Genomic DNA, 57671 nt, shown 5'->3' on the forward strand with positions numbered 1-57671 from the left:
TATCTGGTGATGATGCGTCTATGGGGCACACCCGTTTCCATGCCGAACACGATGGTTAAGACATAGACGGCCGATGATACTTGGTGGGAAGCCGCCTGGGAAAGTAGGTGGTTGCCAGATTCAAAAACGGGGTGTAGCGTAGCTTGGCTAGCGCGCCTGATTTGGGATCAGGAGGTCGCAGGTTCAAATCCTGTCACCCCGAGTTTAAAAGATTTGAACCTTTTATGGTGGGTATGGCGCAGTTGGTTAGCGCGCCAGATTGTGGCTCTGGAGGCCGTGGGTTCGAATCCCACTATCCACCCTTAGATTAAGTAAACTTATATGGGTCACTAGCTCAGTTGGTAGAGCACTGGACTTTTAATCCAGGTGTCTCGGGTTCGAGCCCCGAGTGACTCATTTTTTAAATTTTATATTTTACAATTTAATAAGCAGTCGTGGCGGAATTGGCATACGCGCTAGACTAAGGATCTAGTCCGGGTTTCTGGGTAGGGGTTCAAGTCCCCTCGACTGCATATATGCGCGAATGGCTCAGTGGTAGAGCATCGCCTTGCCAAGGCGAGGGCCGCGAGTTCGAATCTCGTTTCGCGCTTTTTTTACAAACATGAGAAAGTCCCACATATCGGAAAATGGGACTTTCTAGTTGTTTTAAATACTGATGGAAAATGCTGTTTAAAATTAAGGTTTTGATATTATTTCATTAAATATTTAGGCAGCCTTCTGAAGTTATCAATATTTAATGGGCTATCGCCAAGCGGTAAGGCACAGGACTTTGACTCCTGCATTCGCTGGTTCGAATCCAGCTAGCCCAGCTCATTGAATATTTATTGTGAAGATATATTGTTGTATAGAAATGGAAAACTGATAAGATCCTGTACAGTGGATTTTATGTGATAAATAGATATTAAGAAACGCTGTATAGATATTTTTAGTTTTGTTACTATTATCGGTAACATAATATTTTTGTTTATTTAGCAATTTTTAAGGATTATATTTTAATATAATGATGGGGTATCGCCAAGCGGTAAGGCAACGGATTCTGATTCCGTCATTCGCAGGTTCAAATCCTGCTACCCTAGTTTTGAAGGCTGTTATGCATGGCATTATGCATGACAGCTTTTTAAGTTTCTGCTTTTATAAGGCATTTAATTTTTATGAAAAAATAAATATATAAAAGTTTTCCGCGTTTCCGTGTTGTATATGCTTGCTGTGGGATACGTTGCGCCTTGAAGTGAAAAAATTTTTTCATTTGTGAGGTCGGAGAGTTTTAACGCCTGTTAAAACTGTGTGCTCTTGTAAACTGAAGTTAGGAGCCAATTAAACCGAAATCCATTCAGCGTAATATGAATAATGTTTTATTAAGTGGAAGATTTTGTGTTTTTAGTTAATAAATTATATAACTGTGACGATATAATATATGAGGACTGTAATTGATTTTTGTGATAAATACATATTTTTTTAAATAGTGAATTTTATTTCGTTTGATTTGCAATTTTTTATTATATATTATTATATGTTAATAAAAATTACAAATTAAAATGGTATTTTTATTTTGGACATGTTGTAGTAGGTGCGTACATTTTTAATGATCAATATCAAATTTTCAAATTTTCTTTCGGAAAACATTTCGAGTTGTAATTTTCATACGGTTCGTGTGTAGATTTGACAGAAATTTGCCTTTTAAAAGCAAAGAACGGATATACAGGAATAGTCGAAACTTTGTCAATTGTTTTTGATGGCTCCGGTAAGCCGGTAATTTTTGACTTAACCATGTATGCCATAGTTTATATAAGGTATTGTTATGGTAATGATTTTTAATGTTTGGAGGTAAATATGGGACTAGGAAAACACAGGAAGCTTATTGCAATGTTGGTGTGTTCTTTGGCGGTCAGCCAGGCGGGTATGCCGTTTGTATATGCTGATGTTGAAGATGATGCTTTAATGAATGACAAAGAAATAAGTATATTCCTCGAGCACGGCGGAGATCTTTATGAGCTTTTTGAAAACGGGCTTATTACAAAGGAACAATTTAACGAATTTTCAAAAATTGACGGGGAAAAATCCGATGATGAAGAACCGATTGAAGGAAGCGTAGAGCCTGACGGGAATATAGAAGAAGAAGGAACTGGAGAAGGAAGCGCAGAGCCTGACGGTAATGCAGAAGGAGAAGGAACTGGAGAAGGAAGCGCAGAGCCTGACGGAAATATAGAAGGAGAAGGAACTTGCGAGGAAAGCGTAGAGCCTGACGGGAATGTGGAAGGAGAAGGAACCGGAGAAGGAAGCGCAGAGCCTGACGGGAATATAGAAGAAGAAGGAACTGGAGAAGGAAGCGCAGAGCCTGACGGAAATATAGAAGGAGAAGGAACTGGAGAAGGAAGCGCAGAGCCTGACAGTAATGTGGAAGGAGAAGGAACTGGAGAAGGAAGCGCAGAACTTGACGGGAATATAGAAGGAGAAGGAACTGGAGAAGGAAACGCAGAGCCTGACGGTAATGCAGAAGGAGAAGGAACTGGAGAAGGAAGCGCAGAGCCTGACGGTAATGCAGAAGGAGAAGGAACTGGAGAAGGAAGCGCAGAACTTGACGGGAATATAGAAGGGGCCGGTGAAAGCAATGTAAATATGAGCACATCTCCGGAAAATAACATGATGAATTCACTCCCTAATGCGTCAGAAGGCCTGCAGGAAGTTCCTATACTTGAGGATGAGGCCGAAATTATGTTCCTTCAGGATTTGGCGGCAGGCGGTTCTGTAGAGGTTTCAACTCATGCTCAGTTTGTAAAGGCGCTTAATGATTCCGGAGTTAACGAAATTGTCGTAACAAAAGGGATTACGCTTTCAGGCGACGCCGATAACGGCAACGATCAGAGTCTCATGCCGGTAATGTTCCGCGGTGATTTAACTATAAAGGGCAAAAGCGGTGCCAACGCCAACATATTTTTCCGTTCGCCTATACAGCTTGAGGGCGACAATGTAACATTTAAAGATATAGAACTGAACTTTATTTCAAGCGGCGCTTTAGGCAGTGTTCCCCACAGGGAGATTTTTCTGGCAGGCCATAGCCTGACCCTTGATAATGTAAAATGCTATACTAAAGGCGCCGACGGTTCCTTAGGCGGTTTCGGCGGCACAGAGGAGGAACTGCTGCCCACCATATATGCGGGAGGCTACAAGGGTACGTCCGTTGCAGGCAGCGGCGCAAGCCTCACAATTAAAAATTCCAATGATGATACGGATATAAAGGCTATTTATGCAGGTCATGATGAAGAGCAGTATGAAATGGCGCCGTATAAAGGCGATATAGATATAGAAATAGACTCAAGAGCGTCTGTAAGGGAAGGAATATTCGCAAGCAAAAATAACGGAAATGTAAATATAACCATAAAAGGAAACCAGGATACATGCAGGATAAAAGATTTTGAAGGAAATGATAATACAACGGTTACATTTGACAATATTTTTGTAAACAAGGCGGAGGTTAACGGCGGAAATATAGTCCTTTCAAACGGAACCGTATTTGAACCTGTTTCAAAATCAACTCCAAAAATCAGAAACATTGAGGTTTCAAGCGGAACTACGCTCAACCTTGCATATATGCTTGGAGCTGTTATAGAAGGCGACTTTGCAGGCGGCGGCACATTAATACTTGATAAAGACGATACTCTGACCGTTAACGGGGAAATCAGCGGAACGACTTTATTTAAAACATGGAGCGGCACGGCGGCAACGGGCGGAAGCCTTATCCATGACAGGGATTACATAGTAAGCTCTTCAAAGAATGTAAGCGGCTCAATAGAGCTTGATCCATACTATGGCAAAGACTATGAGCTTGAATATAACGACGGCATTTGGACGGCTAAGAGCAATTTAGTCGGCTTGGAGTTAGATAGTTTTGAGGTGCTTTCAGGGCCGGAATACGTTGATTTCGATACTGTAAAGAAGGAATCGCTTGACAAAGAAATAAAGCCTTCATATATTTTTGCGACGGAATCAAAGGATAAAGAGGGGAATATTTTTCATACTGATTCAGGACTTTATACACATGTATTAAAGAAAGAGGACCTTAATGTGCCTGAAAAAGAAGATTGGTTGATACCGATAAACGTTGAAGAATTTGGCAATTGGAAAAATACTCAAATCTGGGAAGGAAAATATTTTATTTCATTCTATAATGACGCTATTGACACTATAGAAGCCGGAGAGTATGTGGTTTTCTTTGCTGAGGACGAGCTTTTGTCAGAGAACGTGGCGGGCGTCGTTAACAATTCCGTTGGCAGGGCAGAATTTACAATCTACAAAAACGAAGGCTCTGCCTCAAAGGAAATCAAGGCTGAACATGCAGGCGCAGTCCCAACTCAGAAATATACGGGAAGGGAAGTTAAGCCGAAGGTTGACATCACTGTTGACGGCGTAAAGCTTACAGAAGGCAAGGATTATGTTTTAAAATATAATAACAACATAAACGTGACAACCGACGGAGCAAAGGCTAATATAACCGTAGAAGGCATAGGCGAATACAGCGGAAGTTTTGCGCTTGAATTTGATATTGCAAAAGGCGAAACAGAAACGGAAAATGCCGTTACTGCCGAAAAAGCGGAATATACATACGGCGACACAGTAAGGCTTACATTTACGGCAGCGCCTAAGAAGGATGCAAACCAGCCTGCTATGCTTGCCGCCGCAGAGAATAAGGCTGAATTTTATTACGGCGATAAGCTTTTGGGTACGGCTGATGTTGTAAACGGCAAGGCTGTGCTTTTATATGACACAAGAAAACGGTTTGTGCCTGTGGGCGCGGCTGATATTACAATCAAATTCGGCGGCAGCAGTCAGCTTGAGGCGGCTGAATTTACGGCACAGGATATATTTATATTGAACAAAAAAAAGCTTGGGCTTAAGGATATTGCGAGCATTTCAATGGAAAGTTTCGTTTATAACGGTTCTAAAAAAGATTCCTCAATAACGGACATAAACTGGAATGACCCTTCCGTTTCGGGCATAACTTTTGAAGGCAGAGCAGAGCTTAGCTCGCCGAATGCAGGCGTATATTCAAAAGCAAATATAATAAGCCTCAAAGCTACGGGAAAAACAAACGATTGGTATGATACGACAAACTTTGCGGGAAATTTCAATGATGTAACCGTAAGTCCTGAAGTTGTTATAAGGAAAGCGCCCAGTGCAGGAACTGTGTTTAAAACATTGACGTTTAATGCGGCCGAGAACGGCGCAAGCCTTGAGTTTGACAACAGCATAGTGCCTGACGGGTATGAAGTGGTAAACGTTACAGAAGGCAGTGCAAGCAATTACGGTAATGTCGTATCAAATGTAGCTGTGACAAATGATAAGGTTACGTTTAATGTTTCGGGAACTGACGGCCGCGGCACAATTAATGCTGTTTTTGAATTTAAAAACCACGAAAATATCAGCCTTATGATAGATGTGGTAAAGACTTCAAAAACGCAGGTGGACGCAGGCTTCAAAATAAACGACATGGAGTACAGCGGCTTGCCTTATGATGCATGGGAAATAGGCGCCGGCTACAGCAAGGATGACGTTACGGCAACCTACTATGATATAGACGAACAGAAGGAACTTAGCACGGCTCCTGTAAATGCGGGAAGGTATAGCGTTAATCTAAGGCTTGAAACGGCAGATTCCTTTGCCGAAGCAAACGGCGAATTTGAAATAACGAAAAAACAGGTGGATCTTAAAGCCGTTGACAGGACGATAAAAGCCGGGAATAATGCGCCGAACCTTGATAACCCGCAGGAGGGCGTGGATTATGAATTTACATCGGGCAAACCGTCCGAAAATATCGGCAGTATAAAAATGACATATGACCAAACTCCGAATACGGATGCGGCGGGAAAATATGAAATATTGATAGGCATCCCTGTGTTATTAAATGAAAACTATTCCGTAAATGCGGTAAGCGGTTGGCTTACTGTTGAGTCCGATGCGCCTGTTGTGGAATATGACATAAAGGTAAAAGGCGGCCATGCGGATACCGTTAAGGCGTCGGCAGGAGAAAAGGTAACAATAACGGCTGAAGAGCCGCAGGGCAAGGATTTTGTACGCTGGGTAACAACAAGCGCCGGAGTAACAATAGCCGATCCCGAAAGCGCGGTTACAACGTTCACAATGCCTGCAAACAACGTGGAAATAACGGCGGAGTTTAAGGATGAAGAGGCGCAGCGTTATGATATAAAGGTAACGGGCGGCCATGCGGATACTGTTAAGGCGTCGGCAGGAGAAAAGGTAACAATAACGGCTGAAGAGCCGCAGGGCAAGGAGTTTGTGCGCTGGAACACAACAAGCGCCGGAGTAACAATAGCCGATCCCGAAAGCGCGGTTACAACGTTCACAATGCCTGCAAACAACGTGGAAATAACGGCGGAGTTTAAGGATGAAGAGGCGCAGCGTTATGATATAAAGGTAACGGGCGGCCATGCGGATAAGCTTAAGGCGTCGGCAGGAGAAAAGGTAACAATAACGGCTGAGGAGCCGCAGGGCAAGGATTTTGTACGCTGGGAAACAAAAAGCTCCGGAGTAATGTTGGACAATCCGGAAAGTGTGTCGGCTTCATTTATAATGCCGCCAAACAGCATTGAGATAATGGCCGAATTTAAAGATGAAGAAGCGGGACATGTCCCTGTTGAAAAAATAGAAATAAATATGACGGATTTTGTTGTTAGGATAGGCTCTAAGAAAATGATTAAAGCTGCTATAACGCCGGAAAATGCAACCAACAAAGAAGTTGTATGGAGCATAAGCGGCGATGCGGCCGAGATTGTTCCTTTAGACGGCGACAGCAGTTCCGTGTACATTGAAGGAAAAAGCGTAGGTACGGTCACAGTAACCGCAACTTCTGCTGACAGCGGGTTAAGCGCTTCAAGCGTTGTCAATATAAAACGGAAATCAAGCAGTTCGGACAGCGGTTCATCTTCAGGCGGCGGGTCGTCTTCTTCAAACGGTTCGGATAAAGAAACGATAGTTTATGAGGACGGAAGCGAAAAAACTACAACAACCGAAAAAGACGGCACTATAACAGAGGTTACCAAAAAACCTGACGGCACAGTGACGACGGTTATTAAAGAAAAAGACGGTACAAAAAGCACAACCGTTGAATATCCTGACGGCGGGCGTATAGAAGAAACGGTGTTTGCAGACGGCACATCTGTAAGCACAGAGGAAAATACGCAGGGCCAGAGGATTAAAGTTACCCATGAAGGCGACGGCAAGACATACGTTAAAGTATGGCTGGAAAACGAAGGAGAGCTTCAGAAAGTTAAAATAAGAGGCATACAGGGCGGGCAGGAAACGATACCGTATTTTGTAAAAGACGACGGAACTGTTGAATATATAAAATATTCATATATGTCGCCTGACGGTATGGTTGTAATGCTCAGTTCAGACGCCGAATTTGAAGTAAAGGACAACGGAAAAACATTCGGCGACGTTTCGGAAGACGATTGGTATTATGATGCTGTTGCATTTGCCGTTAGCCATGAGTTGTTTTTTGGAACGAATGAAACCGAGTTTTCGCCTGAGGGCAATATGACAAGAGGAATGGCGGCGGAAGTGCTTTACCGCCTTGCAGGAAGGCCGCAGGCAGGAAATAATGTATTTACCGACGTTTCTGAAAACGGCTATTATTCAGACGCCGTTGCATGGGCATACGGCAAAGGCATATTAAGCGGCGTAGGCGACGGAAGATTTATGCCTGACGATCACGTAACAAAAGAACAGCTTGCCGTAATACTTTACATGTACGGCCAAAGCATGGGTATGGAAAATGTATTTGGCGCATACAGCGGCATGGAAGGATATGTGGACGTGTCGCCTTGGGCGGCGGCAAGCGTTGATTGGGCCGTTAAAAACGGCGTAATGACACATAATGTATATAACGGACAGTCGCTTCAGGTTCCGGCTTCAAGAGCTGACGTTGCGGAGATGCTTTATAATTATGTTAAATATGTATGTGCAGATAAATAAGAAAAAGAGCCTGTTTTATAAAGAATTATGTAAACTGATTTGTTTGGCCTCACATATTTATGTCAGCCCCAAAGCATATGCTTTAATTCCGGATATTTATGCGGCCGGATAAGGATGAATTTTTCAGGGCATATGCATTTAAATAAGGATTATGTATGACGTATATTTGTAGGGGGCATAAATCGGGTTTTAAAATACGGCGGATGTTTCGTCAGCGTATTTAGTATGTTAATCTGCATAAGGAGTGTCCCTGTTCCGGGCGTGTTTCGGACAGGGGCATTTTTAATTTATAAATTTTTATGCGGCGACACAGATTAAGATGAAGTTATATGGAAAATATGTGGACATTTTAAATTTATGGTGGTATAATCCATGAAATATTGTTTAAAGAGGTGAAAATAATGGTTATAAGGGCAGCTGTTAAGGATGATATATTCAATATAAGCCGGCTTTACGCTTTAAGCTGGAAAAAAGCATATGTGGGAATTGTTCCTCAGGGATATCTGGACAGGCTTAGAGATGACGCTTGGACAATCAAGTTTGAGGACGATATGGAAAACGGTTGGCTTAAATATAACGTAGCCGTTGAAAACGGATGCATAGTAGGCTGTATTGCTTTTGGGAAGCCGTGCTCCGGACAGGAAACGGGAACATCCGGAAATTATGAAATACAGTCGCTCTATGTACATCCTGATTATTTCAGAAACGGTATAGGATCGGCCCTTATGGAATACGCGTTTTCAAAGATCCGTGAATCCGGCGGAAACGGCGCATATTTGTGGGTAGCCGACAAAAATGATGCGGCAAAAAATTTTTATAATAAGATGGGATTTGAAATTACGGCTAGAAAGCTGGAAGTTGAAATGGACGGGGAAATAATAACCGATTATATGGCCGTAAAAAAGCTTGACGATTAGGAGGAGGCTTTTGGCGTCATTAAAAGAAATAAACTGCTCGGCGGCGGCTGTTCGGGTTAAAGGGGCCTTCCCGTTTAACTGGGATTTAAACGCTTACAGAGGATGCGGCCACGGATGCAAATATTGCTATGCGCTGTATTCCCATGATTATATAGATAAAAGAGGGTCGTATTTTGAAAATATATATGTAAAATCCAATGTTGCCGAAAAACTTGAGGAACAGCTGCAAAGAACGTCATGGAAAAAAGAAATTATAAACTTGGGAGGCGTTACGGACAGCTATCAGCCGTTTGAAAAAGAATATAAAATTATGCCGGAGATACTGCGTATTATGATTAAATATAAAAATCCCGTAATAATTTCGACTAAATCCGAACTGATACTCAGGGATTTTGAGCTTTTTGAAGAACTTTCCAAATCCGCTTTTGTCTGCATAGCCGCAACGGTGACGTGCGCGGACGAAAACATGCGGAGCAAGCTGGAACCGGGAGCGGCAAAAAGTTCCGACAGGTTTAAAATGATTAAGGAATTTTCTAAGGCGGGAATACATACGGGGATACATTTTATGCCTGCCATACCGTTTTTAACAGACAATAAAGAAAATATAAACGGCGTGTTTGAAAGGGCGGCGGAATGCGGGGCGGATTATGCTGTTTACGGGATGCTTAACCTGAGGGGAAAGACAAAAGGATATTTTACAGAGTTTATGAAAAAAGAATTCCCGGAAAAAATGGATTTATTCGTAAAGTATTTTGTGGATAAAAACTACAGGGACGCACATAGAGCCATGGTTTACGGAAATATTGACTCGGCTATGAAGAAATACGGCGTTTCAAAAGATTATCCGGAAGGCATGATGCGAAAAGGATACAAGGAAGCCGAACAGACGTCTCTTTTCGACTGATATGCATGGCGTATTCGGAAAGAAATAAATTGCGGACTTTTGTAATAATCTGAAATATAAAATAAAAGGGATATGTTCAAATATCGGGGGGTTTTTATGAAATTAAGGGACAGTTATCATGTTTATGCGTTTATAACGGTTGTTTTCTGGTCTTTGGCATATGTTTTTTCAAGGCTTGCAATGCAGCATTTTTCACCGTATCCCTTAGGTTTTTTAAGATATATAACAGCGTCGGCGTTTCTTGTGTTTGTTGTGGTTTTTAAAAAGATAAAGCCGCCTGAAATAAAAGATATGCCTTGGTTTGCGGTTTCGGGCGCGGCAGGTTTTTTTATTTATATGCTTACATTTAATAAAGGAACGGGAATGGTGCCTTCGGCTACAAGCAGCGTTATAATTGCAACGGCGCCTATTATGACGGCGCTTATGGCAAGGGTTGTATACAAAGAAAAGCTGAAAGTTCATCAATGGGCGGCTACGGGTATCGAATTTTTCGGTATAATCGTTTTAACGCTTATGGGAGGGGATTTTGCCGTTAACGAAGGAATTATTTGGCTTCTGATGGCGGCGTTTTCTTTAAGCGTTTATAATCTGCTTCAAAGGAAAATGACAAAGATGTATGAGCCTTTAAGAGTTACGGCGTACAGCATATTTTTCGGTACGGCGATGTTATGCATATTTGCCGGGGACGCTTGCAGGGAAGCGGCGTCAGCTTCTTTGGATCAGTTTGTAAATATACTCGTACTGGGCGTTTTGTCAAGCGCACTGGCGTACATATCATGGGCGAAGGCATTTTCAAAGGCGGAAAATACCTCGTCCGTCAGCAATTATATGTTTGTAACCCCTTTTATAACGGCGGTTTTCGGGTTTGTATTTGCCGGAGAAGTACCGGATGCGGCGACAGTTGTAGGCGGGGGAATTATTATGTGCGGCGTTTTCCTGTTTTTTAAAGATAATTTTTTTAAACAAAAAGAAACAAAATAACAAAATAATATTGACGTAGTTTTATTTTTGTGGTAATATATTAAAGCTAAATAGAATAAGCAGTCGTGGCGGAATTGGCATACGCGCTAGACTAAGGATCTAGTCCGGGTTTCTGGGTAGGGGTTCAAGTCCCCTCGACTGCATATACGCGCGAATGGCTCAGTGGTAGAGCATCGCCTTGCCAAGGCGAGGGCCGCGAGTTCGAATCTCGTTTCGCGCTTATAATGGGGTATCGCCAAGCGGTAAGGCAACGGATTCTGATTCCGTCATTCGCAGGTTCAAATCCTGCTACCCTAGTTTGAAAACCATCCTTGGTTAAGGATGGTTTTTTTGTGCGGAAATATTCGGTTACAGGATTTTATGGAGCGGTATGCGCACCCGGCGGGATTTTAGGGCGCATTGACGTTTGAAAACATGCGGACGGAATGATGCGGATATTAAATCGGATTTTAAAACGGCATGCGCACGGTTTTCGATGCGCACGCTTAGTATTCAAGATAGTCGGGCGGAGGAAAAGGAATTGCAGAATCGCCTTTATTAAGCCCGTATTTATCCCATGAAGAAAGATATTTGTAAGACGCAGTATAGGAGTCGCCGTCTATGCAAAGATAAGTGTTGCCGTTGTTTACAACGGTATGTATTGTTCCGTCGGACGCGGTTATATAAAGTATTGTCCCGCCGCCGGCTATTGGTTCCGGGGACGGTTCGTATTTTCCGTTTGACGAGTTAATCAGCGCTACGATTTCTTTGTATTCGCTTTTGTCAAACAGCTTGTATCTTTCGTTTTCCGACGAAGGCATTACGGTCATTTCGATTTTTGAAATTTCAGTTTCTTCAAGGCTTTTTGCCCATTTCAGCGACGGACGGCTGTCGTTTACGGCTACTGCCGCCAAGGCAGTAATCAGTAGGGCGGCAAACGCCGTTATTTTTTTATTCATATGATCTCCTCCTTTTATTTTTACGACGTAAATACAAAAGCGGAAGTTCCGCATATTTCAATTATCCGGGCAGTATAAAACAAGGCGCGAATATCATTGGCGGAGTTATTTTTTTGTTAATAAAATCTATTTTTAACTTACTGTTTAAAAAAGGGGCTGTTTATGATAAAATAATATTTCAGATAACTTTAAGAAAGGGAGTGGCTGAATGCTTGATATTTCGCTTCTGGGCACCGGAGGCATGGCGCCTATGCCTAAAAGGTTCCTATCGTCTATGATTGCAAGGCTTAACGGCAGGCTTATTATCATAGACTGCGGGGAGGGGACGCAGGTTTCCCTCAAAAACCTTGGCTGGGGATTTAAGGCCGTAGACGCGGTATTGTTTACACACTTCCATGCCGACCATATTTCAGGGCTTCCGGGCATGCTCCTTGCCATAGGCAATTCGGGCAGGACTGAGCCGCTGAAGCTTATAGGGCCAAAAGGCCTTATATATGTTGTGGAAGGCCTGAGGCGTATTGCGCAGGAACTCCCTTTTGAAATTGAATATATCGAAATTGACGAAAAATATGAAAAAGCCTTAAATATAAGCGGCTTTACCATAGAGTGGATGTTTGTGGAACATTCGGTAAAATGCGCCGCATATAAAATCAGCGTTTTAAGGGCAGGAAAGTTTGACGTTTCAAAAGCAAAAGCGCTGGGGCTTCCGAGGGAGCTTTGGGGAAGGCTTCAAAAAGGCGGCGATATAACGTACAACGGGCGTTTTTATACTAAAGATATGGTTTTGGGAGCGGCGAGAAAACCAATAAGCGTCGTTTTCTGCACCGACAGCCGTCCTGTAGAAGGCTTAAAGGGATTTGCCGCCGGAAGCGACCTGTTTATATGCGAAGGAATGTATGGGGAAAATGAAAAGCTTGATAAGGCAAAGGAAAATAAGCATATGCTTTTCAGCGAAGCGGCTGAAATTGCAAAGCAGGCCGACGTATGCGAGCTATGGCTGACGCATTTCAGCCCGGCTATGAACGAACCGTGTGAATTTTTGGAAAATGCTGCAAGTATATTTGAAAATACTGTTATAGGATATGACAATTTAACAAAGACAATTATTTTTAAAGACTGACTTATCAGACATTTACAAAAAATTAACGTATTTTATTTATGAGATGGAGAAAAAATGGCTAAGACGGACTATGAACTTGTTCAGGAATGTATTAACGGGGATACGTTTGCATTTGAGGAACTTCTCGGAAGGTATAAAAACCTTGTATATTCGGTCGTCCTGCGTATGGTAAACGACTCGGAGGACGCAAATGATATTGCCCAGGAAGTTTTTATCAAAGTTTATAAAAATATTTCTAAATACAGCCCTGAATTTAAGTTCTCAACTTGGATTATAAAAATTGCCACAAACTCGGTTATTGACTTCAGGCGTAAGAAAAAGCCGGAATGTATAGACATTGACGATATGGTTTTTGAGCCGTCGGGAAATGAAACGCCTGAAACAAGCTATATCGAAGGAGAGGGAAAGCGCGAGCTTTCCTCGGCTATTGAAAAGCTTCCGGATATGTATAAGGTACCTATTGTGCTTTACCATATCGAAGATATGTCATATCAGGAAATATCCGAAGCTGTCGGCATTTCCCTTTCGAAAGTCAAAAACAGGATTTTCAGGGGAAGGAAAATACTTAAAGATATTATAATTTCTGAAAAAGAGGGTGGAAAGCCTTGAAATGCGAAGATGCTGAAATGCTTATGATGAAATATATGGACGGCGAGATAAACGAAATAGAAGCCGAAAGCCTTAACGGGCATTTGCTTGTTTGCCCCAAATGCCGTCAGGCGTTTGAGGTTTATGATTCCATGTTAAGCGGGATGTCTGAAATGGAAACGGCGGAGGCGCCGGAGGGGTTTGAAAACGCCGTTATGATGAAAATAAGGGCTATTGAAAAGCCGGAACCAGTTTATTCGAGCAGGGACAAGTTTAAAATACGCTTCGGCGGAAGCTTTGCCGCCGTGCTTTTTATTGGCCTTATGCTTATGGCATACAGGGACGATATAATCGGCGTACTTTCATTAAACCAATATACGGCGGGCAGAGTTGAGGGGCTTAAAGCGTTTTCTGAAATGATCGCCATGCAGGCCGAAACATTTATGATGTTTTTTAACAATGTTATTGAAAGCGTGAACGCGGTATTGGCTTCGGGAAGCTTATTTATTGCCGGCGGAATAGTGGCTCTTTGCGCCGTGCAGGCATTTTTGGCAAGGAAGAAAAACAGGTGATATTATAATTTTAAAGGTTAAAGGAACTGGATAATTAATGATTAATAAAAAGACTATATTCCAAATATCCGCGTGTCTTATAGTTTGTTCATTTATACTTGGCATAAGAAAATTTATGGATTATCCGCAGGAAGTAATTGCGGCTGTAAAAATGATTGAAGACGGGGTAGCCGGTATAATTACGGTTTTAAAACTTCAGCAGATAGTTGAATTTTTAAGTAAGCTGCCTGTTTCAGTTGTGTTTTGCTCCATAGGCGCCGTGTTTTTTGCCGTTGGCATGGCCGCTGTAAAATTGTTGCCGAAAAAGGTTAAAATGGGTTCCGATATTGTGTATTTAAATCTTGACGGCGTTATCAAGATGGGGCTTTTAATATACGTTATGCGTCTTGTCTTAACCCTTGTTTTTGTATTTTCCGTTGTGGGCATACCGGTTGCGATTGTTATAACGGCTGTTTTTGCCGTAATAAATTTAATCGGTTTTGTCCCGGTCGCTGTGTTTATCGGACATACCATACAGGAAATGGCAAACGGTTCAGACAGAAGGCTTATTTATAATTATACTTTGGGCGCGCTTTTTATGCTCCTTTGCATAAATGTTTACGCCGTTGGCAGTACGTTTATGTTTTTTATATTCCCGGTACTTTCATTCGGGGCTTTTGCTATGATTGTAAGCAGAAAGCCCTTGGGGGCCAAACTGCCTCCTGATGAAAGCGGCGAGGGCAAAAATAAATTTGACAGAGAAAAAATACGGGATATAATAACTAATGGGCTTTAATAAAAGGAGGCGGCTATGGCTTTGGAGAGTAAAGACGTTATTATACTGGCGGTTGAAAGTTCGTGTGATGAAACGGCGGCGGCCGTCGTTAAAAACGGACGGCACGTTTTAAGCAGCGTAATTTCTTCCCAGATAGATATACATACTGTGTTCGGCGGCGTTGTGCCTGAGATTGCGTCAAGGAAACATATTGAAAATATAGACTATGTTATTAAAAAGGCCATGGATGACGCCGAAATGGCATTTGAAGATTTAACGGCGGTTGCCGTTACATACGGCCCCGGGCTTGTGGGGGCTCTTCTTGTGGGGCTTGCAGAGGCAAAGGCGCTGGCATACGCCGTAAATAAGCCGCTTATCGGGGTGCACCATATAGAAGGGCATATTTGTGCAAATTATATTGAGGATATTAATTTCGAGCCGCCGTATGTCGCCCTTGTTGTTTCCGGGGGACACTCCCATCTTTTGCATGTTAAAGGATATGGCGATTATGAAATAATGGGGCGCACGAGGGATGACGCCGTTGGAGAAGCATATGACAAAGTTGCGCGCGCTATAGGAATGGGCTATCCCGGCGGGCCAAAAATAGATGCGGCGGCAAAAGAAGGAAATCCCGATGCAATAGTTTTTCCGCGGGTTTATCTTGAAGAGGACAGTTTTGATTTCAGCTTCAGCGGCATTAAAAGCGCCGTGCTTAATTATTTGAACAAGGCTAGAATGACGGGCGAACCCATAAATGTAAATGATGTGGCGGCAGGTTTTCAAGAGGCGGTTGTTGAAGTTTTGGTTGAAAAAACAATACGCGCCGCAAGAGCTAGGGGAGTGGAAAAAGTTGCAATGGCGGGAGGAGTTTCGGCAAACTCTTCACTGAGGAAACGTATGCTTGAAAAATGCAGTGAAAACGGTTTTTCCCTTAATGTGCCTTCGCCTGTTTACTGTACGGATAATGCGGCTATGATTGGTTCGGCGGCATATTTTGAGTATGTTAAGGGCGTAAGGGACGGGCTGAACCTTAATGCGAACCCAAATTTGAAGCTGGGGGACAGATAACCCCTGTTTTTGAAAATATTAAACTTTAAAAGGAAAAAACGGTATTAAACGTTTGAAGCATAAAGCGTTAAAAAAACGGAAATAGTTTTGGGATAGATTTATACGGGCTTAAATGCGCGCCGCGGCCGTGTATGCCATTATATAGCGAAATCGCTCTCAAAAAATTAAAACCCCCATTTTACACTGTTTGCTGTGACGGCAGTGTAAAATGGAGGTTATTTTTAATTATTTTTTCCTTGTTACCGGCCTGTCGCCGAATGAAACGCCGAGATCGCGGCATACGTTTACTATCTCGCCTTCCGGATCCACAAGTTTTTGGGAGCCTATAACTTCTTCAAGAGGTACATAGCCTATCTCGCCGCCTTTGATGCGCACCATGTTGCCGAATTTTTCTTCGTGGATTAAGTGAGCCGCATAGGAACCATAGCGGGCTGAAAGTATCCTGTCGTATGGGGAAGTTTCTCCGCCGCGCTGCGTATGGCCGAGTACAACGGGGCGTATTTCGTGTTCTTCGCCTATGCGCTGTTCAAGTTCATAACTGATTTTATGCGCAATGCCTCCGAGACGCACAGGATCCGGGCTGTCCTCGACGATTTTGTTAACTGTCTGCTGTCCGCCTACTTCCCTTGCGCCTTCGGAAACCACTATAATGGTAAAAAGCTTGCCGCGGCTGTCGCGTTCTTTTATTTTCTGTACGACATTATCCAATGTATAAGGTATTTCCGGAAGAAGTATTATGTCGGCGCTTCCCGCAAGGCCGCCGTAAAGCGCAATCCAGCCGGCATTGCGCCCCATTACTTCAACCACTATAACCCTGTGGTGGCTTTCGGCCGTCGTATGGAGCCTTCCGAGCGCTTCCGTAACGATATTTACCGCCGTGTCAAAGCCAAAGGTTCTGTCAGTTGCCATAAGGTCGTTGTCGATTGTTTTCGGAACGCCTATTACGTTTATGCCGAGCCTTGAGAAATCCCTTGCGCTTGTCAATGTACCGTCGCCGCCGAGCACGACAAGGGCGTCAACGCCTTCTTTTTTCAGGTTTTCAACTGCGACTGACGAAACGTCTTTTCTTACCGCAACGCCGTTTTCGATTACTTTATAATCAAAAAGGTTGTCCTTGTTGGAACTGAAAAGTATGGAACCGCCTTTATGAAGTATACCAGTAACGCTTTCCAGGGTAAGCGGCATAAAATCGTTAAGATAAAGGCCCCTGTATCCCATTTTGTAACCTATTAATTCATATCCGTATTTGAGTATGCATGTTTTTGTCAAAGTGTAGATTACGGCGTTTAAGCCCGGGGCGTCGCCCCCGCCTGTCAAAACTGCTATTTTTTTCTTTGCCATAACTATTCCTCCAAAATATTAACTGTAAAACTTTTTCCTATAAATTCCTTACATTATATATCATCATTTTGATATTGTAAAATAAAAAAAATTATATTGCCTATTAATATTTTTACCATTTTCATTGCTTTTTAAGCGGGCTAAAAATTACCACATAAACGGCGGCCGTTTATTTTTGACACTGGTATGATATTATTTTATAATAAATTAAATATAATTTTATGCTCCGGAGGCAATACTATGACTGAAAAGGAAAAAATGATAAAAGGCCTTGACTATAATCCGAAAGACAGGGAACTTGTTGAATTAAATATTAAGGCGAGGCTTATCTGTGAACAATATAACGTCACTTCTGTTACGGAGGGTGAAAAAAGGGAAACGCTGCTGCGTTCGCTTTTTGGGAAAGCGGGAAAGGGAATTTATATTGAACCGTATTTCCACTGTGATTATGGATTTAATATTTCTGTCGGAAACAATTTTTATGCAAATTTTGACGTTACAATACTAGACGTTGCCCCGGTTACAATAGGCGACAACTGTATGATGGCTCCGAAAAGCGGAATATATACCGCAACGCACGATATATATCCGGATAAAAGGAACGGAGGCACCGAGTTTGCAAGGCCGGTAACGATAGGCGACAACTGTTGGATTGGCGCGCATGCAGTTATAAATCCCGGCGTTTCTCTCGGCGACAATGTTGTTGTGGCAAGCGGAGCGGTTGTGACAAAAAGCTTCGGAAACAATGTTGTTATCGGCGGAAACCCTGCGAAAATCATCAAGGTTTTGGAGGTATAGTTATGGAAAAAAGCACGGCTTTACTGATTGATAAAATGATTATGTATAATGCTCCGGATATTCGCCGCGTTAACCATGCGGTAAAGGTTTTGGGGATGTCAGCGGCCATCGGCGTGCGGGAAGGAGTGGAAAGCGGCGGCATGAAACTGCTTGAAGCCGCCGCCGTGCTTCATGATATAGGCATACATAAGGCGGAAGAACTGTATAACAGCACTGCCGGCAGCTATCAGCAGAAGCTGGGGCCCGAAGTTGCGGAGCCAATGCTTTCGGAATGTGGGTTTACCGATGAGGAAACTGAAAGGATATGTTATTTGATAGCTCATCATCATACATACGGCCTTAAAGACGACAAAATACTTCAGATACTTATTGAGGCGGATTTTATAGTTAATATAGACGAGGGCAATATGTTTGACGGCAATAAATACGAAAGCATTTACAAAAAAATATTTGAAACAGATACGGGCAAAAAATATTTGAACGCTCTGCTTAGCGGGAAATTAGGGGAATAACTCAATTTTTGTAAAGAGTAGGCCTTTAAATAACGGGACATAATAAATCTTTGTAAGGGGGATTTTATTATGTCTAAATATATTATAAAAAAGTGCCCGCGTCTGGAAGGGCAGGTTGAAATAAGCGGCGCAAAAAATGCCGTTCTTCCCATACTTGCGGCATGTATACTTACAGAAAAAGAATGCGTCATAAATTCCGTGCCGCCGCTTGCCGATGTTTTTGTTATGCTGGAGATACTTAAATCTCTCGGCGCGGAAGTTAGTTATGACCAAAGCGCCAAAAAGGCAAAAATAAAGGCTGAGCGTATTTTGCGGGCAAAAGAGGAATACGACCTTGCGGGAAAACTGCGGGCGTCGTTTCTGATAATGGGCCCGCTTCTTGCCCGGAAAGGGCGCGCTAAAATACCGCTTCCGGGAGGCTGTCAAATAGGAACAAGGCCCGTTGACCTGCATTTAAAAGGATTTACGGAGCTAGGCGCCAAAACCAGACAGCTTCATGGTTTTATAGAGGCAAGATGCCATAAGCTTACAGGAGAACATATACACCTTGATTTTCCGAGCGTAGGGGCAACAGAAAATATAATGATGGCCGCCGTTATGGCGGAAGGCGTTACGGTTATCGAAAATGCCGCCGTTGAACCCGAAATAGTTGATTTGGCGGAATTTCTTAATAAAATGGGCGCAAAAATATCTGATTACGGCACTAACACCATAACAATAAAAGGGGTAAAATCGCTTAAAGGCGCGCGGCATACTGTGATACCGGACAGGATAGAAGCAGGGACGTTTATGGCCGCCGCCGCGATTACCGGAAGCGAAATAACAATTAAAAACGCCGATATCGATCATCTTGGAGCTATTACGGCTAAGCTCAAGGAGGCTAATGTGGAAACGGAAGTTATAAACGGGGGTTTAAAAGTATATCCGAAAGGGGAACTTACGGCGTTCGACCTTAAAACAATGCCGTATCCCGGCTTTCCTACAGATTTGCAGGCTGTTTTTATGAGCCTTGACGCCGTTGCAAAAGGCACGGGAGTTATAACCGAAACTGTTTTTGAAAACAGGTTCCTTCAGGCAGGAGAGCTTAACCGTATGGGAGCCGACATAAAAACCGACGGCAGGACGGCTGTTGTGGACGGCGTAAAAAAATTAATGGGAACGCAGGTGAAGGCTACGGATCTCCGTGCAGGGGCGGCGCTGATTGTGGCCGCGCTAAAGGCGGAAGGCGAAACGGAGATAGGCGACATATACCATATCGAAAGGGGATACTGTTCTATAGTTGAGAAATTTAAGGGCTTGGGAGCGCAGATCATAAGGGTTGAGGAATAGTATTTCAGGCAAGGAAAGAAAATTATAATTTTTATAACGAACTTATACCGAGAGGGCGGCTTATTTAAGCCGCCTTTTTCGGTTTCTTCAGAAACAAAAGAACTTTGAATCCGTAACTTTAATTCCGTTAATATAAAGCAAAAATACGAATTTAGGATTATTATTATTTGTATATTGAATTATTGGGAATGTATGTTATAATGATTATAAAATAATAATTATTATTGTTTGTTTTAACATATATACAACGTAAAATTTTGGGAAAGTATTATTTTTTTATGTATAGGAGGAATACATATGTCTTACGCTTGGTCTAAAGACCTCGAAACCGGAAACGCCGCTATTGATCAGCAGCACAAAGAGCTTATTAACGCGGTAAATTCTTTACTTGACGCCTGTGCAAAGGGGCAGGGAAGGGAGAAAATCGTTTCAACCCTTAAATTTTTGCAGGATTATACGGTAAAACATTTCGGAGATGAGGAAGCGCTTCAGCTGAAATATAAATATCCCGGCTACAGTACGCATAAAGTTTATCATGAAGAATTTAAAAAGACTATACAGCAGATTGTACAGGAATATCAGTCTACGGGAGCGACTATTACCCTTGTGGCAAAAGTGAACAATAAAGTGGCGTCATGGCTTATAAACCATATTAAAAGGGAAGATGCAAAAGTAGCGGCGCATATTAAGTCGGTGAAATAAAATATTGAATTGGCGGCAGGCGTTAAAATGCCTGCTTTTTTGGTGCAAAGTTTTAGACATATTAAATCCGTTTTATGAAGGTTACTGCCTGGTGATATATGTATACATATGCCGCGCGCGATTTCGGATGAATAATTTCCCATATTGACGGCGGGTCTGTTAATTTAAATTATAAAAAACGGCGGCTGTATAAAAAGATTGGAATTTATGCGGACAGTTTGCGAATAGTTTAACGCTTTATTGGCTTCAGTTTACAAGAGTATACCCGGTTAGCGGCGCAAAAGCTGTGTTAAATCTGCCTTCCGTGGGAACCGTGTCGCCTAACCGTGTTTGCTTTGCTCTTACGCCGATGACGTCCGTTAAAACTCTCCTACATCACAAGGGGAAAATTTTTTTCAGTTCAAGGCGCATATGCGCCGGAACAGCGGTTTATATGGTAAGCGTATGCAACACAGGAAATTTTTTATTTGCGTGGCATGCGTGGCCTTGTAAACTGAATCTATAGAATTCCAAAATTATATATTCGCCGTAGGTTTAATTATTCGGACGCTGTATTATAGCTTTCGATGATTTTTCGGCGGAGAGATGTTATTCGGCATTAGATGTAATTTAAGCGTGGAATAAATTCTTCGGTTTCTGATTGAAAAAGGCCCGGGATAGTTGTTTTCCCGGGCGGAAGTTAATATATAAAGCAGGGCGTTGGAATTACAATTTCCCTTTAACAAATATCCGCAGCTGAAATTGGCTTTCCGGCCCTGCGCCGTAGTTTTGCGAAAGCATGCCGCGCCGATCTTATTTCATAAAATCGGGTTTAGGCATAACGAAGAAATTGTTTTCGTTCAGATAATCGCGGACAATGTCAAGGGCTTCGCCGAAACGCTGGAAGTGTACGGTTTCCCTTTCGCGGAGGAATTTTAACGGCGCTATTACGTCGGGATCGTTTGTAAGGTCCAGAAGATAGTTGTAAGTTTTCAACGCCTTCTGTTCGGCGGCCATATTTTCATAAAGGTCGCATATTGGATCGCCGGACGACTGGAGATATGCGGCCGTGAAAGGAACGCCGCTTGCCGCCGACGGATAAACTCCAAGACCGTGCGCCACATAATACGGATCAAGGCCGGCTTCGATTATCTGTTTATCGGTAAGGCCTTGCGTTAACTGCTGGACAATAGCCCCCATCATTTCAAGATGCGCTATTTCTTCTGTGCCGATGTCGTTGCAGGTTGCTTTTGCCTGCGGCGTTACCATTGTAAAGCGTTGGCTTAGGTATCGGAGGAGCGCGCCGAGTTCTCCATCTCCGCCGCCATATGGCGGTTTGATATGGGGATTATGGAGCCATAGGCTCTTTGATTTAATATTGGCATATAAGAAACGATTATGGAAAACAAATGTATTTTTCCGCTTTATATAGTTTCGGTTTACAAGGGGGCGCACGGTTTTAACTGGCAGCGTAGGAGCGGGATAAAAAGTCAATAAAAAATAAAAATTAAGTGGAAAAAACCACAAATATATGTTATATTGTATTAAAATACACAAATTTAAAGGGAGGTTTTTTATTATGAGGAAAATTATGGTTTTTTTATCGGCCGTTTTAATGGCGGTAAGCATGGCGGCATGCAGCGGCGGCGGGGATAATGCGGAAACGGCGGTTTCGGGTTATTTGGACGCGCTGAAAGCTTATGACCTTGAAAAAAGCAACTCATATCTTGTTGAGGGCGACGAGGCGTATAATATGCTTGCTGAAAGCGGCGAGGAAATTAAAGAAGAAGAAAAAATTGTGATGAAGTATTTATCATATGCGATCAAAGGGTATGAGGAAAACGGCGATACGGCGGTTGTAACTGTGGATATAACAAACGTAAATATGCAGGATGTTTTAAAGGCGTATATGGCAGAAGGTTTGGCGGCGGCTTTTGAAAATCCTGAAATGACAGAAGAAGAAATGATGCAGATGCTTGTGGATGCTTTTGAAGCAAACAAAGACAACACGGTAACTACAACTGTTGACATTAACTTGACAAAAGCGGACGGAAGCTGGAAAGTTCAAACGGACGACGCGTTGTTTTCAGCTTTAATGGGCGGAATGTCCGCGGATTTATTCAATCAATAACAGCAGAGGGCGGCTTTTTAAAAACAGCGGCGATCCTAAGATGTGTAAACGGCTTTAGGCGATTATCGATTTGCAAGGGCTAAATATCAACATAACTTTAAATACTGGCAAAACAACGATTGCTGAATCCGGGAAAATAATATTTAAATTAAAAAATAAAAATCGTTTTACAAAATTTTGATTTACAATTTCAGCACGGCAAAAGTGCGGCCGAAGATACATATTGCGTACCGTTTATATTTTGAAACGGATAGAAATCGCCCAAACTTATATTTGAACCGCTGCGGATTGTGCAGGACGCATAATTCGCAGCGGTTCAAATTGTTTTGGCGTTTATTGCGGGCTTTTTGCAATATGCTTAAAAACTGTAGGCTTCCTTAAAGGTTAGAGATTGTTTTGATTTTGCCCGAAATCCTTTAAATAGACGTTGAGGGCGTCGTTTTTTTTGTCATATACTATTTTTTCCGCCGCAAACATAATATTGCCGGTTTCTTCAAAGGGGAAATAATTTTTTATATCGGATGTTCGGTTTACGGCATTTTCATTTTCCAAAAGTTTTTTAACAGAGGCTATTTCGCGCATTATAGTTTCTTTGGAAGCCTTATATTCTTCGGCGCTGTCTATGCCGTCCAAATATGCGCTTTTGGCTTTTTCGAGTTTCTTATAAAGCTTTGCAAGGGCGGTTTTGGCGACGGCGGGCGGGTGCGGGCCTGTTTTTTTAACTTTTATATTATAGCTTTCAACGCCGTATTCCGAATGCAGTTTGTTAATGGCCGACTGAATACTTTTTTCGATTTTATTTGAGGATACCGAATGTGAAAGAGGGCATAAACCCCTGTTATAATTTCCGCATTGCAGCTGACAGCCGCCGTTTTTATAGCTTTCGCCGCATATTAGGGAAGAACCGCATATACTGCATTTAATTTTTCCGCTGAACCAATAATTTTTTGTATTGCCGCGCGGACATGGCCGCCGGACGGGCAGGGCGTTTTGGACTTTGCCGAAGGTTTCCGGGCTTATTATTGGGGGAAAGTCGCCCTTTGAGATTATTGTTTGAGGGTTTTTGCCGCGGCCGGCTTTTCCGTTTGGCGTCCATCTGGAAAATCCGCAGTATACGGGGTTTTGCAGTATGTATTTAACCGCTCTGCTGTCGAAAGGATTGCGGCGTTTTGTTTTAAAACCGAGGGCGTTGAGTTTTTTTGAAACGGCGTTTAAAGTCATGCCGTTCATAAAAAGGCCGAATACCAGCCGCACTGCTTCCGCTTCGTTTTCGTCGATTATAAGGCTTTTATCTTTGTTTTTATAGCCGAAAGGGGCGTGGGCCTGATATTCTCCGTTTTCCGCTTTTTTTATCATAGTTTTTTTGACTTCTTCGGCAAGGTTAAGGCTGTAGTATTCGGCCATTGCTTCAAGCATTGATTCGTATATAACTCCGAACTTCCCGTCGTCCGGAATAGGTTCTTTAATGCTTATAACGCGCACGCCGCAGTCTTTCTTTAAAAGCGCCTTATAAAGTACGCTGTCCTCACGGCTTCTTGCAAAACGGTCGTACTTATGGCACAGTATAACGTCAAAAGGCCGCGGCTTTTTTTTGGCGGCGCGTATCATTTCCATAAATGCGGGCCTGTGTTCGGCGCTTCTTCCGGAAATGCCTTCGTCGCTGAATATATATTTTTCTTCGACTGTAAAGCCATGGGCCTGTGCATATTCCATAAGTTCGGCCAGCTGGGCTTTCGGGGAGTATTCCGTTTGTTCGTCTGTGCTTACCCTTATGTATAAAGCTGCCTTTGCGATTTAGATCACCCCGTTTTGTGCTTTATTAGATGTTTATGACATAACGGCCCGTAATAGACGGCTTTAAATAAAGGAAATATTATGTTATAGTACAAATTCTGTCCGTCATAAACCTGTTTTGGAGGCGGTTTATATGGAGTGTATAATTTTTGCGGTAAAAAACGGGGCGTATGTTCCCGTTGGCGAATTGGAAAAAAAAGAAAGGGAGGCTGTTGTGAAAGCTATGGACAAAGCCGCGATAACGGGCATTGAAAAAGGGTACGGCAACGAAGTGGTGGAAATAATTGCCATTTTAAAAAATATTCTGTGAATAAAACGGCTATATCCTTGTATACTTGCAATATTTGTGGCAAAATAAAATATTATAAAGTTGTTTTACACTATAAAGAATGAGGAATATTATGAATGAAAAAGCGTTTCGTACTTTGGAGTACAATAAAATAATTGATAAACTCAGGGAATTTGCAATATCTCCCATGGGCAAGGAACTTTGCGGCGAACTTAAACCTTCCGTCGACATATCGGAAATCGAACGGTGGCAGGACGAAACAACCGAGGCTTCCGCGATGATTGTAAGGAAGGGGAATATACCTTTGGGCGGCATAAGGGAAATACGCCCTCAGCTTAAAAGGGTTTTGGCCGGAGGCAGCCTTAATATAGAGGAACTTATGAATATAAACGAGTTCCTTTACGTATGCCGTAAAGTAAAAAATTATTCTGTAAATGAGAATAAGGCGGAAAGCTATAAAAGCATAGACGGCATGTTTGCCGCCGTGGAACTTTTGCCGCTGCTTGAAAAAGAAATTTCAAGGTGCATTGTTTCGGAAGTTGAAATATCCGACAACGCCTCCTTAAAGCTTGGGCAGATAAGGCGCGAAATAGGAGTTTCAAACAACAGGATACGCGAGAACCTTAACGGCATTATAAATTCCCCCGTATACAGGAACATGCTCCAAGACTATGTAATTACAATAAGGAACGAACGTTACTGCGTTCCCGTTAAAAGCGAGTACAGAAGCAGTTTTAACGGCATGGTCCACGACCAGTCCAATACAGGCTCGACGCTTTTTATAGAACCTATGGGAGTTGTTCAGTTAAATAACAGAATTAAGGAACTTCAGGCAGAAGAAAAGGCGGAAATAGAAAAAATACTTGAAAAGCTCAGCGATATTGTAAGGGAAAACGCCGATATAATTTCTGCAAACCTTAACGTTATAACGCAGCTTGATTTTATATTTGCCAAAGGCGGCCTTTCCCTTTCAATGCGCGGCAGCCGTGCCGTTTTTAACGACAGGGGATATATTAATATTAAAAAAGGCCGCCACCCGCTTTTGGACGACAAAACGGTTGTGCCAACGAATATTTATTTGGGCGGGGATTTTACAACGCTTTTAATAACTGGACCGAATACGGGCGGAAAAACGGTTGCCCTTAAAACCCTTGGGCTTTTTACCCTTATGGGGCAGGCAGGGCTTCACATACCCGCCTTTGACAATTCACAGCTTGGCGTTTTTGACGACGTTTTTGCCGACATCGGCGACGAACAGAGCATAGAACAAAGCCTAAGCACATTTTCGGCGCATATGAAAAACATTGTTAAAATACTTGATAATGTTACGGATAACTCACTTGTGCTTTTCGACGAGCTGGGAGCGGGAACAGATCCGACGGAAGGCGCGGCCCTTGCCATTGCCATAGTACAAAAACTTAGGGAAAGGAAAATACGCACGGCCGTAACTACCCACTACAGCGAACTTAAAGTATACGCCCTTTCTACGGAAGGCGTTGAAAATGCAAGCTGCGAGTTTGATGTCGAAACGCTCAGCCCGACGTATAAACTTTTAATAGGCATACCGGGAAAGAGCAACGCCTTTGCAATTTCTAAACGTCTGGGGCTTAAAGACGACGTTATTGACGCCGCAAAGGAATTTATAAGCCATGACGAAGCCAAATTTGAGGATGTTATAACGGATCTTGAAATAAGCAAAAAAAGCGTCGTATATGAACAGGAGCGTGCGGAGCAGTACAGGCTTGAGGCCGAAAACCTTAAAAAAGAAGTAGAAAGCCAGAAGGAAAAAATAAACAGGCAGAAGGAAAAAATACTTGCCGCCGCAAGGGACGAGGCAAAAACGGTTTATATGCGCGCAAAAGAAGAGGCCGACGCTATTATAAAGGAAATGAACAAAAACGCCCGTGAAAAGGCAAAGCAGAGCGTTATGAACGAAAGCCGACAAAAGCTGAAAGACGGCATTGAAAATATAGATTCGCAGATAAACAGGAGCCTTGCAAAAAAAAGGAAGGCGCATAAAGCCCCTGAAAGCCTTAAGCCGGGCGACAGGGTATATGTTGTAAGCTTTGACCAGCACGGCACTGCCTTGACGGCGCCCGACAGCGGCAAAGAAGTTATGGTGCAGATGGGAAGCCTTAAAATAAAGGTTCCTCTCAGAGAGCTTTCCATTGACAATTATGTTGAAAAACAGCCGCAAAGAAGCAATTTAAGGAATACAGCGCCGAAAATACGTCAGGGAAAAAGCTACAGCGTCCGTCCTGAAATAGACTGCCGCGGCCAAATGGTTGAAGAGGCTTTGGGAAATATTGACAAATATCTTGACGACGCATACCTGTCGGGGCTTAAACAGGTTACTATTATACACGGAAAGGGCACTGGGGCGCTTCGCAATGCCGTTCAGATTTATTTGAAAACAAATTCACATGTAAAATCATACCGCCCGGGAGTGTACGGGGAAGGCGAGATGGGAGTTACAGTTGTCGAACTTAAATAGGGGGAAATAGCATGCCGGATAAAATTAAAATACTTGTAGTTGACGATGACGAACACATTGCGGAACTTATATCGCTCTATCTTATAAGGGAGGGATATGAAACGAGAGAGGTATATACCGGAACGGAAGCCGTTAAGGTTTTTTCGGAATTTTCTCCGAACCTTATACTGCTTGATATAATGCTTCCGGGCATAGACGGTTACGAAGTGTGCCGTGAAATCAGGAAGGTAAGCAACGCGCCGATTATAATGCTTACGGCCAAAGGCGACACATTTGATAAAGTGCTTGGCCTTGAGCTGGGGGCGGACGACTACATTGTAAAGCCCTTTGAGCCGAAAGAGCTTATTGCAAGGGTAAAAGCCGTTTTAAGGCGTTATGAAAACAAAGACGGCAAAGAGGAAAGCGGAAGCGTGCTTTCTTTCCCCAACCTTGAGATTAACATGGACAACTATACCGTAACATACCGTGGCAGGGAACTGAATTTCCCTCCGAAAGAATTTGAACTTCTTTGTTTTTTAGCCCAGAAGCCAAACCAGGTTTTTACAAGGGATCAGCTTTTGGATAAGATATGGGGATACGAATATATAGGCGACACAAGGACGGTTGACGTGCATATAAAAAGAATCAGGGAAAAATTCAATGAAAATGAAACGTGGAGCGTTAAAACGGTTTGGGGCGTAGGCTACAAATTTGAGGTGAAACATCAGTGAAGCTTAAAAGTTTATTTGCAAAGCAGTCGCTTTTATATATGGGAATTCTTTTTATTTCGTTCAGCGTTTTCGGAACCGGGTTTTCCATTGTGTATACGACGCAGTACATGAATGAACAGGAGCAGCAGCTTATACTCCAGGGGGAAAGATTTAAAGAAAGCATGACGAGCCTTTATTTTACAGGCGATGTGGATACTTCAAGGATAAATTTTGAACTCCAGATAATGGAGCAGTATATGGGCGCCAGCGTTTTTTTTATGAATAACAAAGGACAGGTTTCAATTGTATCGTCAAGCCTTAACCCGGGATGGATTGGAAGAACCATTACGGACGAGGCTGTAAACGTTGTGCTTAGCGGAAAAGTTGCGACCGTCACGAGCAAAGTGGGAGGTATGTTCAACGAATCGGTTTTGACCGTGGGCTATCCCATAACAATAGGGGATACGATTCTCGGCGGCATATTTATGTGCAAGCCCGTTACAACCCTTAAAGCCGCAACGAAAGAGATGGAAAGCGTTATATTCGGCTGTATGGTGCCTGTGCTTCTCATAGGGGCCGTGCTGATTTATTTCTCCTGCAAAACAATGACAAGGCCGCTTAAAGAAATGAACGACGCGGCAAAAATAATAGCCGACGGCAATTTTCAAAACAGGCTTGAAATAACGACGCAAGACGAAGTCGGACAGCTTGCGGAAAGCTTTAACAATATGGCTGAAAGCCTTGAGAAAAGCGAGAACAACAGGCAGAAATTTATTGCCAATATTTGCCATGACCTGCGTTCTCCGCTTACGAGCATACAAGGATTTATAGGAGCTATTGCCGACGGCACTATCCCGCCCGAAAAACAGGGGTATTACCTTAAAATTGTTTTGGAAGAAACGGCAAGGCTAAGCAAGCTTGCAAACGACATGACGGATTTAAGCAAGGCCGAAGCGGGCGTTATAAAGCCGGAAATATGCGAATTCGATATAAACGATATGGTTAGGGACTGCCTTGATATATTTGAAAGGCGTGTAGTTTCAAAAAAAATAAATACAAGAGCCGTTTTTGCAGAAGAGGTTACGGAAGTTGAGGCAGATCCGAACATGATCCAGAGGGTAATTCACAATCTTTTGGACAACTCGATTAAATTCACTCCGGAAGGCGGCGAGATCACTGTTGAAATAACCGTAAAAGGCGGCAAAGCTTATATAAGCGTCAGGGACAGCGGGACGGGCATAAATGCGGAAGAACAGAAAAGGGTTTTTGAAAGGTTTTTCAAAGCCGATACTTCGCGCGGGATGGATAAATCCGGCGTCGGGCTGGGGCTTTCCATCGTAAAGGAATTTATAAAGGCGCATGGCGAAACCATATGCGTAAAAAGCAGCGAAGGAAAAGGCACAGAGTTTATATTTACGCTTAAAGTGTCCGGAAACTGAATTTTGAAGGGAGAGGGAATGTTATGATTAGATTTGAATGTGATTATGCCGAAGGCGCGCATCCGAGGGTCTTAGAACTTATTACAGAAACAAATTTTGAACAGCATCCGGGATACGGAACGGATATATATTGTGAAAAGGCGCGCGGGATAATTAGGGAGATGTGCGGCGCGCCGGAAGCGGGAGTGCATTTCCTTGTGGGCGGCACACAAGCTAATACCACGGTTATTGCGGCGGCGTTAAGGCCTTACCAGTCTGTTATCAGCGCCGTTTCGGGACACATTAACGGACATGAAACAGGAGCCGTTGAAGCGGCAGGGCACAAGGTTATACCGGTTGAAAGCGCCGACGGGAAAATAAATGCAGAACAGATTGAAGAAGTATACGACGATTATATGAGCGATTCCAACAGGGAACATGTTACGATGCCGGCTATGGTTTATATATCAAACCCGATGGAAAACGGAACCGTATATACAAAGAAAGAACTTGAAAAAATAAGCGCGGCATGCAGGAAAAAGGGACTTTTCCTGTTTATGGACGGGGCTCGCCTTGCATACGGCCTTACGGCGGAAGGCAACGATATGAGCCTTAAAGATATTGCGAAACTGTGCGACGTTTTTTATATCGGAGGCACAAAATGCGGCGCGCTTTTCGGGGAAGCGGTAGTTATTACCGATAAGGGTATGGACAGGGATTTCAGGTATTCCATTAAGCAAAGGGGCGGCATGCTTGCAAAAGGCCGTCTGCTTGGGCTTCAGTTTATTGCGCTTTTGGAAGGCGGGCTGTATTTCGGCTTGGCGGCGAATGCAAACAGGCTTGCAATGAAAATTAAAAATGCGGTAAAAAGCAAAGGATGGGAATTTTTGTATGATTCGGACACAAACCAGCAGTTTCCGATTATACCTGATGAAAAGCTTGAGAAGCTCGGGAAGAAGTATACATATACTTTTATAAAAAAGATTGACAAAGATCATACGGCCGTAAGGTTCTGCACAAGCTGGGCTACAAAGGAAGAGGACGTTGCCGCGCTTGTTAAGGACATTGAAACAGTATGAAACCGCGGCCTTAGGCAGTTAAATTCATTTAAAAGAACATATGAAGAAGATCTTAAATCGGCCGTATAGGGCGTTATACCTATACGGCCGATTTGATTTGTATTCGGGTTATTTTATGAAATTTATTGTGGCTTTAAATTTTGCGGATGTTAACGAAATCACGGCGCTATTGTTTAGGATCGGCATAAACGGATGCCGATGCAGTACCGACGTTTTGTACAGTTTTAACGCCTGAAAGAAATTATGGCTTCCGGCGGGGGAAGTAGGAAGAAGTTTGAACGGATTTTTCGCGCCGGGAGTTATTGAGGGAGCAATGCTTTCAGAAAACAAATTTGTGATCCATATATGCGGATTGAGTTAAAGCGCCGTGCAAAACGTTTTAAGAAGCGATTTTCATGAGATGCGGAAATACGAAAAAATTTGAAATGCAAAGCGGTTATACTATTGTGAACTTAGATGATTTCCGCCTGATATTTAAATCAGAAATTTGTTTTTGCAAAATAAAACAGTAATTCATTTTGAAAAGGACGCATATGTTTTTAAGCAGGATGAGTGTGGCTTGTTGGTAAAAAAACAACTATATTCGGAATGTTATATTGTAAAATAGAAGTAAAAAAACTACCACAAAAAAATATGGGTAAAAATAAAGCAACTTATGTCATATGTGCATATAAAATAATAAAATATGTATTATTAGTTGGTATTAACGCGATATTTTGATATATTGATATACAATATATACAAAAAAATAATTAAATTTTTAAAATATGGTAATTGTATGCCGAATTATAAAGTGGTATAATCAACAAAAGCAGATTTGGTTTTTTTTTACATATAATTCTTTTGAAATTTTACTGGCCACACCTGCGATAAATGATTTGGAGGGATACAATATGGGCAAAAAATATGTTTATATGTTTACAGAGGGTAACGCCGACATGAGGAACCTCCTTGGCGGAAAAGGGGCTAACTTGGCCGAAATGACAAATATGGGCCTTCCTATTCCTCAGGGTTTTACGGTTACAACCGAAACTTGCACGGAATTTAACGAAAATAATAAGGTTTTTAACGATGAAATGAAGGCCCAGATTAATAAGGCCGTTGAAAAACTTGAAGAAATCGCCGGCAAAAAACTCGGCGCGGATGAAAACCCGCTTCTTGTTTCAGTGCGTTCGGGCGCAAGGGCTTCAATGCCTGGCATGATGGATACTGTTTTAAATCTCGGCTTAAACGATGTGTCTGTGGAGGGCCTTGCAAAGGCTACAAACAACCCTCGTTTTGCATATGACAGCTACAGGCGGTTTATAATGATGTTTGCCGACGTTGTTATCGGCGTTTCCAAATCAAAATTTGAAAGGTATCTTGACAAATTCAAAGAAGAAAAGGGATATAAATTTGACACCGATTTGTCAGCCGAAGATTTAAAGGCTGTCGCCGACAAATTTAAGGAAATATATTTTGAGGATCAGGGCGTGCCGTTCCCACAGGAACCGACGGAGCAGCTTTACAGCGCTATTAAAGCCGTTTTCCATTCGTGGGATAACCCAAGGGCGTTTGTTTACAGAAGGATGAATGATATTCCGTACAGCTGGGGAACGGCTGTTAACGTACAGATGATGGTTTTCGGCAATATGGGCGACACTTCGGGAACGGGTGTGGCGTTCACAAGGAATGCCGCAACGGGCGAAAAGGCTATGTTCGGCGAGTATCTCATAAACGCTCAGGGCGAGGACGTTGTTGCCGGGGTGCGTACGCCTAAGCCTATTGCGACGCTTGAAAAGGATATGCCCGCTGTTTATAAACAATTCTGTGAAATAGCGCGTAAGCTTGAAGAACATTACAAAGATATGCAGGACATGGAATTTACCATTGAAAACGGGAAACTCTATTTCCTGCAGACAAGAAACGGAAAAAGAACGGCTAACGCGGCTCTCAAAATTGCAGTCGATATGGTAAACGAAGGCCTTATTACGGAAGAAGAAGCTATAATGAAAGTTGACCCTAAGCAGCTTGATCAGCTCCTCCACCCGGCTTTCGATCAAAACAAGCTAAAAAGCGCAAAGCCTCTTGGAAAAGGTTTGCCGGCTTCTCCGGGAGCAGGGGCAGGAAAGGTTTATTTTACAGCCGACGAAGCTAAAAACGCAGCCGAAAAAGGCGAGAGGGTTGTGCTTGTACGCCTTGAAACGTCGCCGGAAGATATAGAAGGAATGGCGGCGGCGCAGGGCATACTTACAGTGCGCGGCGGCATGACAAGCCATGCGGCCGTTGTTGCGCGCGGCATGGGGCGTTGCTGCGTATCGGGATGCGAAGAGATTAAAATGGATGAAGCGGCAAAAACGTTCACTCTCGGCGGCATGACGTTTAAGGAAGGCGATTATATCTCCCTTGACGGCGCAACGGGGTTCATTTACGGTGAAGATATTCCTACGACAGAGCCGGAAATTTCGGGAGATTTTGCAAAATTTATGGGTTGGGCCGATAAAGCAAGACGCCTTAAAGTAAGGACTAATGCCGATACGCCTAAGGACGCCGCAAAAGCCGTTGAGTTTGGGGCTGAAGGAATCGGCCTTACAAGGACTGAGCATATGTTCTTTGAAGAAAACCGTATTCTCAAATTCCGTGAGGTTATACTTTCCGATAATATTGAGGAAAGGGCGGCGGCGCTTGAAGTTATACGCCCCTTCCAGGAAGAGGATTTTGTAGGGATTTATGAGGCCATGGGCGAAAGGCCGGTAACAATAAGGCTCCTTGATCCGCCTTTGCATGAGTTCCTTCCGACTAACGACGAAGATTTTGAGATAATTGCAAAAGAAATGGGCAAAACTGTCGAGGAACTTAAAATTAAAGCGAGGGGACTGCATGAACTTAACCCGATGATGGGACACAGGGGATGCCGCCTTGCGGTAAGCTATCCGGAAATTGCCGAAATGCAGGCGAAAGCTATTATCAGTGCGGCTGTTAAGGTTAAAAAGGAAAAAGGCTTCAACATAGTGCCTGAAATTATGATACCGCTTGTAGGAGACGTTAAGGAGTTAAGTTTTGTTAAGAAGGTTATTGATGAAACGGCTGAAAAGATAATCGAAGAAAGCGGCATAGAGCTTAAATATCTTGTCGGCACTATGATTGAAATACCGAGGGCCTGCATAACGGCTGACGAAATAGCAAAAGAAGCTGAATTTTTCTCTTTCGGCACTAACGACTTAACTCAGATGACATATGGTCTTTCACGTGACGATGCAGGAAAGATACTTTCGGATTACATAGATAAGAAAATATATGAAGGCGATCCTACCGCCAAGCTTGACAGAAACGGCGTTGGAGAGCTTATGAAAATAGCCGTTGGCAAAGGAAGGGCCGCAAGGGCGGATCTCCACCTCGGAATATGCGGCGAACACGGCGGAGATCCTTCTTCGGTTGAGTTCTGCCACATGATAGGACTTGATTATGTTTCATGCTCGCCTTTCCGCGTTCCTATTGCAAGGCTTGCGGCGGCACAGGCAGCTTTAAGGTAGTTAAAATATACGGCATAAATTTGCCGAAAATGGGCGGAAACGCTTAGCTCGCGACATGTTGAAAAAAGACCGGACACCTTGCGGTGTCTGGTTTTTTTTGCTATGAAAACTATCCTTAAACCGAATAAATAAAGGATTTTTATGACATTTGAAGCACATTGTTAAGAAGCTGTCGGCGTGCTTTACGATGTGAAGGCGAATGTGCGGGAGCCTTTCTTGGAACAATTTCCGGAGCCTTAAGAAATAAACAAAGGGCTTACGGAACATTTGGATCATATAGCCGTGATATTAAATATATTTTGTTATTATGATTATTGATTAAGCATTAAATTAATTATAAAATTTATCGTATTTATTGTTGATTAATAGATGTATTGTGATATAATGATTATGTAATGTTTCGGCATTTGTGTGCGGGCATTTTATTTTTACAAATGCCGTGGGTTTTCTGACGGGGTTTATGTTATTTATTAAAGGAGGAGTATTATGAGAATAAAAAGAATGCTGTCTTTTATTTTAAGTTTTATTATGGTTATTTCATTTGGCGTTACGGCTTATGCGGAAGATATATACGCCGGGAGCCTGAAATATTCAAACATTGCTACATATATAAATCATTTCCCGATACCGTCTTATAATTTTAACGGGGAAACATATATCTGCCTGGAAACACTAGGAACCTATGGTTTTGACCTTATATGGAATGATAACGACAAAACAAAATGCGCGGTACGCAACGGAGAAACGGAAATTACACCTTGCCAGACATTTATGCCGCGGTCGGATCAGGTTGGAAAGGAATACCAGAAGATTTATGAATGTGATGTAAAAGTTTATATGGGAGATCATGATAAGCTTGTAAAATGCTATAAGGATATGGACGGATATTTGTATATCAATGCAAACGAACTTTCATATTTCGGCAAGGTTGACTGGGTGCCGGAAGTAAACGCCGTTAAGGTATGGATTGGCGATGGCCTTAAGATGGACGAAAGTATGTTTCCGCTTAAACCGGATCCGTATCCTATAAAATATTATGATTATCTGGAATATGACGATAAAATATCATGGAACGCTTACAGTGCGGGCGGCGAGGTTATTTTTATAATGGCGTTTGTTGACGGCGCGGGCGAAGGATATATCACATGCCCGGGAAGCGTTTATTTTACCGTTTATGATTCGGCGGGAAATATTATAGGGACGCACAGCGAATATTTTACGCCTGACGATTATTCTGTATACCAGTATTTTTTGGGTCTTACGGACAATAAGCTGTCAACGTATTTTTGGCTTGACGGGCTTGGAAAAATGCCCGACGGAAAAGCGTATGTCAGGGCCGATGTAACCGCAGGCGGATATACTTTCACCGCGGAAAGCAGCGTTGAGGCAATATATTAAATCTTTAACGTCAGGAAACTTAAAAAAGGGTGGAAACTGGAAAGTATATATTCCAAATGAAAAATTACAGCCGTCATAAATTTATTTTATTTAATAATTATGGTCTGTGGCGGCTGTATTGGTTTTATCGGTAATTTATAACGCGGCTTATTCTTAAAACTTAATAAAATCATTAAATTATAAAAACTATCGTACAAATCAGGAGGAATTTATGAGGGGCAAAAAGTTATTTGCTGTTTTAGCGGGAATTATTATTACGCTTTCGTCTGCCGTTTCAGCTTATGCGGGAGAAGTATCGGTTGGCAGCCTTAAATATTCCGATACTAACGTTTACATAAATAACTATCCGATACCTTCATATGAATTTGAAGGCGAAACATATATATGCTTGGAACATTTGGAAGGATACGGTTTTAACCTGATATGGGATGAAGATAATAATTCCAAATGTATTGTCCGCGGAAACGGAAATTATATTACGTCTGTGCCTACGTTTAAATCCCGTGAAGATCAGGTGGGGCAGGAATACAAAAAATTGTATAAATGCAGTGTTAAAGCGTATCTCGGAAATTATGAAAAAGAGATCCAATGTTATAAAATTATTGAGGGATATTTGTTTATTAAGGCAAGCGAGCTTGCATATTTCGGAAAAGTAGAGGAAGCTACGCAAGACGGCACGTATAAAATATGGATAGACGGCCTGGAAACTAGAGATTCTTTGTATCCGCTGAGGCCTGATCCTTATCCGGTTGAGTACAGAAAAAATATAATACCGAGCGATATTGCATCTTGGAATATTTCTAACGGAAATTCTTATATTACAACTGTTATTTCGTTTAACGAAGGCCAAAATAAGATAACCGTTGTGCCAAGCGGCAGTATTGAAATATCTGTGATAGATATTAACGGCAATGTTATAGGCGGAAAAACAGAGCATTTTTCCATAGACGACTATAGTATATATCCATATTTTTATAATTATGTGGACAATGCCCGTGCGATATCTTTTGGAATTGAACATTCGTCGCTTAAACCGGCGCCATACGGCAAAGCTGTTGTAAAGTGCAAAGTTAATGCGGGGGACAATGTTTACGAATTTGAACGCAATATAGAAGGGCTTCCGTCGGCATAGCGGTAATCAGCGGCAGAAGCCGCATATTGCCGTAGGATTAACGTAAGAATTATATTAAAAAAGCCTTGCATGCATGGATTTTGCACTGCAAGGCTTTCTGCCGTTTTAATATAAAGGTTTTCAAAGTATGCAAATATATACAATGCTTTGAGCGCGATACAAAAAACACCTTCCTGCCGAATTAAGCTTTGAAAGCCAATACGGCAGGAAGGCGTTTTTAATTTAAAATCAATCCTGTGAATACGGCATAAGGGATACGTGCCTTGCCCTTTTGATGGCTGTTGTTAAAGCCCTCTGATGTTTAGCACAGTTTCCTGTAATCCTTCTGGGAAGGATTTTGCCTCTCTCAGAAACGTATCTTCTTAATTTATTTATATCTTTGTAATCGATTGATGTGATCTTGTCAGCGCATGACTGGCATACGCGTTTTTTCCTGCGTCCACGTCTTTTCTGGATCATTGCCTTAACCTCCTTTTATAATTTAAAAGGGTAAATCATCGTCTTCCAAACTTTCATCTATAGGAAAGAACCCGTCGCCGCCTGAAGGCTGCTGCTTTGGAGCGCTGTAACTATTCTGCTGTGGCTGGGAATAATTGGGCGCCTGATAGCCGCCGCTTTCCTGAGCCATTCTTCCTTCATATGAAGAACGGCTTTCGGCAAAATATGTTTCTTCAACCACAACATCGGTGCTCCAGCGTTTGGTTCCGTCTTTATCGTCCCATGAACGGACTTGAAGTCTGCCGACTACGCTTACCATTTGGCCTTTTTTAAAGTACCTTTCAACAAACTCACCGCTTTTGCCGAACGCAACACAGTTTATAAAATCTGCGTCAGGTTCGCCGTCTTTTTTAAAGCGGCGGTTTACAGCTAATGAAAATCTGGCTACAGCCAAAGGCTCCATGCCCTGGGAATATCTAACTTCGGGATCCCTCGTTAAACGTCCCATTAAAATCACCTTGTTCACTGTCAAACGCCTCCTTATGCTTCTTTACGAACGATAAGATAGCGAAGAACATTTTCCATAATGCGAACGCGGCTTTCGATTTCAGCAGGAACTGTGCCCTCTGCATCAAATGAAATGAAGCTGAAGAAACCTTCATTAACTTTCTGGATTTCGTAAGCGAGCCTTCTTTTGCCCCAATCGTCAATTTTGTCGATTGTACCGCCGAATCTTGTGATTAAGTCCTGAACCTTCTGGCTTTCCGCAGCTTTTGTTTCTTCGTCGAGATCAGGCCTTAAAACTAAAGCTAATTCGTACTTATTCATTATATTACACCTCCTTTTGGACATATGGCCCTTACATTAAACGTAAGAGCAAGGATAACCGTTACAAATGGGTATTATAACACAGCTTAGTTTATTTTACAAGTTTTTTATTAATATTTTGACGACTGCAATTTTTTTACTGTAAAAAATTCTTTTTGTGTACTTATTTTCTGCCGAGTGGTAAAATATATGCGTGGTATAGTAATAAGCTTTAAATGGTTTTTGCGGGAGGTTTTAAGATGAAAATTGCTGTTATTGGAATAGGGGGTATAGGAGGGCTTGTAGGGGCCGCCCTTGCAAGGCGGCATAAAGGGATTTATTTGATTGCCCGTGGGGAGGGGCTTAAAGCTATATGTGAAAACGGCATAACGCTGGATAGTGAAATGCTTGGAAATTTTACTGCCATACCTGAAAAAGTCACGGACGATCCGAATGAAATCGGCATTGTAGACGCGCTTATAATATCTACTAAAAGCTATGCCCTTGACGAGGCGTGCGCCATGTGCCGGCCGATAGTTGGGCCAGATACTGTAGTGCTTCCGCTTTTGAACGGAATAAATGTGGGGAAAGACGTACGCGGGTACATTAATAACGGCGACACGGCGGAAGGGTGTATTTATGCTTTCAGTTCCAAAGACGGACCGGGAAGGACAAAACACATAGGAAACATGTGCCGTATAGATTTCGGCTTTGAGGACAAGCATGAAAACGGAAAAGCCGAGGAACTTGCGCGCATGCTCAATGAAAGCGGTATTACGACAACTTTTAACGAAAATATAATGGAATCTGCCTGGACTAAGTATATAATGATGTGCGGAAACAGCTGCGTATTTACATACTTCGATTGTAATGCGGGGGAAGTCAGAAAAGATCCCGTAAAGTACAAATTTTTAAAAGACGTTTATACCGAGCTTTATAATATTGCCGGCGCAAGCGGAGTTAAGCTTTCCGGCGACGTTATTGAGAAACATATGCGTGCTTTTGACGGACTTCCGGGGGAAGCCGTAACATCGCTGTACAGGGATTTGAAAAATGGAAGCGGCAAAACGGAATTTAAGGCAATTATAGGCAAAGCGGCGGAACTTGCGGAGAGCCTTGGAACAGAGGCGACGAATGTAATAAAGGCATATGAAAAAAATAAAGGCAGGTAATAAAGGCACATGCTTGAACAGCCGTGCATTTTAAGATTTCAGAAATAATTTTGTTTATTTTAAAATATTATAGTAGTAATCTGATTCCTTTATGGAGGGATTGCATGCAGAACGATACTGCTGTAATAAGGACGGCAAATTTTACCCATGCTTTTTACCGAAGCGGAGAAGGCATATTCGGAAAATCAAACGGAGAAAGAATAGAACTTATAAATAATGATGTTTCGGACATGTCCGTCGGCGTCGGAAAGAACGGTTTTCCGGTAATATTCCATAAAAACGGCCGCGGAAACTGTTTTCTTACAAGCATAGGGGCAGGCGGCCAAACGGAAACAAGGATGCTTTCGCCGTCGGCGGCATTTTCCGAGGCGGATTACTGTGTGTACTGCCAAGGCGAAAACACAGGGGCATGGTTTGTTTATGCCAATAAAACGGGCGATAGAGGTATTTTTGCGGAAGAATACGCCGCGGGGAAAAACTCGCTTATGAAACTCGGCGGATTTGAGCCTATGAAGAAAGCGCCGTTTTATGTGTTTGGGAATAATAGCCCTATATTGTTTTCAAGAAACGGCGCTATGCTGAATCTTTTTATTTTCAGCGGATGGAACCGATATTCAAAAGTTACCGTATCAAATAAAGGCGCTTTTATTACGGATATTTCCTGTGTTGAATACGGAGGCAGGCTGCATATTGCATATATTATAGAAGAAAACCATATCTGTTCCCTTATGTATAAATATGTGGAAAACGGGCTTATTTCCGCGCCGCGCGTACTGTTTAACTGCAAGGGCGCCGGAGCTTGCGTATCTTTTGCATCGCAGGGGAATATATTTATATTTGCAGTGTGCAAAAATAAAGGTATCTATGTGTTTTCGGGCGATAACGGCGTTAATTTCAGCACGGCGTCCAGGTTTTTTAAGCCGGTGGATTATATATGCAAAGCAAAATTTATAAGCGAGGGGGAAAATGCGTTGGAAGTCCTTATCGACAGCCACTATAATCCGCTTATAATAGACGACTTTGCCCCGGGCAGGGCGGACGTATTCAGATCACAGTATGACAGGCTTAAAAAGAAAATCGTATCATATGAAAACGATATACGGGACAATACCGACAAGGTTAAAGAAATTTCAGACGCGTTTGCCAAAACGCAGCAGGAAAACGATAAAATACTTTATTCATGGCGCGTAAGGCTTGAAGAGTCTGAAACGGAACTGCATGCGGCACAGGAAAGGGAGGCTGAGGCTGTGCAGAGGTGCGTACGGCTTGAAAGTGAAAACGTGCGTCTTAAAGGCGAGGTTCAAGCTTTAATTGAGGAGAGCCGCAAATATAAAGAGCAATATGAACAGGCTTTGGAGATTTCCGAACAGTCTGCGAGGATTGCCGAGGAAAACGAAACGCTGAAAAGGGCAAAAAAAATACTTGAAGAGGAACTGTACAGGATAAATAATAGTGATAATTATGATTTTGAGGAATAAATGGCTTTGCCGGAGAGTTTAAAATGCTTTCCGGCAGTTTTTTGGCGCGGCGGCGTATATATTATTAAAAATAAGCCGTTATGGCGGAAAGGGATTTTAAAGGCGCGGAATTTTCAATTATTCGGTAATATAAAGTATTTCGGAATAAAAACGGTCTATGCGCAGAACATAGTGTATGGAAGGGTATGTATCGTATAGAAGGATATATCACAATAAGTGTTATTTTGATCAAAAGTAAAATTTTTTGAATTTAAAACTCACATTTCGTATTATATTCGGAACTAATTTTAATCTGCATATATGAAGAAAGTATGCCGCAAGGCTGTGCCGGAAAACGGCGAATTATATTGTAAATAAGCCGAAAATTTATGGCGCGTTGATAAAGTTCTTTTGTATATGTAGGATTTTACTATATTTCGACATATATCTTTTATATACTTGCTTTTTCGTGTCTATTTTAGGTTTAAAAACAGAGATTTTAATTTATATATGGCTTTATGCTAAGATTTTATGTATAATGAACTATGTGCAAGTTACATTTTTTTGGAGGATTTATGAAACAGCATTTTACAGAAAATAAATTCACGAATGGTGAAGATATGTTTAGACAGGGGGTGTTATTGAACGCTATTGATTTAAATAAAACCGAATTCGCTATATCATATGATGACTTTGATAAGAATAATACGCTTTTAAGGCCGTTTTTAAAATGGGCGGGAGGAAAAAGCCAGATACTTCCGATAATCAGAAGCAAATACCCTGACGAGTTGGGGAAAAAGATATCTAAATATGCCGAGCCGTTTGTCGGCGGCGGGGCTGTGCTTTTTGACATATTAAATTTTTATTCTTTAAAAGAGATTTATATCAGCGATATAAACGCCGAGCTTATAAACACATATCAGGTTATCCGCGACGAGATTGACGCGCTGATATCGGCTCTGACAGAATTTCAGGACGATTATATCCTGCTTAACGAAGAAAAGCGAAAAGAATGTTATATTGAGAAGCGGACAAGGTTTAACAGTTTAAAGGATTCTTTCGGCGCAAGCGACAATATAGAAAAGGCGGCTTTGTTTATATTTTTAAACAGGACGTGTTTTAACGGGCTGTACCGCGTAAATAAGAGCGGCTATTTTAACGTGCCGGCAGGGAAGTACAAAAACCCGACTATTTGCGATGAAAAGAATCTCAGGAATATTTCGGAAGCAATTAAAAATATTAATATAGTTTGTGCCGATTACCAAAAGTCCTATGATTTTATTGATGAAAACACATTCGTGTACTTTGATCCTCCTTACAGGCCAATCACGGAAAGCTCAAATTTTACTTCTTACACGGAAAAGCTTTTTGATGACAAGTCGCAAATGGAACTGGCCGAATTTATCAATTCAATCAATAAAAAGGGCGCCGCGATACTTTTAAGCAATTCCGATCCCAAAAATTCGGATTATAACGACGACTTCTTTGATGCGCTTTATAACAGTTATAATATCGACAGGGTTGGAGTAACGAGAAGCATTAACTGTAACGGCCGTTCGAGGGGCAAAATATCGGAATTATTGATCACAAACCATAAAGCGGGAGATTGTAAAAGTGAAGAGGAACTTTAACGCTTGGATCTGCGGATTTAAGGGAAGTATTTCAGACTATAGTTATTATGTTGATTTTAGGAAAGTTTTTGATAATGTTGAAAAGCTCAAAGTGGAGCTTAATATATTAAATTCCTTAATCGGATCAAAAAATATTGAGGATGATTTTGAACGGATCATAGAAAGATATCCGGAAACATTGAAATGCATACCTCTCTTACTTGCAGTACGGCAGAATGAAATTTATACAATAGATCAGGACGGGGAGTTTAATTATTCGTTTAAACACACGAATTACCCGATAGATCAGTATAAGGTTTTCATGAGGAAAACAGGTTTATTTGATTTAATAGAAAACCATGTTATAGCAAACCTTATAGACTATGTAACGGGCGTTGAGGTCGGCCTTGATTCAAACGGAAGGAAAAACCGCGGCGGCCACTTGATGAAAGAGCTCGTAGAGAGTTTTATATTAAAATCCGGCCTTGAAAGGAATGTGACATATTTTAAAAATATGTATATACATGATATTCAGGACAGATGGGGTATGGATTTATCCGAACTTGCCATAGGGGTCAAAGCTAAAAAACGTTTTGATTTTGTGGTTAAAACAAAATCAAATATTATAGGCATAGAAACAAACTTTTACAGCAGCAGCGGTTCAAAGCTTAATGAAACGGCGCGGGGATATAAAGCGCTTGCCATTAGGGCAAGAGCTATCGAAGGATTTAAGTTTGTTTGGATAACGGACGGCCTTGGCTGGGTTGGCGCAAAACACAATCTTGAAGAAATGTTTGAAATTACAGATAATATCTATAGTATAAACGATTTGGAAAACGGGGCTATTACACAGATGATTGAAGAATAGCCGAACATATTTTGGGGTGCCGGACAGGCAGTTTTATATGAGCGCTGAAGCGCTGTTGAATTATGCATATACTAAAAAGATATCGGCGGCCTTTCGGATTTTTAACAATCCAAAGGCCTTTTAATTGTTAAGGAAGCGGGGGAATATTTTTGGCCGAAAAAATAACGGCGGCTTTGAAAAAAGACAAAACTCTTCTTATATCAGGCGTATGCGCGGCTGTTTCAATGCTTTTTTCACCGCCTTCAAAAGAATATATAGGATATATAGACGTAAGGGTTATATGCCTGCTTTTCTGCCTTATGGCAGTTGTGGCCGGATTGGAAGAACTTGGGGTTTTTCAGGCGGCGGCGGGAAAGTTTGTAAGCGGCGAAAGGAAAATGAGGGTTATATATCTGACGCTTGTGCTTTTGCCGTTTTTTATGTCTATGGTTATAACAAACGACGTTGCGCTTATAACATTTGTGCCTTTTGCCGTATTGATTTTGAAAATGGCCGGGGAAGAAAAATATTTGGAATTTGTGGTCGTCATGCAGACTGTGGCGGCAAATTTGGGAAGTATGGCTACGCCTATCGGTAATCCGCAGAACCTATATTTATACAGCAAGTTTGAAATACCGGCGGCGTCTTTTTTTAAAACAATACTTCCTTTTGTCGTTTTAAGCCTGCTGTTAATATGTTTGTGCATGTTTTTTGCGGGAAACAGAAGCGTTAAGATAGATATAAAAAACAGCGGTTTCAAAAGCAGTGTAAATTTGTATGTATTGGCAGTTTTGGCCCTGCTCTGCCTTTTGTCGGTTTTTAGGGCGTTGCCGTATTATTGGCTTACGGCAATAGTGGTTTTGTCGCTTCTTATTTTTATGCGCAGCGTATTTAAAAAAATTGATTACGGCCTTTTGGCAACGTTCGTTTTCTTTTTTATATTTGCCGGCAATATCGGAAAAAATGATTACATAAACGCGCTTATAACAGATGTGCTCGGCAAAAACGCCGTTTTTACCGCTGTTGTTTCAAGCCAGTTTATAAGCAACGTGCCGTCGGCCGTACTGCTTTCGGAATTTACGGACAACTGGGCGGCTTTGCTTGTGGGCTCCAATATAGGAGGGCTCGGGACGCCCGTAGCGTCGCTCGCAAGCCTTATATCCCTTAAAATATATATGAACGAAGGATACGGAATAAAAAAATATACGACAGTTTTTTTAGCCGTTAATTTTATATTCCTGTTTATATTATATATATTTTCCAAAGTTCTTGTTTGAATATATGAAGAAACGGTTTCAGTTAAAATTAACGGGATTTTGTTAAATGCATTTATGATTTACGAGGGCGTGCGGGTTTTAACCGGAAGCAGCGGCGCAATAGCCGTGTTAAAGCCGTTTGACGTGGGTTTTACAGTGTCCGCGTATTTTTGCCTTGCGCTTATGCCTCTTCTGCCGGTTAAAATTCTACGACATCCCAGGGGGAAATTTTTTTGATGTTCAAAGCAGCGCATACACAGACGCAACGGATTATGCGGCAGGCATATGCAGCGCCGGAGCGTGGAAAATTTTCCTTGCGGGGCGTGCGTAACCTTGTAAACGGAAGCTATAAAGATGCAATACTTTTTTAAAGGCACAGGCCAAGAGATGATTTTAAACGCACTGGGGAAATTATAAAACGGGCGGCCGTTAGGCCGTCCGTTAAAAATGTTTTATCCCGCAATGGAAAATTTTTGCTTCTCAAAACACAGATGTTACAGTAAGGTCAGGCGTATGCGGCCGCGAATTTCTTTTTGCATGGCGAGTACGCCGTTACGGAGAGTGGCAGAAATCCGCTTATGACTTAATTTAGGCTTGGCCGATATTTTGGGCTGAAATTTAAGGCCGCATTTTTGTATAATCGCGTTGCAACGCATATTGATAAATCCTGCAATGTTATTATAAGCATGGACTTTATATTAAAGATTAATGCCGTCGTATTTTTAGCATGTTAAGGAACGGTATGCTTTGACGATTAAATATTTCTTCGTTTAGGCATTTATGCCGCCATAAGAAATAATCACAAAAACGTATGTAATAGTGTATGCCGGCAAATTATGTGTATTTTGATCTGTGCATGCCGAATATGCCCATAGTTTAATACCTGTAATTTACCGTTATTTTATTTTCACTGCTGTCCCAGATTATGTCGCTGTCGTCTATTCCCAATGAATTAAGAACGGGACGCACCGGCAGATATGTGCGGCCGTTTTTAATAACGGCTTTTGTGTCCATTTCGCTTTCTACTCCGTCGACGGTTATTATATTACTTCCTATTGCGACAGTAACTGTTTTGCCGAGCTTGTTTTTTATTGTGACCGTTTGTGCGGAAGGGCTCCAAATTATATCGCTGTCGGGTATGTCGAATGCATTTGCTATTACCCTTAGAGGAAGCATTGTGCGGCCGTTTGCGTCTACAAAGGGGGCGTCTTCGATTGTGATTACCATATCGCCTTCCAAAATATAATAGTTTTTGCCGATTATAAATTCAATTTCGCTGTATTCTTTTGCTTCTTCATGGCTTTTAAAGTTTTGCAGTTCATATTTTATCATGCTTCCGTCGCCGTATGCCGGTTCGATGGTGAGGTATGCGCTCCGGCCTTCCTCCGTTTTGCTTGAAGATGCAACCTGTACGCCTGTTATCGTCATTGTGCCTGCGCTTGAAGCCGACGGGCTTGTGGTTTCAACGTAAGCCGTTGAAGGATCCTTGGGATCGATTTTAAAATTTACAATATCCGTATATTTCCCAGTTCCTTCGGCGCTTTCAAAAGATTCGAATATAAAGCCGTTTGTTATCTGAACTTTAAAAAGCTTTGTGTTTGGCATTTGGTAGGGGTATTCGTCTTTAAATTTAATTGTGAAAGTGCCGTTTACGTTGTCTATGTCGGATACGTTGATGGTCATGCCGGGAAAGTTGACATGTGCAAACGTATATACGCCTTCCGAAACTCCCGATTCTTTCGGATCGATTGTCACAGTTGCCGCGCCTTGGGAAGTGATTTGCGTATAAAGAGGGATTTGTATATCGTTTGACGAAGCGTCGAAAACATTCGGATCGATTTGTATTCCAAGCAGATTGTCAGAAAATACAGTGTAGGTTACGCCTTCCATATTAGGCATAACGCCTGTACCTTCATAGAGCCATTCGGCATTTTCAAGGGACAGGGTAAAATACGAGCTGCCGATTAAATCTTCATTTGCTTCTATGGTAAGTATCGGCGCGTTTGAGCCGGTTAAATATTCGTCGGCTTTTACAGGCTTATCCGTTGAAACATAGTTGGTAGTCGCCGCAAAAGAAACGGACGGCATAACTGCCGCCGCCGCGGTTAAAATGGCGGTAACTGCAAGTTTCTTTTTCATTTAAATCATTCCTTTCATAACGCTTTAGTTTTTATCACGCCTTGTCGTACTGCCGAAACCTCCGTTTCTCACGCCTTTGCAGTCGTCGTCGATTGTTATGCCGAATTCGAGGAATATTCCCTGCATAAAGCCCTCTCCGCATTTTACAGAAAGCGTTTTGCCTTCAAGGCTGTTGTTTGTGATTTTGGCAAGTATATGGCCCTCGTTGTCGCTTAAATAATAATCGCTGTCTATTATGCCGACAGTGTTGTCAAGCTGTAGTCTGTATTTAAAGCCGAGACCGCTGCGGGGGTAACATGAAAGCAGCCAGCCTGTGGCTATTTTAGCCCTTATGCCTGTCGGCACGGTTATCGTTTCCCCGGGTGAGAGTTCTATATCGAAAGGCGCAAAAAAGTCGTATCCCGCCGATCCGCGGGTGGCCCTTTCAGGCAGTTTGATATTGCCGTATATTTCTTTTATTTTTTCGTCGCTACAGTTGTTGAATATATTCCCCATGGTTGTGAGAAACTGGTTAAAGCTTACTTTTTCGAATTCCGCTATCTTTTTCATTATAAATCACCTTAGTTGAGTATAAAGTAAAACGAAAGCCAAAACAATTAAAAATTTGTTAAAGTTATACTTATATGACGAAATTGAAAAAGAATTTGTTTCAAAGTTTCCAAAGCAAATGTTTTTAGGCTGCGGGACGTAAGGAATAACGGGAAAACACCGGCCGCACGTCAGTCCGAGGGGCTGTATTTTTATAAATACGCGGACGTATTGCCGGAATATTCAGGAATTTAAAAATAAATATTCATAATTTGCGTAAAAAAAGGGCAAACAACTAATGATAAGCGTAATTATTGCACGCTTGAATAAAGCGTTTATGTGCTGTATAATGAAACGGAGTTTTAATTTTTTTACTCGTATTATTGACGAAGGCCAGCATATTAAACCGAAGGGAGATTTTGGAAATGTTAAATAAAAAATCGGTTGAAGATTTGAATGTTAAAGGCAAAAACGTGCTTGTCAGGTGCGATTTTAACGTTCCGCTTAAAGACGGCAAGATAACTGACGAAAACAGGATAACGGCAGCCCTTCCGACAATTAAAAAGCTTATGAAAGACGGCGGGCGCGTAATACTCTGCTCCCATATGGGCAAGCCGAAAGGCGAAGTAAAACCGGAACTTTCCCTTTTGCCGGTGGCAAAAAGGCTTTCGGAACTTTTAGGAAAAGAAGTAACGTTTGCGGGGGATGACAATGTCGTTGGAGAAAATGCAAAAAAAGCCGTTTCAAATATGAAAGACGGCGACGTAATACTCCTTGAAAATACACGTTTCAGGAAAGAAGAAACAAAAAATGAAGAAAATTTCAGCAGGGAACTTGCCTCTTTGGCGGATATATATGTAAACGACGCTTTCGGCTCGAGCCACAGGGCGCATTGTTCAACGGTGGGAGTAACAAAGTTTGTTAAGGAAAGCGCCGTAGGTTATCTGATGGAAAAGGAAATAGAATATCTGGGCAACGCCGTCAATAATCCGGAAAGGCCGTTTGCGGCTATACTCGGCGGTGCGAAAGTTGCAGATAAGATCAACGTAATAAATAATCTCCTCGAAAAAGTTGATATACTTATCATAGGCGGAGGCATGGCGTACACGTTCCTTAAAGCAAAAGGATACGGCGTGGGCAATTCCCTGCTTGACGAAACAAGTATAGGATATGCGGGGGAAATGATGAAAAAAGCCGAAGAAAAAGGCGTTAAATTGCTTCTTCCGACAGATACCGTGATTGTTCAGGAATTTAAGAACGACACGCCGTTTAAAACTGTCGATGTGGACAGTATACCGGAAGGATGGGAAGGAGTAGACATAGGCGAAAAAACAAGGGAGCTTTTTTCAGACGCATTGAAATCTGCAAAAACCGTTGTTTGGAATGGGCCTATGGGAGTTTTTGAATTTAAAAATTTTGCCGAAGGAACAATAGCTGTTGCAAAAACCCTTGCGGAGATAGACGCCGTGACTATTATCGGCGGCGGCGATTCGGCGGCGGCTGTAAACACGCTCGGCTTCGGCGACAGGATGAGCCATATTTCAACAGGCGGCGGGGCAAGCCTTGAATTTTTGGAAGGCAAGGAACTTCCGGGGGTTGCGGCCGTTGACGACAAATTAAAACGGAATTGAGGATTTTGGGATGAGAAAAAAAATAATTGCAGGCAACTGGAAAATGAACAAAACGCCTAAAGAAGCGGCTGAGCTGATTGAAACGCTTAAAGGCGGCATAAATACAAACATGGTTGACGTTGTTTTATGCGTGCCTTACATCGATATTATACCTGCCGCCGAGGCGCTGAAAGGCACAAACATATCCCTCGGAGCGCAAAACGTATACTTTGAAGAAAGCGGCGCGTATACGGGAGAGGTTTCGCCTTCCATGCTGAAAGAATGCGGAGTGGAGTATGTGATTGCGGGACACTCCGAAAGACGCGAATATTTCGGGGAAACCGACGAAATTGTTAATAAAAAGCTTAAAAAGATAATCGAACACGGTATGACGCCGATTTTATGCTGCGGTGAAACTCTTTCGCAAAGGGAACTGGGAGTTACGATAGAATGGATACGCATGCAGATAAAAGGCGCGCTTAATGGGATTGCCGCGGACGACGTTAAAAATATTGTAATCGCATACGAGCCTATTTGGGCTATTGGAACGGGAAAAACGGCCACAAGCGATCAGGCCCAGGAAGTATGCGGGCAGATAAGGCAGGCCGTAAGAGAGCTTTACGGCAGGGAAGCGAGCCAAAGCGTAAGGATACAGTACGGCGGCAGCGTCAACGCATCAAACGCCGCGGAAATTTTTGCAAAAGAGGATATCGACGGGGGACTTGTTGGGGGAGCAAGCCTTAAAGAGGAGTTTGTTAAAATAGTAAACTACTGAAATAAGGTGATAAATATGAAAACAACTGTTTTAATGGTTTTAGACGGTTTCGGCATAAACGGCCGCGAAGAAGGAAACGCCGTAAAAATGGCAAAAACTCCCATACTTGACGGCATACTGAAAAAATACCCTCATGTTAAAGGATATGCAAGCGGGCTTGACGTTGGGCTACCCGAAGGTCAGATGGGAAACAGCGAAGTGGGACATCTCAACATAGGGGCCGGAAGAATAGTATATCAGGAACTTACAAGGGTTACAAAAGCTATAAAGGACGGGGACTTTTTTGAAAATACTGAACTTTTGAAAGCCGTTAAAAACTGTAGGGAAAAAAATTCGGATTTTCATATATTCGGCCTTTTGAGCGACGGCGGCGTACACAGCCATATAGACCATCTTTTTGCGGTTTTAAAGCTTGCAAAGGATAACGGCCTTACAAGGGTTTTTGTGCATGCGTTTATGGACGGCCGTGACACGCCGCCTGCATCGGGCAAAGGATATATTGAACGCCTTGAAGAAGAAATGAGGAGCCTCGGCGTCGGTAAAATTGCCACGGTAAGCGGGCGATATTACGCAATGGACAGGGACAACCGTTGGGAAAGGATCGAGAGGGCTTATAACTGTATTGCTTTGGGAATGGGGGAAAAGGCCCAAAGCGCCGCCGGATATGCCGCAAAAAGCTATGAACGGAATATAACCGACGAATTTATGCTTCCTGCAAACATTGTCGACGGCGACGGAGTGCCTATAGCCGTTGTAAACCCTAAAGACAGCGTTGTGTTTTTTAACTTCCGCCCGGATAGGGCAAGGGAGATTACGAGGGCGTTTGTCGATAAGGATTTTAAGGGGTTTGCCAGGAAAAAGGACGATACGGAAACAACATTTGTATGCTTTACGGAATACGACAGAACGATAACAAATAAATATGTTGCTTTTAAACAGCAGAAGCTTGACAACACATTGGGAGAATATCTGGCTTCCATGGGCAAAAAACAGCTCCGTATTGCCGAAACTGAAAAATATGCGCATGTTACATTCTTTTTCAACGGCGGAATAGAGGAGCCGAACGAGAATGAGGACAGAATACTGATACCGTCGCCGAAAGTCGCCACATACGACCTGAAGCCGGAAATGAGCGCATACGAGGTTACCGAAAAGCTTGTCGAAAATATAAAGGCTGAAAAGTACGACCTTATAATAATCAATTATGCAAACCCTGACATGGTTGGGCATACGGGGGTTATACCTGCGGCAGTGAAAGCCATAGAAACTGTTGACGCGTGCATAGGAAAGGTTTTGGATGCGCTTTTGAGCGTTAACGGCCAAATGTTTATATGTGCCGATCACGGCAACAGCGACCAGATGACAGACTATGAAACGGGCCAGCCGCATACGGCGCATACAACAAATCCCGTGCCGTTTATACTTGTTAACTATTCCGACGGCATAAAGCTTCGCGACGGCGGGAAACTTGCAGATATAGCGCCTACACTGCTTGAAATGATGAACCTGCCGGTTCCTGAGGAAATGACGGGAAAATCGCTTTTGGAGGCTGAATAATATTTAAATTGGAAAGGGGTATAAAAATGAGGAGCTACATTGAAATTTTAGATGTTTACGCAAGGGAGATACTTGATTCAAGAGGAAATCCTACCGTTGAGGTTGAAGTTACGGTTGACGGCGGGGTTACGGGGCGCGCGGCTGTTCCGAGCGGGGCTTCCACAGGACAGTTTGAAGCGGTTGAACTGCGCGACGGCGGCGAAAGGTATATGGGCCTTGGAGTACAGGACGCCGTTGACAATGTAAACGCAATTATTGCAGAGGAGCTTATTGGCATGAACGCCCTCGATCAGGTTGCGGTTGACAAAGCCATGATTGAGCTTGACGGCACGGAAAACAAAGCGAAATTAGGCGCAAACGCAATACTCGGCGTGTCTATGGCTGTTGCAAAAGCCGCGGCAAACGCACTTGATATGCCTTTATACCAATATCTTGGCGGTTTCAACGCCAAAACTATGCCCGTTCCTATGATGAATATTATGAACGGCGGGAAACATGCCGACAACACTGTTGATTTTCAGGAATTTATGATTATGCCCGTAGGAGCTGAAAGCTTTAAAGAAGCTTTGAGAATGTGCGCGGAGATATACCATAACCTTAAAAAAGTCCTTAAAAACAAAGGCCTTTCAACGGCCGTAGGCGATGAAGGCGGCTTTGCCCCGGATCTTGCAACGCCTGACGAAGTTATAGATCTCATTAAGGAAGCCGTTGAAAAATCGGGCTACGGCTGGGGCAGCGACATAATGATTGCAATGGACCCAGCGACAACGGAGCTTTACGGACAGGACGGCAAGTACCATTTTGAAGGGGAAAGCAAAATGGCCGGAAAAGAAATTGTAAGGACAAGCGAAGAAATGGTTGAGCTTTGGAAAGCTCTTTGCGATAAATATCCGATTATATCCATTGAGGACGGACTTGCGGAAGAGGACTGGAACGGATGGCAGCTCCTTACTAAAGAACTCGGAAACAAAGTGCAGCTTGTCGGCGACGACCTTTTTGTTACAAATACAAAAAGGCTTCAAAAAGGCATCGATCTTAAAGCCGGAAACGCAATACTCATCAAAGTTAACCAGATTGGGACGCTTACGGAAACGTTTGACGCTATCGCCCTTGCCAACAGGAACAATATGACTGCAATCGTAAGCCATCGTTCCGGCGAAACGGAAGACAACACCATAGCCGACATAGTAGTTGCGGTTAATGCAGGGCAGATTAAAACAGGCGCTCCTGCGAGAAGCGACAGGGTTGCAAAATACAACCAGCTTTTGAGGATAGAAGAAGAACTGGACGAAATGGCCCAGTATCCGGGATTAAAAGCGTGGTTTAATCTCAAAAAATAGCTTATTGGCCACATTTTTTGCGACAGATAAAAATATTTCAGACAGACTAAAGGATAATATTTTAATGCGGTAATGCCCGGTCTTTGAAAAACCGCTTTTTAGGGAGCGATACAGAAAAAAGCCATATCAATGCAGGTTTTAATGCATGGTATGGCTTTTTTATATTTGCAAATTCCTTATCTTTTATTTAATTATAATAATATAAGCGGCGGAAATTTTTGTATTTTCCTTATCTTTATGTTAATCGATATTACTCAACAGAAATTTGGCCGCTGTCTTTGGATTGCCTGCCGTATTTATTTAAGTATTCTTGCGCCGATAATTCACAGGATTTGCTTACAGGCAAGCCTTTTGAAACGCCGGGGCATGCACTTATAACGCAAAGGGAGGATTCTCTGTGAAAATAAATAAAAAAAGCCGTTCCGTTTTAACCCTAAACAGGGAAAACGAAAACGGCCTTTTTTGTATCGGGCATCAAATCAATACTGAGGCCGGCATTTAAATTTGAAATTGCGCCTTCAGTTAGGCTCCGCGCTGTATGCGTCTGCAAATAACCCGTTTTTTCTACGCCGCTTCAAAAAACCTCTTATGCCATACAAGGAACATATAAATTGTCCAGATTTTCCTGCTGTTATCCTCTTTGCCGCATTTATGCAAATCCAAAAGCTTAACTATCTCGTCTGTTTTAAAAAATTCCTTCGCTTCTTCGCTTTCGAAAGCTTCCTTTATAATATTGTAATATTTTTCCTCCCTGAGCCAAATCCTGATTGGCACTGGGAATCCGAGCTTTTTCTTTTCGGCGACCATATCGGGGACATATTTATTAGCGGCGGCGCGCATTGCAACCTTTGTGTTTTCCTTGGTTACCTTATATTTCTTAGGCAGTTTCCTTGCGACTGAAAATACTTCCCTGTCAAGGAAAGGCACCCTGACTTCAAGGGAATTTGCCATGCTCATTTTATCGGCTTTTAAAAGTATATCGCCTATAAGCCAAAGATGTATATCTATATACTGCATTTTCGTTACGTCGTCCTTGTCCTTCACCTTGTCATAAAACGGTTTTGTAACAGACTGCGGCGTATTTCTGCCTGTATATGTTTTAAGCACTTTTTCCCTGTCTTTCTGGGTAAACATATAGGCGTTGCCGATAAACCTTTCTTCAAGATCCTTACTGCCGCGGATTATATAATTTTTGCCTTTGATTTTAAAAGGCACGGCCTTTGCAACCGCCCCTGCCGCCTTTCTTATGGGTCTTGGCAGGGACGTAATCGGCTTAAGGGCGTCGGGCTCCTTATATATATTGTATCCGCCGAAAAACTCATCGGCTCCTTCTCCCGAAAGCGCAACTTTAACATGCTGCGCCGCCGTTTTGCTGACAAAATAAAGCGCTACGGCCGAAGGATCCGCCAAAGGCTCGTCCATATGGTATTGTACTGTAGGCAGTATGTCCCAGTATTCGTCTTTTGAAATAAGCTTGCTGTAGTTGTCTATTTCTATTTTTTCGGAAAGCTTTTTGGCAAAATCAATTTCATTGTATTTTTCATAATCAAAACCAACCGTAAAAGTCTTGTCACCCTTAAAGCATGCCGCTACATAACTGCTGTCAACGCCGCTTGAAAGGAAAGAACCGACTTCAACGTCGCTGATTTTGTGCTTTTTAATCGAATCCTGCATAGCCGCGTCTATTTCTTCAACAAACTCGCTGAAAGACTTTTCCTCGTCGGCCTCGAAAACAGGTTCCCAGTACCTTTCAATATCAAGCCCGCCGTTTTTATATGTCAGGCAATGGCTGGGCATAAGCTTAAAAACGCCTTTGAAAAATGTTTCCGGCAATACCGAATACTGGAAAGTAAGGTAGCTTTCAAGAGCTTCTTTGTTAACTTCTTTTTTAAATCCCGGATATTCGAGTATGCTTTTTATTTCGGAAGCAAATACGAGTTCTCCGTCGATTACCGCATAATAAAACGGCTTAATGCCGAAAAAGTCCCTTGCTCCGAAAAGAGTTTCATTTTTGCTGTCCCAAATGACGAAGGCAAACATTCCTCTTAAATGTTTAAGCATGCCTTTCCCGTACTCCTCGTAGGAATGTATCAAAACTTCCGTATCGGAATTGTTTTTAAATACATGGCCCTTGGCGATAAGTTCTTCCCTGAGCGACTGGTAATTATATATTTCACCGTTAAACGTAATTACAATATCGTTCGTTTCGTTATACATAGGCTGCGAGCCGGCGTCAAGATCTATAATACTCAGCCTTCTAAAGCCCATGGCAATTTTATCCCCGGTGTGACGGCCGCCGCTGTCGGGGCCCCTATGCACAATCTTGTCCATCATTTTTTCAAGGATTTCATCTTTTTTTATTAATTCGCCTGTAAAACCGCAAAAACCGCACATGCGCGTCCTCCTTAAATATACAAAAACGCTGTTCTCGGCCTAATATGCCAAACGCTTATGTCAAGGCCGAAAAATACCGATTCAAAACTTTTCATTTAAATAAGAAGTTTATCATATTTTGCCTGTTTCCGCAACCGGATATACATATTTTTGATACGCCCTCCCCATATTGATATAGAAATTTATACTATTATGCTAAAACCATAGCGCAAAATAATATTTTATGATAGAATTATTGTTGCCTGAAATAAAACTTTGAAAGGTTGTGTGGTTTTATGGATGCTAGGCGTAAAAACAAAATGATTATGGTCGGCGAGATTTTTTTCAATGTTCTCGGCATGGGGCTTCTGTTCCTCCTTATCTGGTTTATATTCTACAGGTATAACCTTATGACAACTTTCCTTTATAAAAAAGGCACGGCTGTGCTTATCTTTATTTACTGCGTTATATACCTCGTTTTCAACCAGATTTACAGCGGTTATAAAATAGGATATTTAAGAAGTTCGGAAATCATATATTCGCAGTGCCTCAGCATGCTGTTTGTAAACGTTATAACTTTCCTTCAGATATGCCTTATAGACAGGCGTATTGTTGCCGTACACCCAATGGTTATACTTTCTGTCATCGACGTTGCGTTTATATCCGTTTGGACTATATGGAGCAAAAGGAGATACAAAAAACGCAGTATAATAAGGAACCTTACGGTCATATACCGTGACAAGGAACCTTGGGACGCCGCCGATAAAATTAACCATTATGAAAATAAATTTAACGTGACCGGATTTGTCAAATGCGAAAACAATATTGACGAAATACTTGAAGATCTCAACAAAAACAACGGCGTCGTCCTGTGCGGGATAGACCCTCTGATGAGGAAGCGTATAATGGATTTCTGTTTTGAAAACTCAATGCCTATATTCGTGGTTCCCGATTCATCAGATATAATATTAAAAAGCGCTACTGTATTAAGCATGCAGGATATGCCGCTTTTTCAGTGCCACCGGGGCGAGCTCAGCATGATTGACGAAGCAATCAAAAGGCTTTTCGACGTCTGCGCATCCCTTATTGGGATAATTGTTTTATCTCCCGTTATGCTTCTTAGCGCGCTGGCTGTTAAGCTTTACGACGGCGGTCCGGTGCTTTACAAGCAGGACAGGCTTACAATCAGGGGCGAAGTGTTTAAGGTTTATAAGTTCAGAAGTATGGTTGTAGACGCCGAAAAAGACGGGGTAGCGCGCCTTGCGCAGGCAGGCGACAGCCGCATAACCCCTGTCGGCATGGTAATGCGCCGATACCGTATTGACGAACTGCCTCAGCTTTTTAACATACTGAAAGGCGATATATCCGTTGTGGGCCCGCGTCCGGAAAGGCCGGAAATATCTAAGCAGTATGAAAAAACAATGCCTGAATTTAAGTACAGGCTTAAAATGAAAGCCGGCCTTACGGGATACGCACAGGTACTAGGCCGTTACAATACCACGCCTTACGACAAACTGATGTGGGATCTTATGTATATAGAAAGCTATTCATTTATGATGGATTTAAAAATAATACTAATGACAATTAAAATCCTCTTTGTGCCCGAAAGCACCCAGGGGATTGACAGCGGCCTTTTAACGGCCGAAAAAACAAAGGAAGTGGGCAGATAAAATGGAAAATTCTAAAAATACCCTTAAAAAAGAGGGCGCCGGCGATATTTGGCTGATATTGCCGATAATATTGATTACAACTGTATTTATGTTTATTTCGAGAGCTAAAATACTGCCTGTATATATCCAGGGCGCATACTGGACGGGCGGCGCTGAAATAGACATTGACATGTTCGTTTACTGGAAAAAAATGTTCTTTATGGCCGTAACCATACTCGGCTCCTTGTTCCTTATTTCGGAAGCCGCCGTAGGAAAAACAGGCATACAAAAACATAAAGTTTATATACCGATGGCAGTTTACTGTATTTTTGTACTGCTTTCATTTTTCTTCAGTCCTTACAAATCCCTTGCTTCCACCGGGGCAAACGGCCGTTTGGAAGGGACTTGGGTTTTGATATGCTATATGCTTATAACATTTTTTGCAATGAACGCCGTTAAAAGCGATAAAAGCGTTAAAATAATATGTATCTGTTTTGCCGTTTCATGTACGCTTTTAGGCATATGGGGAGTACTTGAAAAATTCGCGGGCGTAAAAATAACATCACTTCCCGAGTTCCTTTATTATCCCGCTTCAATAAGGGATTCCGTTAACGTAACGCAAAACGGCATGGTCGGATATGTCGAATGGTTTTTTACAAATATGAACTACACGTCGTTTTTTATGGTAATACCGATAAGCATATTCGCAATGGCGTCGATAGGGGCTGAAAACATAAAATTTAAAGTGTTTTTTGCCGCCCTTACAGGCCTTATTATATTTAACCTCTTCGGAGCTTCTTCATTGGGAGGTATCGTCGCCGTTTGCTGCGCCGCCGTTATGGGGGCTGTAGTTTTCGGATTTGCCAATTTAAAAAAATGGGCTAAAAGCATTGCGGTAATACTTGTGTTTGCCGTTATCGCAACAGCGGCGTCAGTTCCTTCATTAAAAAATGAATTTAAAAGCACCCTTGCCATGGACAACGAATCTGCTCCTGCCGTTGAAACGGCGGAAAATGCCGTTCAGAAAGAAGAAAGCATATCCTTATTCAGCGCCGAAGAAGTAATTGCAGCGGCGGCAGACACAACTGTTTTGGCCGCCGAAACAGTTTCATCCCCGGACTTTTTCAAGATCGACTATATAAAAACCGACGGCAGCAGCGTTATATTTTCCTTTGAAGGCACAGCCTTTACAATAACTGCCAATGCAGACAACAGCGTTACGGTTACGGACGCCGACGGAAATATATCCGACAGCTACATGCAATATTTTACCGTAAGCAGCCGTATGGATAAAATGCCGGGTACAGATATAACGACTATGTTTGTGGATATAAAAACCGCCGACTTCACATGGAACTTCGGCACATATGAAGGCAAAATATACTATATCGCTTCTTCCGGACAGGGCATAGAACTCAGCGGCGAAGTTAAGTCATTCGGTTTTAAAGGACATGAAACTTTTGCTACAAACAGGGGATATATATGGTCGCGCAGCATACCGCTTATTATGGATACAATATTCCTCGGCCACGGCGCGGACACATTTGAGATGTTTTTCCCTCATGACGATTATGCCGGAAAATATAACATAGGATACTATAACGACACCGACAATGTAATAATAGACAAACCGCACAATATGTATATTGCAACGGCTATAAACACGGGCGTAATTTCTCTTATAG

43 protein-coding genes, 10 tRNA genes and 1 rRNA gene (1 of these 54 running past the window's edge) are annotated in these 57671 nt (G+C 42.4%); 44 read left to right on the top strand and 10 right to left on the bottom strand.

Features of this window, described 5'->3' with window-relative positions; translation table 11 throughout:
• Nucleotides 1–2 precede the first annotated feature (2 nt).
• The 15 genes from rrf to NE664_09015 all read left to right on the top strand — a co-directional run bounded on the left by rrf (nt 3) and on the right by NE664_09015 (nt 11088).
• A 5S ribosomal RNA gene (gene rrf / locus NE664_08945) occupies nt 3–120 on the top strand.
• Nucleotides 121–127: 7 nt separating this feature from the next.
• Nucleotides 128–202: transfer RNA gene (locus NE664_08950), tRNA-Pro, on the top strand.
• Between the two features lie 25 nt (nt 203–227).
• Nucleotides 228–301, top strand: a tRNA-His gene (locus NE664_08955).
• Between the two features lie 22 nt (nt 302–323).
• Nucleotides 324–396: transfer RNA gene (locus tag NE664_08960), tRNA-Lys, on the top strand.
• 32 nt (nt 397–428) lie between these two features.
• Nucleotides 429–512, top strand: a tRNA-Leu gene (locus NE664_08965).
• A 5-nt stretch (nt 513–517) separates the two neighbouring features.
• Nucleotides 518–589: transfer RNA gene (locus tag NE664_08970), tRNA-Gly, on the top strand.
• A gap of 148 nt (nt 590–737) precedes the next feature.
• Nucleotides 738–809: transfer RNA gene (locus tag NE664_08975), tRNA-Gln, on the top strand.
• A gap of 195 nt (nt 810–1004) precedes the next feature.
• A tRNA-Gln gene (locus NE664_08980) sits at nt 1005–1076 on the top strand.
• A gap of 754 nt (nt 1077–1830) precedes the next feature.
• A complete protein-coding gene (locus tag NE664_08985) occupies nt 1831–7989 on the top strand; it encodes an S-layer homology domain-containing protein (GenBank protein MCQ4726780.1) in 6159 nt (2052 codons plus the stop codon).
• A 401-nt stretch (nt 7990–8390) separates the two neighbouring features.
• The gene (locus NE664_08990) at nt 8391–8906 is read left to right on the top strand and encodes a GNAT family N-acetyltransferase (protein MCQ4726781.1); all 516 of its coding nucleotides are present in this window, start codon (nt 8391–8393) and stop codon (nt 8904–8906) included.
• A 10-nt stretch (nt 8907–8916) separates the two neighbouring features.
• The gene (locus NE664_08995; GenBank protein ID MCQ4726782.1) at nt 8917–9810 is read left to right on the top strand and encodes a radical SAM protein; all 894 of its coding nucleotides are present in this window, start codon (nt 8917–8919) and stop codon (nt 9808–9810) included.
• A gap of 96 nt (nt 9811–9906) precedes the next feature.
• A complete protein-coding gene (locus NE664_09000; GenBank protein MCQ4726783.1) occupies nt 9907–10791 on the top strand; it encodes a DMT family transporter in 885 nt (294 codons plus the stop codon).
• Nucleotides 10792–10850: 59 nt separating this feature from the next.
• Nucleotides 10851–10934 (top strand) — tRNA-Leu (locus NE664_09005).
• A gap of 5 nt (nt 10935–10939) precedes the next feature.
• A tRNA-Gly gene (locus NE664_09010) sits at nt 10940–11011 on the top strand.
• A gap of 5 nt (nt 11012–11016) precedes the next feature.
• Nucleotides 11017–11088 (top strand) — tRNA-Gln (locus tag NE664_09015).
• Nucleotides 11089–11276: 188 nt separating this feature from the next.
• Here NE664_09015 and NE664_09020 read toward each other — a convergent pair.
• Nucleotides 11277–11729, bottom strand: coding sequence for a hypothetical protein (locus NE664_09020; protein ID MCQ4726784.1), 453 nt, complete (start codon nt 11727–11729; stop codon nt 11277–11279).
• 208 nt (nt 11730–11937) lie between these two features.
• Here NE664_09020 and NE664_09025 point away from each other — a divergent pair, with 208 nt between their 5' ends.
• The 5 genes from NE664_09025 to tsaD are packed head-to-tail and all read left to right on the top strand — an operon-like array spanning nt 11938 to nt 15831.
• On the top strand, nt 11938–12849 hold the full coding sequence (locus tag NE664_09025) for a ribonuclease Z (protein ID MCQ4726785.1): 912 nt from the start codon (nt 11938–11940) through the stop codon (nt 12847–12849).
• A 54-nt stretch (nt 12850–12903) separates the two neighbouring features.
• Nucleotides 12904–13458, top strand: coding sequence for a sigma-70 family RNA polymerase sigma factor (locus NE664_09030; protein MCQ4726786.1), 555 nt, complete (start codon nt 12904–12906; stop codon nt 13456–13458).
• Nucleotides 13455–14009 (top strand): zf-HC2 domain-containing protein, encoded by a 555-nt coding sequence (locus NE664_09035; GenBank protein MCQ4726787.1) that lies wholly within the window; start codon nt 13455–13457, stop codon nt 14007–14009. Before NE664_09030 ends, NE664_09035 begins: the two co-directional genes overlap by 4 nt.
• A 37-nt stretch (nt 14010–14046) precedes the next feature.
• Nucleotides 14047–14784 (top strand): hypothetical protein, encoded by a 738-nt coding sequence (locus tag NE664_09040; protein MCQ4726788.1) that lies wholly within the window; start codon nt 14047–14049, stop codon nt 14782–14784.
• A gap of 15 nt (nt 14785–14799) precedes the next feature.
• On the top strand, nt 14800–15831 hold the full coding sequence (gene tsaD, locus NE664_09045) for a tRNA (adenosine(37)-N6)-threonylcarbamoyltransferase complex transferase subunit TsaD (protein MCQ4726789.1): 1032 nt from the start codon (nt 14800–14802) through the stop codon (nt 15829–15831).
• A gap of 225 nt (nt 15832–16056) precedes the next feature.
• Here tsaD and NE664_09050 read toward each other — a convergent pair whose 3' ends face one another.
• Nucleotides 16057–17178: an ATP-dependent 6-phosphofructokinase gene (locus NE664_09050; protein MCQ4726790.1), complete on the bottom strand. Its 1122-nt coding sequence runs from the start codon at nt 17176–17178 to the stop codon at nt 16057–16059.
• A gap of 234 nt (nt 17179–17412) precedes the next feature.
• On the opposite strand from NE664_09050, the gene NE664_09055 reads away from it, so the two are divergent.
• From NE664_09055 to NE664_09070, 4 genes are all read left to right on the top strand, one after another.
• Nucleotides 17413–17970 (top strand): sugar O-acetyltransferase, encoded by a 558-nt coding sequence (locus NE664_09055; GenBank protein ID MCQ4726791.1) that lies wholly within the window; start codon nt 17413–17415, stop codon nt 17968–17970.
• A 2-nt stretch (nt 17971–17972) separates the two neighbouring features.
• Nucleotides 17973–18482 carry an HD domain-containing protein gene (locus tag NE664_09060; protein MCQ4726792.1) on the top strand — a complete coding sequence of 170 codons (510 nt, stop codon included), beginning with the start codon at nt 17973–17975 and terminating at the stop codon, nt 18480–18482.
• Nucleotides 18483–18551: 69 nt separating this feature from the next.
• Nucleotides 18552–19811, top strand: coding sequence for a UDP-N-acetylglucosamine 1-carboxyvinyltransferase (murA, locus tag NE664_09065; protein MCQ4726793.1), 1260 nt, complete (start codon nt 18552–18554; stop codon nt 19809–19811).
• A 297-nt stretch (nt 19812–20108) separates the two neighbouring features.
• Nucleotides 20109–20513: a hemerythrin family protein gene (locus NE664_09070; GenBank protein ID MCQ4726794.1), complete on the top strand. Its 405-nt coding sequence runs from the start codon at nt 20109–20111 to the stop codon at nt 20511–20513.
• A gap of 792 nt (nt 20514–21305) precedes the next feature.
• Here NE664_09070 and NE664_09075 read toward each other — a convergent pair.
• On the bottom strand, nt 21306–21869 hold the full coding sequence (locus tag NE664_09075) for a manganese catalase family protein (GenBank protein ID MCQ4726795.1): 564 nt from the start codon (nt 21867–21869) through the stop codon (nt 21306–21308).
• Nucleotides 21870–22071: 202 nt separating this feature from the next.
• Between NE664_09075 and NE664_09080 the strand changes: the two genes are divergently transcribed.
• On the top strand, nt 22072–22623 hold the full coding sequence (locus tag NE664_09080) for a DUF5105 domain-containing protein (GenBank protein ID MCQ4726796.1): 552 nt from the start codon (nt 22072–22074) through the stop codon (nt 22621–22623).
• 384 nt (nt 22624–23007) lie between these two features.
• On the opposite strand, the gene NE664_09085 is transcribed toward NE664_09080, so the two are convergent.
• The gene (locus NE664_09085; GenBank protein ID MCQ4726797.1) at nt 23008–24396 is read right to left on the bottom strand and encodes a recombinase family protein; all 1389 of its coding nucleotides are present in this window, start codon (nt 24394–24396) and stop codon (nt 23008–23010) included.
• Nucleotides 24397–24550: 154 nt separating this feature from the next.
• Here NE664_09085 and NE664_09090 point away from each other — a divergent pair, with 154 nt between their 5' ends.
• From NE664_09090 to NE664_09125, 8 genes are all read left to right on the top strand, one after another.
• Nucleotides 24551–24727: a hypothetical protein gene (locus NE664_09090; protein MCQ4726798.1), complete on the top strand. Its 177-nt coding sequence runs from the start codon at nt 24551–24553 to the stop codon at nt 24725–24727.
• 91 nt (nt 24728–24818) lie between these two features.
• Nucleotides 24819–27200, top strand: a complete 2382-nt coding sequence (locus NE664_09095) for an endonuclease MutS2 (protein MCQ4726799.1) — start codon at nt 24819–24821, stop codon at nt 27198–27200.
• Nucleotides 27201–27211: 11 nt separating this feature from the next.
• Nucleotides 27212–27910: a response regulator transcription factor gene (locus NE664_09100; protein ID MCQ4726800.1), complete on the top strand. Its 699-nt coding sequence runs from the start codon at nt 27212–27214 to the stop codon at nt 27908–27910.
• The gene (locus tag NE664_09105) at nt 27907–29328 is read left to right on the top strand and encodes a HAMP domain-containing histidine kinase (GenBank protein ID MCQ4726801.1); all 1422 of its coding nucleotides are present in this window, start codon (nt 27907–27909) and stop codon (nt 29326–29328) included. The genes NE664_09100 and NE664_09105 overlap by 4 nt, the downstream gene beginning before the upstream one ends.
• 23 nt (nt 29329–29351) lie before the next feature.
• On the top strand, nt 29352–30386 hold the full coding sequence (locus NE664_09110; GenBank protein ID MCQ4726802.1) for an aminotransferase class I/II-fold pyridoxal phosphate-dependent enzyme: 1035 nt from the start codon (nt 29352–29354) through the stop codon (nt 30384–30386).
• Nucleotides 30387–31279: 893 nt separating this feature from the next.
• On the top strand, nt 31280–33898 hold the full coding sequence (gene ppdK, locus NE664_09115; protein ID MCQ4726803.1) for a pyruvate, phosphate dikinase: 2619 nt from the start codon (nt 31280–31282) through the stop codon (nt 33896–33898).
• Between the two features lie 486 nt (nt 33899–34384).
• A complete protein-coding gene (locus NE664_09120; GenBank protein ID MCQ4726804.1) occupies nt 34385–35296 on the top strand; it encodes a hypothetical protein in 912 nt (303 codons plus the stop codon).
• Between the two features lie 211 nt (nt 35297–35507).
• On the top strand, nt 35508–36428 hold the full coding sequence (locus NE664_09125; protein ID MCQ4726805.1) for a hypothetical protein: 921 nt from the start codon (nt 35508–35510) through the stop codon (nt 36426–36428).
• A gap of 228 nt (nt 36429–36656) precedes the next feature.
• Here NE664_09125 and rpsR read toward each other — a convergent pair whose 3' ends face one another.
• Genes rpsR through rpsF form a run of 3 tightly spaced genes read right to left on the bottom strand, consistent with a single transcriptional unit; the run spans nt 36657 to nt 37694 of the window.
• Nucleotides 36657–36887 (bottom strand): 30S ribosomal protein S18, encoded by a 231-nt coding sequence (gene rpsR / locus NE664_09130; protein ID MCQ4726806.1) that lies wholly within the window; start codon nt 36885–36887, stop codon nt 36657–36659.
• Between the two features lie 22 nt (nt 36888–36909).
• Nucleotides 36910–37392 (bottom strand): single-stranded DNA-binding protein, encoded by a 483-nt coding sequence (locus tag NE664_09135; GenBank protein MCQ4726807.1) that lies wholly within the window; start codon nt 37390–37392, stop codon nt 36910–36912.
• 14 nt (nt 37393–37406) lie between these two features.
• Entirely contained in the window at nt 37407–37694 is a 288-nt protein-coding gene (rpsF, locus tag NE664_09140; GenBank protein ID MCQ4726808.1) for a 30S ribosomal protein S6, read from the bottom strand.
• A 239-nt stretch (nt 37695–37933) separates the two neighbouring features.
• On the opposite strand from rpsF, the gene NE664_09145 reads away from it, so the two are divergent.
• The 5 genes from NE664_09145 (at nt 37934) to NE664_09165 (ending at nt 44036) form a co-directional block, all read left to right on the top strand.
• On the top strand, nt 37934–38845 hold the full coding sequence (locus NE664_09145) for a 2-dehydropantoate 2-reductase (protein ID MCQ4726809.1): 912 nt from the start codon (nt 37934–37936) through the stop codon (nt 38843–38845).
• Between the two features lie 104 nt (nt 38846–38949).
• Nucleotides 38950–40323 (top strand): hypothetical protein, encoded by a 1374-nt coding sequence (locus NE664_09150; GenBank protein ID MCQ4726810.1) that lies wholly within the window; start codon nt 38950–38952, stop codon nt 40321–40323.
• Nucleotides 40324–40877: 554 nt separating this feature from the next.
• Entirely contained in the window at nt 40878–41933 is a 1056-nt protein-coding gene (locus NE664_09155; GenBank protein MCQ4726811.1) for a DNA adenine methylase, read from the top strand.
• Nucleotides 41917–42780 (top strand): type II restriction endonuclease, encoded by an 864-nt coding sequence (locus NE664_09160; protein ID MCQ4726812.1) that lies wholly within the window; start codon nt 41917–41919, stop codon nt 42778–42780. Before NE664_09155 ends, NE664_09160 begins: the two co-directional genes overlap by 17 nt.
• Before the next feature lie 149 nt (nt 42781–42929).
• Complete coding sequence (locus NE664_09165) at nt 42930–44036, top strand: SLC13 family permease (protein ID MCQ4726813.1); 1107 nt, start codon at nt 42930–42932, stop codon at nt 44034–44036.
• Between the two features lie 855 nt (nt 44037–44891).
• Here the strand turns inward: NE664_09165 and NE664_09170 are convergent.
• The gene (locus NE664_09170) at nt 44892–46154 is read right to left on the bottom strand and encodes a copper amine oxidase N-terminal domain-containing protein (protein MCQ4726814.1); all 1263 of its coding nucleotides are present in this window, start codon (nt 46152–46154) and stop codon (nt 44892–44894) included.
• Between the two features lie 24 nt (nt 46155–46178).
• Nucleotides 46179–46703, bottom strand: a complete 525-nt coding sequence (locus tag NE664_09175) for a deoxyuridine 5'-triphosphate nucleotidohydrolase (GenBank protein MCQ4726815.1) — start codon at nt 46701–46703, stop codon at nt 46179–46181.
• 404 nt (nt 46704–47107) lie between these two features.
• Between NE664_09175 and NE664_09180 the strand changes: the two genes are divergently transcribed.
• Genes NE664_09180 through eno form a run of 4 tightly spaced genes read left to right on the top strand, consistent with a single transcriptional unit; the run spans nt 47108 to nt 51964 of the window.
• Nucleotides 47108–48313 carry a phosphoglycerate kinase gene (locus NE664_09180; protein ID MCQ4726816.1) on the top strand — a complete coding sequence of 402 codons (1206 nt, stop codon included), beginning with the start codon at nt 47108–47110 and terminating at the stop codon, nt 48311–48313.
• A gap of 10 nt (nt 48314–48323) precedes the next feature.
• A complete protein-coding gene (gene tpiA, locus NE664_09185) occupies nt 48324–49067 on the top strand; it encodes a triose-phosphate isomerase (protein ID MCQ4726817.1) in 744 nt (247 codons plus the stop codon).
• 15 nt (nt 49068–49082) lie between these two features.
• Nucleotides 49083–50624 (top strand): 2,3-bisphosphoglycerate-independent phosphoglycerate mutase, encoded by a 1542-nt coding sequence (gene gpmI, locus NE664_09190; protein ID MCQ4726818.1) that lies wholly within the window; start codon nt 49083–49085, stop codon nt 50622–50624.
• Between the two features lie 26 nt (nt 50625–50650).
• On the top strand, nt 50651–51964 hold the full coding sequence (eno, locus tag NE664_09195) for a phosphopyruvate hydratase (GenBank protein ID MCQ4726819.1): 1314 nt from the start codon (nt 50651–50653) through the stop codon (nt 51962–51964).
• Nucleotides 51965–52528: 564 nt separating this feature from the next.
• On the opposite strand, the gene asnB is transcribed toward eno, so the two are convergent.
• Entirely contained in the window at nt 52529–54358 is a 1830-nt protein-coding gene (gene asnB / locus NE664_09200) for an asparagine synthase (glutamine-hydrolyzing) (protein MCQ4726820.1), read from the bottom strand.
• A gap of 275 nt (nt 54359–54633) precedes the next feature.
• On the opposite strand from asnB, the gene NE664_09205 reads away from it, so the two are divergent.
• Both NE664_09205 and NE664_09210 read left to right on the top strand, forming a co-directional pair.
• Nucleotides 54634–56007, top strand: a complete 1374-nt coding sequence (locus NE664_09205; GenBank protein MCQ4726821.1) for a sugar transferase — start codon at nt 54634–54636, stop codon at nt 56005–56007.
• Between the two features lies 1 nt (nt 56008).
• Nucleotides 56009–57671, top strand: partial view of an O-antigen ligase family protein gene (locus NE664_09210; protein MCQ4726822.1) — the 5' portion only. The gene runs 227 nt beyond the window's last position; the window shows 1663 of its 1890 coding nt (coding positions 1–1663); the start codon lies at nt 56009–56011; its stop codon lies beyond the right edge, outside the window.

Source organism: Anaerotignum faecicola, from assembly GCA_024460105.1.
GTDB lineage: Bacteria > Bacillota > Clostridia > Lachnospirales > Anaerotignaceae > JANFXS01.

Excerpts from the sequence above, each read along its gene's own strand:
- NE664_08985 (MCQ4726780.1), top strand. The coding sequence starts at position 1,831 with ATGGGACTAGGAAAACACAGGAAGCTTATTGCAATGTTGGTGTGTTCT.
- NE664_08990 (MCQ4726781.1), top strand. The coding sequence starts at position 8,391 with ATGGTTATAAGGGCAGCTGTTAAGGATGATATATTCAATATAAGCCGG.
- NE664_09000 (MCQ4726783.1), top strand. The coding sequence starts at position 9,907 with ATGAAATTAAGGGACAGTTATCATGTTTATGCGTTTATAACGGTTGTT.
- NE664_09020 (MCQ4726784.1), bottom strand. The coding sequence starts at position 11,729 with ATGAATAAAAAAATAACGGCGTTTGCCGCCCTACTGATTACTGCCTTG.
- NE664_09025 (MCQ4726785.1), top strand. The coding sequence starts at position 11,938 with ATGCTTGATATTTCGCTTCTGGGCACCGGAGGCATGGCGCCTATGCCT.
- NE664_09030 (MCQ4726786.1), top strand. The coding sequence starts at position 12,904 with ATGGCTAAGACGGACTATGAACTTGTTCAGGAATGTATTAACGGGGAT.
- NE664_09040 (MCQ4726788.1), top strand. The coding sequence starts at position 14,047 with ATGATTAATAAAAAGACTATATTCCAAATATCCGCGTGTCTTATAGTT.
- tsaD (MCQ4726789.1), top strand. The coding sequence starts at position 14,800 with ATGGCTTTGGAGAGTAAAGACGTTATTATACTGGCGGTTGAAAGTTCG.
- NE664_09055 (MCQ4726791.1), top strand. The coding sequence starts at position 17,413 with ATGACTGAAAAGGAAAAAATGATAAAAGGCCTTGACTATAATCCGAAA.
- NE664_09060 (MCQ4726792.1), top strand. The coding sequence starts at position 17,973 with ATGGAAAAAAGCACGGCTTTACTGATTGATAAAATGATTATGTATAAT.
- murA (MCQ4726793.1), top strand. The coding sequence starts at position 18,552 with ATGTCTAAATATATTATAAAAAAGTGCCCGCGTCTGGAAGGGCAGGTT.
- NE664_09070 (MCQ4726794.1), top strand. The coding sequence starts at position 20,109 with ATGTCTTACGCTTGGTCTAAAGACCTCGAAACCGGAAACGCCGCTATT.
- NE664_09080 (MCQ4726796.1), top strand. The coding sequence starts at position 22,072 with ATGAGGAAAATTATGGTTTTTTTATCGGCCGTTTTAATGGCGGTAAGC.
- NE664_09090 (MCQ4726798.1), top strand. The coding sequence starts at position 24,551 with ATGGAGTGTATAATTTTTGCGGTAAAAAACGGGGCGTATGTTCCCGTT.
- NE664_09095 (MCQ4726799.1), top strand. The coding sequence starts at position 24,819 with ATGAATGAAAAAGCGTTTCGTACTTTGGAGTACAATAAAATAATTGAT.
- NE664_09100 (MCQ4726800.1), top strand. The coding sequence starts at position 27,212 with ATGCCGGATAAAATTAAAATACTTGTAGTTGACGATGACGAACACATT.
- NE664_09110 (MCQ4726802.1), top strand. The coding sequence starts at position 29,352 with ATGATTAGATTTGAATGTGATTATGCCGAAGGCGCGCATCCGAGGGTC.
- ppdK (MCQ4726803.1), top strand. The coding sequence starts at position 31,280 with ATGGGCAAAAAATATGTTTATATGTTTACAGAGGGTAACGCCGACATG.
- NE664_09120 (MCQ4726804.1), top strand. The coding sequence starts at position 34,385 with ATGAGAATAAAAAGAATGCTGTCTTTTATTTTAAGTTTTATTATGGTT.
- NE664_09125 (MCQ4726805.1), top strand. The coding sequence starts at position 35,508 with ATGAGGGGCAAAAAGTTATTTGCTGTTTTAGCGGGAATTATTATTACG.
- rpsR (MCQ4726806.1), bottom strand. The coding sequence starts at position 36,887 with ATGATCCAGAAAAGACGTGGACGCAGGAAAAAACGCGTATGCCAGTCA.
- rpsF (MCQ4726808.1), bottom strand. The coding sequence starts at position 37,694 with ATGAATAAGTACGAATTAGCTTTAGTTTTAAGGCCTGATCTCGACGAA.
- NE664_09145 (MCQ4726809.1), top strand. The coding sequence starts at position 37,934 with ATGAAAATTGCTGTTATTGGAATAGGGGGTATAGGAGGGCTTGTAGGG.
- NE664_09150 (MCQ4726810.1), top strand. The coding sequence starts at position 38,950 with ATGCAGAACGATACTGCTGTAATAAGGACGGCAAATTTTACCCATGCT.
- NE664_09155 (MCQ4726811.1), top strand. The coding sequence starts at position 40,878 with ATGAAACAGCATTTTACAGAAAATAAATTCACGAATGGTGAAGATATG.
- NE664_09170 (MCQ4726814.1), bottom strand. The coding sequence starts at position 46,154 with ATGAAAAAGAAACTTGCAGTTACCGCCATTTTAACCGCGGCGGCGGCA.
- NE664_09175 (MCQ4726815.1), bottom strand. The coding sequence starts at position 46,703 with ATGAAAAAGATAGCGGAATTCGAAAAAGTAAGCTTTAACCAGTTTCTC.
- NE664_09180 (MCQ4726816.1), top strand. The coding sequence starts at position 47,108 with ATGTTAAATAAAAAATCGGTTGAAGATTTGAATGTTAAAGGCAAAAAC.
- tpiA (MCQ4726817.1), top strand. The coding sequence starts at position 48,324 with ATGAGAAAAAAAATAATTGCAGGCAACTGGAAAATGAACAAAACGCCT.
- gpmI (MCQ4726818.1), top strand. The coding sequence starts at position 49,083 with ATGAAAACAACTGTTTTAATGGTTTTAGACGGTTTCGGCATAAACGGC.
- eno (MCQ4726819.1), top strand. The coding sequence starts at position 50,651 with ATGAGGAGCTACATTGAAATTTTAGATGTTTACGCAAGGGAGATACTT.
- asnB (MCQ4726820.1), bottom strand. The coding sequence starts at position 54,358 with ATGTGCGGTTTTTGCGGTTTTACAGGCGAATTAATAAAAAAAGATGAA.
- NE664_09205 (MCQ4726821.1), top strand. The coding sequence starts at position 54,634 with ATGGATGCTAGGCGTAAAAACAAAATGATTATGGTCGGCGAGATTTTT.